Annotated in this window: 55 protein-coding genes and 2 tRNA genes (1 of these 57 running past the window's edge); 28 read left to right on the top strand and 29 right to left on the bottom strand. The window is 32.6% G+C overall.

Annotation, left to right across the window (positions count from 1 at the left end):
• From ftsA to JC605_RS00260, 6 genes are all read left to right on the top strand, one after another.
• Positions 1–162, top strand: partial view of a cell division protein FtsA gene (gene ftsA / locus JC605_RS00285; protein ID WP_198854341.1) — the 3' portion only. It extends 1245 nt beyond the left edge of the window; 162 of the gene's 1407 nt are visible here — the last part of the coding sequence; its start codon lies off the left edge, out of view; its stop codon occupies positions 160–162.
• A gap of 77 nt (positions 163–239) precedes the next feature.
• Positions 240–2246, top strand: a complete 2007-nt coding sequence (ftsZ, locus tag JC605_RS00280; protein ID WP_198854340.1) for a cell division protein FtsZ — start codon at positions 240–242, stop codon at positions 2244–2246.
• Positions 2247–2445: 199 nt separating this feature from the next.
• Positions 2446–2895: a GatB/YqeY domain-containing protein gene (locus tag JC605_RS00275; RefSeq protein ID WP_198854339.1), complete on the top strand. Its 450-nt coding sequence runs from the start codon at positions 2446–2448 to the stop codon at positions 2893–2895.
• A gap of 127 nt (positions 2896–3022) precedes the next feature.
• Positions 3023–3096 (top strand) — tRNA-Arg (locus JC605_RS00270).
• A 227-nt stretch (positions 3097–3323) separates the two neighbouring features.
• Positions 3324–3881 carry a suppressor of fused domain protein gene (locus JC605_RS00265; protein WP_198854338.1) on the top strand — a complete coding sequence of 186 codons (558 nt, stop codon included), beginning with the start codon at positions 3324–3326 and terminating at the stop codon, positions 3879–3881.
• A 33-nt stretch (positions 3882–3914) separates the two neighbouring features.
• Positions 3915–4652 carry a hypothetical protein gene (locus tag JC605_RS00260; protein ID WP_198854337.1) on the top strand — a complete coding sequence of 246 codons (738 nt, stop codon included), beginning with the start codon at positions 3915–3917 and terminating at the stop codon, positions 4650–4652.
• Positions 4653–4808: 156 nt separating this feature from the next.
• On the opposite strand, the gene JC605_RS00255 is transcribed toward JC605_RS00260, so the two are convergent.
• The 9 genes from JC605_RS00255 to JC605_RS00215 form a co-directional block, all read right to left on the bottom strand.
• Entirely contained in the window at positions 4809–5204 is a 396-nt protein-coding gene (locus JC605_RS00255) for a hypothetical protein (RefSeq protein ID WP_198854336.1), read from the bottom strand.
• 31 nt (positions 5205–5235) lie between these two features.
• Entirely contained in the window at positions 5236–5433 is a 198-nt protein-coding gene (locus JC605_RS00250) for a hypothetical protein (protein ID WP_198854335.1), read from the bottom strand.
• A gap of 32 nt (positions 5434–5465) precedes the next feature.
• Complete coding sequence (locus JC605_RS00245; protein WP_198854334.1) at positions 5466–6326, bottom strand: hypothetical protein; 861 nt, start codon at positions 6324–6326, stop codon at positions 5466–5468.
• Between the two features lie 108 nt (positions 6327–6434).
• The gene (locus JC605_RS00240; protein ID WP_198854333.1) at positions 6435–8276 is read right to left on the bottom strand and encodes a TlpA disulfide reductase family protein; all 1842 of its coding nucleotides are present in this window, start codon (positions 8274–8276) and stop codon (positions 6435–6437) included.
• A 131-nt stretch (positions 8277–8407) separates the two neighbouring features.
• Entirely contained in the window at positions 8408–9301 is an 894-nt protein-coding gene (locus tag JC605_RS00235) for a class I SAM-dependent methyltransferase (protein WP_198854332.1), read from the bottom strand.
• 7 nt (positions 9302–9308) lie between these two features.
• Positions 9309–9773 carry a DUF962 domain-containing protein gene (locus tag JC605_RS00230; protein WP_198854331.1) on the bottom strand — a complete coding sequence of 155 codons (465 nt, stop codon included), beginning with the start codon at positions 9771–9773 and terminating at the stop codon, positions 9309–9311.
• 46 nt (positions 9774–9819) lie between these two features.
• Complete coding sequence (locus JC605_RS00225) at positions 9820–10335, bottom strand: DUF2199 domain-containing protein (protein WP_198854330.1); 516 nt, start codon at positions 10333–10335, stop codon at positions 9820–9822.
• Positions 10336–10337: 2 nt separating this feature from the next.
• Positions 10338–11585 carry a TMEM143 family protein gene (locus tag JC605_RS00220; RefSeq protein ID WP_198854329.1) on the bottom strand — a complete coding sequence of 416 codons (1248 nt, stop codon included), beginning with the start codon at positions 11583–11585 and terminating at the stop codon, positions 10338–10340.
• Positions 11586–12299: 714 nt separating this feature from the next.
• Positions 12300–12764: a hypothetical protein gene (locus JC605_RS00215; protein WP_198854328.1), complete on the bottom strand. Its 465-nt coding sequence runs from the start codon at positions 12762–12764 to the stop codon at positions 12300–12302.
• Between the two features lie 329 nt (positions 12765–13093).
• Between JC605_RS00215 and JC605_RS00210 the strand changes: the two genes are divergently transcribed.
• Complete coding sequence (locus JC605_RS00210; protein ID WP_008467125.1) at positions 13094–13495, top strand: helix-turn-helix domain-containing protein; 402 nt, start codon at positions 13094–13096, stop codon at positions 13493–13495.
• Positions 13496–13583: 88 nt separating this feature from the next.
• Here the strand turns inward: JC605_RS00210 and JC605_RS00205 are convergent, their stop codons facing one another.
• From JC605_RS00205 to JC605_RS00185, 5 genes are all read right to left on the bottom strand, one after another.
• Positions 13584–14162, bottom strand: coding sequence for a toll/interleukin-1 receptor domain-containing protein (locus JC605_RS00205; protein WP_198854327.1), 579 nt, complete (start codon positions 14160–14162; stop codon positions 13584–13586).
• A 2-nt stretch (positions 14163–14164) separates the two neighbouring features.
• On the bottom strand, positions 14165–14857 hold the full coding sequence (locus tag JC605_RS00200; RefSeq protein ID WP_198854326.1) for a TIR domain-containing protein: 693 nt from the start codon (positions 14855–14857) through the stop codon (positions 14165–14167).
• Positions 14857–16296: an SIR2 family protein gene (locus JC605_RS00195; RefSeq protein WP_198854325.1), complete on the bottom strand. Its 1440-nt coding sequence runs from the start codon at positions 16294–16296 to the stop codon at positions 14857–14859. Before JC605_RS00195 ends, JC605_RS00200 begins: the two co-directional genes overlap by 1 nt.
• A 239-nt stretch (positions 16297–16535) precedes the next feature.
• Positions 16536–17249, bottom strand: coding sequence for a LytTR family DNA-binding domain-containing protein (locus tag JC605_RS00190; protein ID WP_198854324.1), 714 nt, complete (start codon positions 17247–17249; stop codon positions 16536–16538).
• A complete protein-coding gene (locus JC605_RS00185) occupies positions 17225–18343 on the bottom strand; it encodes a sensor histidine kinase (RefSeq protein ID WP_233073995.1) in 1119 nt (372 codons plus the stop codon). The genes JC605_RS00190 and JC605_RS00185 overlap by 25 nt, the downstream gene beginning before the upstream one ends.
• Positions 18344–18395: 52 nt before the next feature.
• On the opposite strand from JC605_RS00185, the gene JC605_RS00180 reads away from it, so the two are divergent.
• The 3 genes from JC605_RS00180 (at position 18396) to JC605_RS00170 (ending at position 21403) form a co-directional block, all read left to right on the top strand.
• Positions 18396–19385, top strand: coding sequence for a DUF6268 family outer membrane beta-barrel protein (locus JC605_RS00180; protein WP_198854323.1), 990 nt, complete (start codon positions 18396–18398; stop codon positions 19383–19385).
• A 1-nt stretch (position 19386) separates the two neighbouring features.
• Positions 19387–19632: a hypothetical protein gene (locus JC605_RS00175; RefSeq protein WP_233073993.1), complete on the top strand. Its 246-nt coding sequence runs from the start codon at positions 19387–19389 to the stop codon at positions 19630–19632.
• A 241-nt stretch (positions 19633–19873) separates the two neighbouring features.
• Positions 19874–21403 carry a SulP family inorganic anion transporter gene (locus JC605_RS00170; RefSeq protein WP_198854322.1) on the top strand — a complete coding sequence of 510 codons (1530 nt, stop codon included), beginning with the start codon at positions 19874–19876 and terminating at the stop codon, positions 21401–21403.
• Between the two features lie 252 nt (positions 21404–21655).
• On the opposite strand, the gene JC605_RS00165 is transcribed toward JC605_RS00170, so the two are convergent.
• From JC605_RS00165 to miaB, 9 genes are all read right to left on the bottom strand, one after another.
• Positions 21656–22855: an ectonucleotide pyrophosphatase/phosphodiesterase gene (locus tag JC605_RS00165; protein WP_198854321.1), complete on the bottom strand. Its 1200-nt coding sequence runs from the start codon at positions 22853–22855 to the stop codon at positions 21656–21658.
• Between the two features lie 381 nt (positions 22856–23236).
• A complete protein-coding gene (groL, locus tag JC605_RS00160; protein WP_095928620.1) occupies positions 23237–24868 on the bottom strand; it encodes a chaperonin GroEL in 1632 nt (543 codons plus the stop codon).
• A 76-nt stretch (positions 24869–24944) separates the two neighbouring features.
• The gene (groES, locus tag JC605_RS00155) at positions 24945–25220 is read right to left on the bottom strand and encodes a co-chaperone GroES (RefSeq protein ID WP_008467105.1); all 276 of its coding nucleotides are present in this window, start codon (positions 25218–25220) and stop codon (positions 24945–24947) included.
• A gap of 144 nt (positions 25221–25364) precedes the next feature.
• Positions 25365–25706 carry a preprotein translocase subunit SecG gene (gene secG / locus JC605_RS00150; RefSeq protein WP_198854320.1) on the bottom strand — a complete coding sequence of 114 codons (342 nt, stop codon included), beginning with the start codon at positions 25704–25706 and terminating at the stop codon, positions 25365–25367.
• A 3-nt stretch (positions 25707–25709) separates the two neighbouring features.
• Positions 25710–27449: a tetratricopeptide repeat protein gene (locus JC605_RS00145; RefSeq protein ID WP_198854319.1), complete on the bottom strand. Its 1740-nt coding sequence runs from the start codon at positions 27447–27449 to the stop codon at positions 25710–25712.
• Positions 27450–27555: 106 nt separating this feature from the next.
• Positions 27556–28059, bottom strand: a complete 504-nt coding sequence (locus JC605_RS00140) for an LptE family protein (protein WP_198854318.1) — start codon at positions 28057–28059, stop codon at positions 27556–27558.
• 81 nt (positions 28060–28140) lie between these two features.
• Complete coding sequence (locus tag JC605_RS00135) at positions 28141–29400, bottom strand: sigma-54-dependent Fis family transcriptional regulator (protein WP_198854317.1); 1260 nt, start codon at positions 29398–29400, stop codon at positions 28141–28143.
• 58 nt (positions 29401–29458) lie between these two features.
• Entirely contained in the window at positions 29459–29830 is a 372-nt protein-coding gene (locus JC605_RS00130; protein ID WP_198854316.1) for a GxxExxY protein, read from the bottom strand.
• A 76-nt stretch (positions 29831–29906) separates the two neighbouring features.
• Positions 29907–31352 carry a tRNA (N6-isopentenyl adenosine(37)-C2)-methylthiotransferase MiaB gene (gene miaB, locus JC605_RS00125; RefSeq protein WP_198854315.1) on the bottom strand — a complete coding sequence of 482 codons (1446 nt, stop codon included), beginning with the start codon at positions 31350–31352 and terminating at the stop codon, positions 29907–29909.
• A 371-nt stretch (positions 31353–31723) separates the two neighbouring features.
• On the opposite strand from miaB, the gene topA reads away from it, so the two are divergent.
• The 8 genes from topA (at position 31724) to JC605_RS00085 (ending at position 42726) form a co-directional block, all read left to right on the top strand.
• Positions 31724–34252 carry a type I DNA topoisomerase gene (gene topA / locus JC605_RS00120; RefSeq protein WP_198854314.1) on the top strand — a complete coding sequence of 843 codons (2529 nt, stop codon included), beginning with the start codon at positions 31724–31726 and terminating at the stop codon, positions 34250–34252.
• An 8-nt stretch (positions 34253–34260) separates the two neighbouring features.
• Positions 34261–35412: a formimidoylglutamase gene (locus JC605_RS00115; RefSeq protein ID WP_198854313.1), complete on the top strand. Its 1152-nt coding sequence runs from the start codon at positions 34261–34263 to the stop codon at positions 35410–35412.
• Between the two features lie 262 nt (positions 35413–35674).
• Positions 35675–37069, top strand: a complete 1395-nt coding sequence (gldK, locus tag JC605_RS00110; protein ID WP_008467094.1) for a gliding motility lipoprotein GldK — start codon at positions 35675–35677, stop codon at positions 37067–37069.
• A gap of 56 nt (positions 37070–37125) precedes the next feature.
• Complete coding sequence (gldL, locus tag JC605_RS00105; RefSeq protein ID WP_198854312.1) at positions 37126–37773, top strand: gliding motility protein GldL; 648 nt, start codon at positions 37126–37128, stop codon at positions 37771–37773.
• Between the two features lie 52 nt (positions 37774–37825).
• The gene (gldM, locus tag JC605_RS00100) at positions 37826–39370 is read left to right on the top strand and encodes a gliding motility protein GldM (protein WP_198854311.1); all 1545 of its coding nucleotides are present in this window, start codon (positions 37826–37828) and stop codon (positions 39368–39370) included.
• Between the two features lie 45 nt (positions 39371–39415).
• Positions 39416–40405 (top strand): gliding motility protein GldN, encoded by a 990-nt coding sequence (gldN, locus tag JC605_RS00095; RefSeq protein ID WP_198854310.1) that lies wholly within the window; start codon positions 39416–39418, stop codon positions 40403–40405.
• 179 nt (positions 40406–40584) lie between these two features.
• Positions 40585–41574 carry a gliding motility protein GldN gene (gldN, locus tag JC605_RS00090; RefSeq protein WP_198855505.1) on the top strand — a complete coding sequence of 330 codons (990 nt, stop codon included), beginning with the start codon at positions 40585–40587 and terminating at the stop codon, positions 41572–41574.
• Positions 41575–41652: 78 nt separating this feature from the next.
• Positions 41653–42726, top strand: coding sequence for an FAD-binding oxidoreductase (locus tag JC605_RS00085; protein ID WP_198854309.1), 1074 nt, complete (start codon positions 41653–41655; stop codon positions 42724–42726).
• On the opposite strand, the gene JC605_RS00080 is transcribed toward JC605_RS00085, so the two are convergent.
• On the bottom strand, positions 42707–43090 hold the full coding sequence (locus JC605_RS00080; RefSeq protein ID WP_198854308.1) for a DUF983 domain-containing protein: 384 nt from the start codon (positions 43088–43090) through the stop codon (positions 42707–42709). The two genes, JC605_RS00085 and JC605_RS00080, sit on opposite strands and share 20 nt — an antisense overlap.
• Positions 43091–43467: 377 nt before the next feature.
• Here JC605_RS00080 and JC605_RS00075 point away from each other — a divergent pair, with 377 nt between their 5' ends.
• A complete protein-coding gene (locus tag JC605_RS00075; RefSeq protein WP_198854307.1) occupies positions 43468–45387 on the top strand; it encodes an ABC-F family ATP-binding cassette domain-containing protein in 1920 nt (639 codons plus the stop codon).
• A gap of 261 nt (positions 45388–45648) precedes the next feature.
• On the opposite strand, the gene JC605_RS00070 is transcribed toward JC605_RS00075, so the two are convergent.
• On the bottom strand, positions 45649–46611 hold the full coding sequence (locus tag JC605_RS00070; RefSeq protein ID WP_198854306.1) for an App1 family protein: 963 nt from the start codon (positions 46609–46611) through the stop codon (positions 45649–45651).
• Between the two features lie 61 nt (positions 46612–46672).
• On the opposite strand from JC605_RS00070, the gene JC605_RS00065 reads away from it, so the two are divergent.
• Positions 46673–47542 carry a diacylglycerol kinase family protein gene (locus tag JC605_RS00065; protein WP_198854305.1) on the top strand — a complete coding sequence of 290 codons (870 nt, stop codon included), beginning with the start codon at positions 46673–46675 and terminating at the stop codon, positions 47540–47542.
• Between the two features lie 13 nt (positions 47543–47555).
• On the opposite strand, the gene JC605_RS00060 is transcribed toward JC605_RS00065, so the two are convergent.
• Positions 47556–48701 (bottom strand): GNAT family N-acetyltransferase, encoded by a 1146-nt coding sequence (locus JC605_RS00060; protein WP_198854304.1) that lies wholly within the window; start codon positions 48699–48701, stop codon positions 47556–47558.
• 119 nt (positions 48702–48820) lie between these two features.
• Positions 48821–49309 (bottom strand): DUF1761 domain-containing protein, encoded by a 489-nt coding sequence (locus JC605_RS00055; RefSeq protein ID WP_198854303.1) that lies wholly within the window; start codon positions 49307–49309, stop codon positions 48821–48823.
• 179 nt (positions 49310–49488) lie between these two features.
• On the opposite strand from JC605_RS00055, the gene JC605_RS00050 reads away from it, so the two are divergent.
• Both JC605_RS00050 and JC605_RS00045 read left to right on the top strand, forming a co-directional pair.
• A complete protein-coding gene (locus JC605_RS00050) occupies positions 49489–50331 on the top strand; it encodes a Two component regulator three Y domain protein (protein WP_198854302.1) in 843 nt (280 codons plus the stop codon).
• Positions 50332–50565: 234 nt separating this feature from the next.
• Positions 50566–50871, top strand: a complete 306-nt coding sequence (locus tag JC605_RS00045) for a hypothetical protein (protein WP_198854301.1) — start codon at positions 50566–50568, stop codon at positions 50869–50871.
• Positions 50872–50979: 108 nt separating this feature from the next.
• Here the strand turns inward: JC605_RS00045 and JC605_RS00040 are convergent, their stop codons facing one another.
• The gene (locus tag JC605_RS00040; RefSeq protein ID WP_198854300.1) at positions 50980–52179 is read right to left on the bottom strand and encodes a PQQ-binding-like beta-propeller repeat protein; all 1200 of its coding nucleotides are present in this window, start codon (positions 52177–52179) and stop codon (positions 50980–50982) included.
• Positions 52180–52408: 229 nt separating this feature from the next.
• Positions 52409–52480, bottom strand: a tRNA-Glu gene (locus JC605_RS00035).
• Between the two features lie 397 nt (positions 52481–52877).
• Here JC605_RS00035 and JC605_RS00030 point away from each other — a divergent pair.
• The 6 genes from JC605_RS00030 (at position 52878) to JC605_RS00005 (ending at position 57493) form a co-directional block, all read left to right on the top strand.
• Entirely contained in the window at positions 52878–53183 is a 306-nt protein-coding gene (locus tag JC605_RS00030; protein WP_198854299.1) for a hypothetical protein, read from the top strand.
• Between the two features lie 252 nt (positions 53184–53435).
• A complete protein-coding gene (locus tag JC605_RS00025; protein WP_198854298.1) occupies positions 53436–53933 on the top strand; it encodes a CAP domain-containing protein in 498 nt (165 codons plus the stop codon).
• Positions 53934–54100: 167 nt separating this feature from the next.
• Positions 54101–54901 carry an SDR family oxidoreductase gene (locus JC605_RS00020; RefSeq protein ID WP_198854297.1) on the top strand — a complete coding sequence of 267 codons (801 nt, stop codon included), beginning with the start codon at positions 54101–54103 and terminating at the stop codon, positions 54899–54901.
• A gap of 93 nt (positions 54902–54994) precedes the next feature.
• Entirely contained in the window at positions 54995–55375 is a 381-nt protein-coding gene (locus tag JC605_RS00015) for a DUF4440 domain-containing protein (RefSeq protein ID WP_198854296.1), read from the top strand.
• A 38-nt stretch (positions 55376–55413) separates the two neighbouring features.
• A complete protein-coding gene (locus JC605_RS00010) occupies positions 55414–55668 on the top strand; it encodes a hypothetical protein (RefSeq protein WP_198854295.1) in 255 nt (84 codons plus the stop codon).
• A 436-nt stretch (positions 55669–56104) separates the two neighbouring features.
• Positions 56105–57493: a serine hydrolase gene (locus JC605_RS00005; protein ID WP_198854294.1), complete on the top strand. Its 1389-nt coding sequence runs from the start codon at positions 56105–56107 to the stop codon at positions 57491–57493.
• The last annotated feature ends 178 nt before the right edge of the window (positions 57494–57671 follow it).

Here is a 57671-nt window from a genome sequence, read left to right as displayed (position 1 = left end):
GTTGAAGAAAACTACGTTGAAAGAGTAGAAACTATTGACGAGCCTGAAGAAGTTGTAAGACAGAAGGCTCCTAAAAATGAATCTACAGAAACAAAAATAAGAAGATCATTTTTTGATCGATATGTCGACAAAATCAAAGAATTTTTAGACAACGCAGAATAATAAAAAGAGAAGGATTATTTCTTGCCCCAAGTCAAGAAGTAAAAAATGTACTTAATAAGAATTAAAAAACCAAAAAGATGATGAGCAACTCAGAATTTGGAAGTATTTCATTTGATTTACCAAAAAATCAATCAAATGTAATAAAAGTAATAGGTGTAGGTGGAGGCGGTAGTAACGCAATTAACCACATGTTTAAACAAGGTATTAAAGGCGTAGATTTTATCGTTTGTAATACCGATTCGCAAGCGCTTCAAAATAGTTCGGTACCGAATAAGATTCAGTTAGGAGTTAATCTAACAGAAGGGCTAGGAGCAGGAGCAAATCCAGACGTTGGACAGCAGTCAGCAATCGAAAGTATTTCAGACATTGAAAAAATGTTGGACCGTGGTACTAAGATGGTATTTATTACTGCTGGTATGGGTGGAGGAACTGGAACTGGTGCAGCTCCGGTAATTGCGCAATTAGCAAAAGAAAGAGAAATATTGACAGTTGGTATCGTGACGATTCCGTTTCAATTTGAAGGGAAAGTACGTCAGGAGCAAGCTATTATTGGAATTGAGAAGTTGCGTAAGCAAGTCGATTCTTTAATTGTAATCAACAACAATAAATTAAGAGAGGTATACGGAAATCTTGGTTTTAAAGCGGGATTCTCTAAAGCGGATGAAGTTTTGGCAACTGCCTCTAGAGGTATTGCTGAAGTAATTACGCACCACTATACTCAAAATATCGATTTACGTGACGCGAAAACTGTTTTGGCTAACAGTGGGACTGCTATTATGGGGTCTTCTGTAGCTGAAGGCGAAAACAGAGCTAAAGATGCTATCGTTTCAGCTTTGGATTCTCCATTGTTGAATGATAATAAAATTACGGGTGCCAAAAACGTATTGTTGCTTATCGTTTCTGGAACTAATGAGATTACTCTAGACGAAATCGGAGAAATCAACGATCACATTCAAGACGAAGCTGGTTACAATGCAAATATTATTATGGGAGTTGGTGAAGACGAAAGTCTTGGCGAAGCCATTGCTGTAACTATTATTGCTACAGGTTTTGATGTAGAACAACAAAATGAAATTGTAAATACAGAACCAAAGAAAATCATTCATACATTAGAAGATGAGCAAAGAAGTGTTCATAATCTAACGAATAAACCGCTTGCATCTTTCGATTTAACTGTTGATACTCCAACAACAAAAGTTGAAGATAAAGTAGTTTTTGATTTAATTGATGATGACGAAACATTTGCTCCGACTCCAGTTCAGGCTGTTGCTCCAGCTATCAATCAGGAAGAGTTAGTGGTTATGTCTGAGTTTATCAAAAATCTGGATGTGACTTTCGAAATTGTTTCGCCAATTACAGATATTGATTTTACAATTTCTGCTCCTGAAATACCAGCAGCAAGAGAATTGCAACAACCAATGATGCAGCAGCCAGTGCAACAACAACCTGTGCAGCAGCAAAGAGTATTTGAAAGAGAAGAACAAACCACTTTTTCTTTTGATCTTCCTTTGTTCAAACAAGAGCCTATAAAAAGAGAGCCAGTTGTTGAAGATAATAGAGTGTTGTTTGAATTGACAAATGAAACTCGTGATATTAAAGTAAACGATCCAGTTCAATTTGTTCCTGTAACTGAAGTTTCAGATAACGGAATTATTAAATATTCTCTAGAAGAATATATGGAAGTTGAAAATGATTTATTGGCTTCTAAACCTGTTGAAAAAGTAGTTGAAGATACAATTCCAGAGGAATTGAATATCACATTAAAACCAAGACCAGATTTTACTAGTCAGCCTGATATTTCTACAACTTCTGAAGTTTCTCCTTTAGAATTGACTATTGAAGAAACATTACGTTTAAGAGCTGAAGAAAGAAGAAAGAAACTAAAAGAGTTTAACTATAAATTCCATAACAATGTTTCTAGAATTGATGAGTTGGAAAAAGAACCAGCATACAAAAGATTAGGAATAGATTTATCTAATTCTCAATCTAACAATACAAATTCTAGAATTTCTGTTGGAACAGACAGTAATAACGATTTGCAATTACGTTCAAACAATTCATTTTTGCACGATAACGTAGATTAATTTTAGAATCATAATATTTGGTAACCCGAAAATTGGATTTAATTTTCGGGTTATTTTTTTTATCTTCGCACAGAATTTCAAAATTTGACTTCCGAAATAGGTTTTTAAAGTGAATCTTATTGTCACCCTGAGCGAAGTCGAAGGGCCAAATTAATATATCAATTAATAGGCTTTGGCTTATTTTAAATAAAATATAAACATGAGTTTACAAACACAAATCATGGACGAAATCAAAACGGCCATGAAAGCAAAAGATACAGTAGCTTTAGAAGCTTTAAGAGCTGTAAAATCAGAATTATTATTGGCTTCAACAGCTTCAGGATCAAAAGAAGATTTATCTGAAGATGAAGAGATTAAATTACTTCAAAGATTGGTTAAAACTCGTAAAGAAAGCGCAAGAATCTTTACAGAACAAAACCGTCCAGATTTGGCAGAACCAGAATTGGCTCAAGTTGCTGTAATCGAGAAGTTTTTACCTGCTCAATTAAGCGAAGAAGAAGTAGAAGCTGTAATTGCAAAAATCATTGCTGAAACAGGAGCTTCTGGAATTGCTTCAATGGGTAAAGTAATGGGATTAGCATCTGCTCAATTAGGAGGAACTGCTGAAGGAAAAACCATTTCTACAATTGTGAAAAAATTACTTTCGTAATTTTTAAATTCCAATAAAGAAATTCCAAATTCCAAATTCCAAATTGGAAAACTCAATAAAAAAATTCCAAATTCCAAGTTTAATATTGGAATTTGGAATTTAAAAAAAATGAAATTTAAATATTTTTGACCTCGTAGTTCAACTGGATAGAATATCAGATTTCGGCTCTGAGGGTTGGGGGTTCGAACCCCTCCGGGGTCACTACAGAAAATAAAAGCCTGCAAAGTGTATATTTTGCAGGCTTTTTTTGGTTCGAAAATTATTTTCTAAAATTTTATTTTTTTTCAATATCAGTGTTTACGGCAAATTTTGGTTCGAACTCCGTCAAGTCTCCAAATTTCTAGAACAACATTATTATTTGCATATTGAAGATAAAGTTATTAAGTTCACTTTGTCAAAAATTGACTCTGTTTCATTATAAAAAGCTAATGCAAAAGAATTATTCTACGAAATTAACCGATCACTACAATTCCTATTTTGGAATTGTTGGAAAAAAAATGAAATGGGAAATAGGTCCTACATGGAAAACCCATCCTGAGTTCTTCGTTTTAGAATTTGCTCCAAATAATATTCACAACATGTGGACATATTGTACTGTTGGAATGTCAGCCGATTTAATGGATGATAACTTAATTGAGTTAGTTATTTATTCTCCAAGACAAGATAATTCTTTGGTTGAATTATTGACTGTCCATGCTTCTCATCACAGATTGACACCATTTAATATTCATCATACCTCAAATATTGGAAGGCCTTGGCTTGACAATTCTATTTGTGACCATGCATTTATTTCATTACCTTATCTTGACGGAGATAATCTAGAAATTTTTCAATTTGAAGAAAAGATAATTCATTGTTACTGGCTTATTCCTATTACACAAGTAGAAAGAGATTATAAAATTGAGTATGGCTGTGAGGCATTAGAAGAATTGTTTGAAGAGAAACAACTGGATTACTTAAATCCATTGAGAAACTCATTAGTTTAAGTGATTAAAATCAGAAATATTATCAAAAAGCGTATGTTATTTGGTCTATTTAAAAGTTTAGATGAAAAAGTTAAGGAAGATAAAGAAAATCTAATAGCTAGATTAAAGAACTCTGAGTTAAAGACTTTGATTATAGAAATGGAAAATAACAAACCTATTTCAAATAACATAATTAAAAGGCAGAAACGAGATCAATCTTTTGAGAGCAAAGATTTTCCTAGTTGGTATGCTTATAGGATTTCTGATGAATTAAGTGATATAAACTTAAAACCGGAACTCATAAAATTACTCAAAGACAAAGATTTTTTTCAATATAAACAATACGTTTTAAGATGTTTAAGCAGTTTATGTGTAAACTGTAAAGATTATAAACTTTTTGATTTTTTGATTTCAGAACTTAAAAAAACTGACGAAGAAAAAGTAATAACAACTGTTTTAAGCAGGCTTAAAAAGTTGAAAAAACCTGCCACTCTGAATATTGACTATCTTAAACAATTACTATTAAATGGAACATATCAGAATAGGATTGACGCACTTGACGCATTACAAAACTCAGAGCACAAAGATTTAGAAGAAATTTTAATACTAAAATTAAAGACTAGCGATCAGCACACTAAAGGTATGATTTGTGCAACCCTTAGATCTACTGGAACAATAAAGTCATTAGAAACATTGGAAGGAGAGTTTAAAAAAACAAGAAGTAATGATTTGAAATATTTTATCCAAAGTGCAATTGAAGAAATAAATGAAAGAGAAAATAGTAGAATCTAAACATTTAAATATCAACCAAAATCTTCAAATCTTCCATTAAGCGGTTCGAATTCTGTACCGTCAAGGTCACTATAAAATTTAAAAAGCCTGAGAATATACATTCTCAGGCTTTTTTTATGGTTCAAATATAAATGTTGTATAAAGCTTTGTTATTTATTAGTCGTCGCAATCATAGAAACCTTGTTTGTATTTTCGCATTGCTTTGCGTCTTATTTTTTTAACCATCCTAGCAGCTTTTTTAGTATAGTAGTACAATCCCGTGTCTCTGAATAAGTGAGCTGTGTAGCAATTTTTTTCGGTTACTGTAATTTCAATCGGTCTTTCTCCGAAAGGCGAAATAACTATAACGTCGTCTAATTTTGCCTCTATACTAAATTTGCCATCTGCATCTGTAAACGTTTTCAAATCTGTTCCTTTCACACTAACTTCAACTTGTGCAGGCAGTAAATGATCTTCAAAAACAAATCCCCAGATTATTTTATTCTTTTTATCTGTTTCCTGCGCGAAAGAAAAAGCAGTAAAAAGTAATAGTAAAAAAAGTATTTTATTCATAATATACGGCATTTCTTTTCAAGCTTACAATTTACTTTGGTTGCTTTTTAGAGTTTTTAAAAATATAGTAAACCGAAAATAAAAAGACAATACCATAAATAACTGCCATTGCCGGATTCTCAAATTTCAGATTCTTAAAATCAAATTGCTTGTATAAGGTTACACCTAAAATGATGGCTACGACCCAAAAAATAAATGTAATAGGTTGGTTCTTATTTTCTGTATTCATATTGGTTATTGCTAAATATTTGTAATTCAGATTTACAATTTATCTTGTTCAGTCCTTATCAGATCAAAGATTTTTTCATTTTTGAAGTTTTCTTTAAATAAACTTATTAAAGGTGCAGTTGGGCTTTTCGGATATTTTTTTACAAAACGGTCAAACTCTTGAATGTTTTCTGGATAAATATATTTTTCATCTGTCGCTCTTTCGGCAGTCGGTGTATTATCTTGACCAACTAAATAATCCATTTGATAATTTTTGTATTCTTCTTTTACAGATGGAATCAATTTTGAATCAGGATATTTTGTCATAAAATTTTCCCATGAAATTATTCTGTCTCCCAGCTCTTTAAAAGAAATAACAAGCCCAGCATCTGCAGAATAAAGTGTTTTGTTTTCTTCACTTTTCAGATACAAATAATCTTTGTAATCGTTTGTTACATAATCTTTGAAGATCTTATAATAAAAATCAGGAAGCGTTTCAATTTCAACATATCCTTCTCCAATTTCAAAATACTCCAACTGATGTTTTGAAAGTTCGTCGCCTAAAAGTTTCACTTCTTTTTTAGCATTTTTCTCTTCATTGTAAAATTTATCTAATACGCCTGATTCTTTTTCTTCGATCTGTCCCAGCAAAACATTATTTTCTTCACAATATTTCTCATACAATGCATTAGCGGCTTCTTTATTAGCAATCGATTTTAATTTGAGAATAACTTCATTTTTGTTTTTAGAAAATTGCTCCAATAATCCCAAATCTGATTTTACTGTTTCTGATGAGCCTTCAACTTTGGTACTGTCTTTCTTTATTTCTTGTTTGTCAGAAATGCTTTTGTTGTCTGTTTGTTTGCAAGCTGAAAGTAAAATTCCAGAAACAATCATTACGAAGATTTTTCTCATTTTATAATTGGGTTTATTCTGCTAATATAAAAATATTTAAAGTATATTTTAATCATAAAAAAAGGACAAAAGATATCTTTTGTCCTTTTTCTTATTTAAAGTTTCATTTTATTTTAACTGTTCATCAATGATTACTCCTAGATCAGTATTAGAATTATCATAAGCAAGAATATTACCCGTTTTGTCAATTACAATTCGTGTTGGAATAGCCTGTATTTTGTAATTGGTGACAACTTCTGTTTTTGAATCGAAAAGAACATTAAAATCGAATTTTTTATCTGTTATATACGAAGTAACTTTCTTTAGTACGTCTTCCTCTTTGCCATTTTCCCAAGTATTTACAAACAGGAAAGCGACATCTTTATCTTTATATTTAGTCACTAAATGCTGCATTTTTGGAAAAGAAGCCTTGCATGGTCCGCACCAAGTTGCCCAGAAATCAAGAACAACTACTTTTCCTTTATAATCTGAAAGTTTTGTTTCTTTTCCTTCTAGATTTTTCAAAGTAAAATCAATGGCGTTTTTACTTCCAAATTTTTCAAGAAGATCTTTGTTTTTGCTTTCTTTTGCTAATAATTCTGTTTTTTGCTGAATAGCATCATATTCAGCCATAGGTAATTTCTTTTCAATGTAAATTTCTTTTAGTTTAGCAAGAAATGCAGGCGATGTATTGCCTTTACCAATTTCGTCTTCAATATAAGCTTTTACTTCGTCTTTACTCTTTACTTTGTCAAGCATTGCTAGATAGCGTTCTTTACCTCCAGCGTCCAATCCGTTAAGAGCTTTAACTTCGCTTTGGTATTTAAAAGCTTCGTCATATTTACCTTGTTTGTATAGCAGAAGCGCGTAAGTATCTGCATACATGTTAAAATCATCATTGTAATTGGCATTATAACATTCTTTTCGTTTAGCTTCAAGAATGTCTAATGATCGTTTAGAAACTTTCGTGGCAAAATCAATATTTTTTACAGGCATTGTTAAATCTCCTCCAGATTTACCCCAAGCAAAATTATTGTATGTGTCTGCTGGAAGAACTAAATAAGGTTCGCAAGCTATGGCCTTTTCCCAATTTTCTTTGTCTAGATATAAAGATGCCAAAACAGAATAAAAAGAATTTAAAGATCTTTTTGAAGTATCATTAAATTTTGTTTTATATGTATTAAGGCTTTCTAAGACAGAAGCTTCAGTTTTATCAGGCTGATCATAGAAATTTTTCCTAAAATCCATAGCATCAATTCTATTTTTAGGATATCTTTCTGAAATTTCCTTTCTCAATTTTATTGCCTGATCTTGGGTTTCATTATTAGAATTATAAATATAATAAGCGGTAGTTAGATAATCTTCGGTATTTCTTTTTACACATTTATCGGCAAAGGCAATTAGGTCTTTTGTTCCTTGTTCTTTATCGATAGATTTTTTAGTATACAAATACTCCAAAGAAACTTTATCGTCTCTTAATTTCGGATATTTTGCAAATATTGCGTCATATTCGGCAATTAGTTCTTCTGGCTTTGAATTCGATTTTAGTTTAAAAAAGTAACCTCCATTACTTCTAACGAAAACTTCGTCTACTAGACTTTTTCCTAATTCAGTGTCATTTTCTGTTTTTAGTAGAACAGAATAGCCTTTTTCGTTATTGCTATCGGCAATCTTTTTTGAATCGTTTATTGTTACTAGAATCACTCTGACAGAATCAGAAACTTTTGTGGTAAACTCAAAACGTTTTCCACTTTTTTTTAACGGACTTATTTCAGAAGAAAAATCAGTAGAGGTAATAGATAAAATATTTGCTTTGGCGTTGTCTTCTATAAGAATACCTTGCGGAGGTTCGTAAATATAGGTATTGGGTTTACCTACATTAAAATTATTATCTTTTAAATAGATTTTTCCGCTTTGAGAAAAAGCAATGTTAAAGATTGTGAGAAGTAATAAAAGAATAGTTTTTTTCATTTGTTTTTGGTTTTTTGATTGATGATTTCTTAAATTTTAACGAATGCTAAATTATACAATGTTGCCTTTGTACGATTTTTATTAAGAAAATATTAGCATAAAAACGCAAATAATTTTAGACAATCAAAATTTTAGATTGCAGAAGAGTGGCCTAAATCTTTTACTCCAATTGCGGTTCTATAAAATTCATAACCTTTTTCAGAGCGATCAGGTAGAAACCTTTCGCGATATTCATCGGCACCCAAATCTTCTGAAAGTTTAATGTCAAACTGATTTAAAAAGTTCGGCACATCTTCTGGAAGCAATCCAAAAGTCCAGTGTTCTTCTATGTTTTCTAGATCTTCCAGCAATTTTTTTCCGCCTAGAAAAGAATCAGGATTTTGAAGAATATCTTTATGTACATAAGTAAAAATAATATGACTGTTGTTGGCAAATTTTGAGATAAAAGAAAAAGTGCTTTTCACGGCTTCTTCGGTCAAGTAATTCGTAACGCCTTCCCAAATTACAGCTGTAGGTTTTGAAAAATCTAGATGGTGTTTTGTAGCCAATTGATTGAGATCTTCTTTATTAAAATCAATTTGAAGAAAAGTCACGTTTTCTGGAATCTTGCCAATACGTTTTTTATAGATTTCAGCTTTAAAATTTGAAGTATTCGGATGATCAATTTCTATTACAGGAATCGATTTTAGAAAACCAAGACGAACCGCTCTGGTATCAAATCCGGCACCTAAAATTATAACTTGTTCAACTCCTTTAGAAATTGCATTTTCTAGTAAATTATCAATGTATTTTGTTCTTGCAATTCCAGATGAAAGAGCTCCAGGAATCTTTTTGTTTATAATGTCGCCAATATATTTTCTAAAAAACGGATATGGAGACAAGTTTACAGCAAGCCTCAATTTTGAATCTATAAAATGTATGGCATAAGGATCTGAAAACAATCTTTCGTTTTCATTACGTTTTGTTTCCAACGCTCTAAAGAAGGCCATGTATTGCGCCGTTCTACTTGTTTTTGATGCTTTCATTCTGTTTTTATTTTTTCGAAAACAAATTCTCTACAACCCAAGCTGGGCCAATTAATAAAAACTGAAGATCTTTTAGGAACGAAGGTTTTTTGCCTTCAATATTATGTCCGTAAAATTGTCCGACCCACGCTAAAGCAAAAACAATAAGCGAGAAAATCCACAACGGAAAAAGTTGCGAAATGTAGTAATTTACAATTAGGCAAAGAATAGAAAAAATGGCAATCTTAATAGCCATTGCAATTGATAATCTGATATAGAAAACAAGAACAAAAAGCAAAACGAGAAATGCCCAATTTTCGATAATAGGAGCATTTAATTGTAATGTATTGGAGATTATCGTACTCGGAATACTCATAAGTAAACCAACGATTGAAAAGAAAATAGCAGGTACACAAATATAATGTATTGCCTTGTTTTTTGGGTTTTGATGACTTACGGCATATTCTGCAAACCATTGATCTAATGTTCTCATTTTTTGTGGTTTTAAGGTTAGATGCGTAAATCTAATGAAATTTCTTTTAGGTTTTACCGTGCTGTATTTTCATTATTTGATCGACAATAGAAATGGCTTTTTCTAATGTAATTCCGTTTTCCTGATCTAAAGTTAAAGGATGATTTTCTTCGATCATTTTTATTTCGGGAATTAAACCTAAATCTTGTTCGATTGCAATTGTTTTAAGCGAAATAGTTTTGCCATAAGTTGGCACATCTGTCTGCATCCAGCCAAAATAAGGCTCTTGATTTACTCGGTTTGGATCTTCCCATAAATCCATTCTCAAACAAAAATTATCTTCGCTTATCGTAGTCCATACATTAAAAACCAAATCTTCATGATAATCTACAATAGGAATAGTTAACCTGCCACGATGAAAAAAATGTTCTTCGTCGATATAACACCAGCTTCCTCCGTATTCAATTCTTTGTTCTCTTTCTTCGGGCGGAATGGCAAAATAATAGGCAGGAAATTCATTTCCGAAACACAAAGGCATTTCATCAAAAACTTCTCCGCAGCAAGAACATTTGTAAGTATACATTTTTAATTTTTTAAAGAATCGACATTCTGATTGTACTGAAAAACATTGTCCCATAATTCGTCAATAGCAACAAGTGCTTCATTGAGCGGAATCACGTTCCATTTTTCATTAGTTTCTATTCCTAAACCAATGCTTTTTAATTTTAATAAAGCATCGTTTACATCAAAATCTAAGTCGGTATTTAGTTGGGTTTTAAACCAAGATTCTATTTGATTGTCTAGTTCTTCTGCTGTTAAAGATTTTTCGCTTTCGTGCAAAAAAGTATAGGCAAGAATCGTTTCTTTTAAAGCTTCTTCTTCAGAAGAATTCAGTAAAGAATAAAATGCTCCGCTGTTGTTTCCGACATTTTTAAAATACAAACTGTCTGAAAGCGTTTTAGAATAACGGATTTTTTTATTGATGAAATTGTTGTATTGACGAAAACAATATGCTCCTAAAATTCCTAGTGCAATTAAACCTTGATTTAAAGAAGTTTTACTGTTTAATAAATCTATTGTTTCGCCCGTTTGATAGGCTTCGTACATATTAATTAAAGCAGGAATCACTTTAGCACTTAATAGAGAAAGTCCACCAAAAACACCCGGAACCCAAAGCAATAATTTATCCTTTAGAGACATTTTCGGAATGGCATTTGGAAAAACCGTTTCGAGATCGTTTTTAGGAACACGCTTAAAGATTTTTAAAGCAATAGAACCTGGATCAATAGGCATTTTGCCCAATTTGACTTTCTTTTCTTTAAGATAATCTGCATCGCTATAATTCAGATAAATGAGAACACGATCATAATATTCAATCTCAACTTCTTTGGTCCAGAAAAAGTATTTTTTGATCTTTTCTTTAGCTTTATGATGTCCGCGTGCGTAAAGTTCGAAATCTTTAAAAGCATTAAAATCGATAGAAAGATTCAGCCCGATCAAATCAGATTCGTCAAAAGCTTCGTTTAATGCTTTCTGATCGATTCTATAGTAATTGCCGCGTTCTAAAACTTTGAGAAGTGTTTCTTTAAAAACAGGAAAATTGCTTTTATTGATAAACTGTTCACGTTCTTTTTCGCTTAAATCTGGATCGTAGAGCGCGTAATGCTGTTTTAGATTTCTATTTAGGTTAAAAGATTCGTAATGATAATAATGTTCGATAATTTCGAACAATTTCTTAAAATCGCTAACCTTATCTGGATTTTCAGCAAAAGCTAAAATTTGCTGTTCCAGTAAAAATTCTTTATTAAACGGAATATAATGTTCTCTAGTCATTTGGACTTTAATTTCTTGGCATTTACAGAACGCAAAAATACAGCCTGAAATTTGATTTTAGGCTTTATGTGTGATGTTTTTTTTAACGCAAAGAGCGCTAAGAATTTTTAATTAAAGACTTAATGAAACCGCAAAGTTCGCAAAGCTTTATGGCAACATAGTTTTCACGCAGATTTTGCAGATTAAGCAGATAAAACAAAATCTCTTAAATCTGCTAAATCTGCGAGAGAAAAACTTTGCGAACTTTGCGTTTTAAAAAAGATTCTAATTACTATCTAATATTCAAATATAACCCGCGGTTTCAACCGCGGGATGCTCAGAGATGAATTGAGATATGCTTTGTGTCCCCGTGGTTGAAACCACGGGCTATGTTGAAATAAAATTCGCAAAGCTTTGTGTAGATAAAGCTTTGCGTCTTCAAAAACTTCTCAAAAAAACTTAGCGAACTTTGCGTAATTCTTTGCGTTCTTTGCGGTAAAATAGGTAGTTAGAGAAACAAAAAAAAAGTGAAATTTCCAATCGGTACCAGCGATTTGAAATCCCACTTTCTGTTCCAAAAAAAAAGTGACAAAAAATTAAGAAGCTCTCTAGAAGCTTTTTTTAGAAACTAAAAATTATTCAATGCAATATTACCACTAAATAAAATTGTGGCTATAGGTGTTTTTACCTGTTTTTGTAAACAGTTTAAGATTTTGAGTAGTTGTGCCGGAAATGTTATTGTAATACCGTTTTTTTGAGTTCGATTACGCCTTGAATGTATTTTATTAATTCTTCTTTGGTTACAGCAAAAGGCGCTTTTTCTGCTTCAAATTTCAAATATAAATTGGCAATACTTTCGGCATCTAGATTTTCAGTAAGGTAGTGGTGTTCTGAATATTTTATAAGATGATCTACAAAAAGTTCGCGTCTCTTTCCTTTTTCGATTGTTTCAGGATCGCCTTCTCTAATTTTTTCGATTACAGATTCTGGCAAATCGATCGTTAGATACATACAATCTACAGAAACTTTTGAAAGCATTTCTTTGGGGACTCTTCCCGTTGCATCGCAATAAGCGCATGGTGCAGGAACCCATTTTAATTGTCGGTTTAAACGGCGGATATCATCCCAATCAACAAATCTTTTTCCAAGGCATCTTGGACATTTTATAGTAGATCTTTTAAAAAGATTAAAAATGGACATTGGTTTTTAAATAGCTTAGGGGTTGGTTTGTCGCGAATTTAAAGAATTAAGTAGGAAAAGTTACTGGAATCGCTATTTTTTTTAAGAAAAAAATTAACAAAATCGCAAACCTGAATACGTGAGCACTTGTCTAATAATTCGGAAATGTATTTTTAAGATTCAGAAACCGCTTATTATTATTGAGATTCGCGATTATGATATTGTATTAGATTTAGTACAAAGTAAATTTTTAATCTATTTTTAGATTGTACGAAAAGTTATACTTTTGTTTGCAGAGAAAGGTTTTAATGAAATAAAAAACTTTAAAGAATTTTAAATATCTTTGAATTATGAGCACAGCAACAAAACCAAAACATATAGGCAGAAACATTAGCCGAATTAGAGAGTTTCGAGGTATGAAACAAGAAGCGCTAGCTATTGCCCTTGGCATGAGCCAGCAATATGTTTCTACTCTTGAAGGAAGCGAAACCATTGACGACGAAAGACTCAATAAAATTGCCGAAGCTTTAGGCGTTTCTGTAGAAACTATTAAGAATTTTAGTGATGAAGGAGTATTCAATTACTTTAATACTTTTAACGAACCTAATTTTGCAAATAGTAATGGTGCATTTGGTCAAAATAATACTTGTTCATTTAATCCTCTAGATAAAGTTGTAGAACTTTATGAGCGTTTGGTTCAGGCGGAGAAGGAGAAAGTGGAGTATTTGGAGAAGTTGTTGAAAGAGAAATAATTTTATAGGATATTGTAAAAATAGAAAAGAGACTTTTGGAAAAGAAAGTCTCTTTTTTGTTTGTATTTATGAGCATTTGTATTGCGAATTATCTATTTCTTAACCATTCAGATATAGGAATTACCTTGTTGTTCCCATTTATTTCAGGATAAACAACGTAAGTTCCTGACGATCGATATATCCCTTTAAATGTTTGTGCATAATCTATTTGATAAATGTAAGGGTATATTTGTAAATATTCGTTGCCAGAAAAACTAATGTGATCTTTTTCAATAGGTAAAATGGCTATATGTTCAATATACTTTTCAGCATCACCTAAACCCAATTCCCAATTACACCATTTTGAATTAATTGCCTCTTCAGTTGCTAATAGTATAAATTTATGATTTTCTTTAATTTTTTGCTTTATTCTTACTGCAGTTTGTCCAGAAGTTTTTTTAGGCATTCCTTCGTCTAACCAATCTACATATACATCTACGCCGAAATTCTTTAATAAAGAAATAGCACCTTCTAATTTTTCTCCTTCGTCATGTTTGTGAGATAAAAATATTTTTGTTTTGTAAGTAGTACTTTCATTTTTGTAAGACTTTAAACTTTCACTTAAGTTTTGAAAAGTCTTTATAGATCGCCTTTGGTTTCTAAGTTGTGATTCTGAAATAAAACTCATGTCTATCTTAAATTTTTGGTTATATTATAGTTTTCTTTTTTGTCTCTAATTTCTATTGCCTTATCTAGATAGTATTTTATATTGCCAACAAAATCTTCCCATTTTATCGATTGGATATAGCTACTGTCGCCATGATAAATTGTGCTTCCATCACTACATTTGGTTGTAATTGGATTGTTTTCGTTTAAGATATTGTCACTCAATATTTTAAATAGGAAATCGCTATTTAATGAACGACAATTGCAAGTAGAATTGTTAGTAATGTAATATTCATAACTACCCCATTCATCTGGTAATACAACAGCTAACATTCCATTGCAACAACTTGTTCTGCCATTTCGTGTTATTTCTTTGAGAGAATAGGAAATTTCCCAAGGCATCCACTGATTTTTTTCTGTTTCAAAAATATTTTTCATTCCCTTAGAAACAAGGACAATAGTAACTGTACTATCATAAATTTTATCTCTAAGCTTTGAAGCAATATGTTCATCTGAAAAGTTTGCTAAGCTTTCGCCATCATCTTCTCCTTTATAAATATTATCCCCTAATTCTAATTTTAGGGATAATTTATCAACATAATGACGAGCTTTGGTCTGAACCTTCATTTTTCTGCCAAAAAAATCTTCTTCATAAATATTTAAGTCTTTTACACTGGTATCAGCATATTTATACGAAACAAAAATTTTTCTTCCCATTATTTTATTATTTTTTTGATGATTGAAACTATCTTAATTGCAGCATTTTCTAAGTTGTCTTTTTCAATTTTAATTTTTTTTATATCATTAAATATCTCTTCAGATAAATGATATTTATCAAATTGATTAGATATTTCTTCAAAAATTTCTTTAGCGATATAGCCAGTATAGTGAATGGGAATAGGTATTAAACCTTTCGACATGGCTATTTCAAATTCTTTTTTAACGCCATCTGCATTTAGAATGTCATTATCAATTTGTTTATTTCCAAAGATTATAAGTATAATACCTGCTTGGGAAATCATATTGTACCGATATTCTTCCCGAAGCTGGTCTAATGTCTTTCCACCTGATTGGAATTGCGGAAAAGGTTTTAATAACAATTGATTTTCTGTATATTTTTTTGGATTTGAATAAATAGCATCGAGTGCACCATTTATTATTGCACTGCCTACGCCAAGTCCAAAACCATTCACAACTCTTAAATTTGCTTTAATAATTTCTTTTGAAAGTAGATGTATGAAATTTTGCGCTTCAAGGGGAGTAAAATCTCCATATTCTTGAGCGCTTCCTGAAATAAAGATGGAATGTGAATTATATCTTTTTTCAATTTCTTGTAGTATTGAAGTTAATTCATTATAGTTTTCAATAAAAATTGTTTGTACTTTATAGCGAGCAAGTTCTTTGATAAACAAATCTTGTTTTATTTTTTCATATTGAAATTTAACTTCATTATTGTTCCAATCGCTCAAAGATGTTCTCTTCATTATACAATAATGATCTTTGCTTCTATCACTATATCGATGCGTTAATCTACCAAAAACGTAATTTATATTTGGATCCGTAAAGCTAAATCCTATAAATAAAAATGATTTAGTAATTAATTCAGAATTTAGAATTGATACGAATGGCTCATGAGTATAATAATATTTTTCGTAATCTTCTTTTAATAAAATTGCTTTAGAGGGTTTATCTTTATCACCATGCATTTTATATAATGTACAGGCCCTATTATCTTTATTAATAAATAAATCGTCTACTTCACTTTTTATATCAACTCTTTTTAGTATTTTATCATGAGCATCTTCAATTAAATCGTCATAATTTGTTGTCCAAATTGTATTGAAAGGCAATCTAGCAATTATACGATGGTTTTCTGTCTCAATATCAGCATCGATAAATTCATTTACGATTTTTTCATCAATTCGATTCCTGTTATTATTTTTATTTTTGTGAAACTGCGCAATAGAAATTAAATCAGGTTCTTCATCAATTTCTAGCCCTAGTTCTGTTGCTAAATCTCTTAACAGACCTTTCCAGTCAACAAAGCCTGCGGATTTAGACATACCCGCTCCAACAAATATAGTTGCTGTGCCTTGACGTAGTTTGCTAACATAATCATTTATAAACCCATTTATTTCGGGAGTGTTAAAATTCATAGTATCTTACTTTTTGGTTTTTAACTAATTATTTATGAGAAAACAAATTTTATTTTTTTTTTAGTTCTAATGTTACGGAAAACCGTAACTTAAAAATTTTATTTCCAAACAATTATACCAATAAATAAAAACTCACCACCAAGTAGTTTTACTCATTTTACAGACTATCAAAAAACAAAAAAGCCCAACCTAAAAAAGTTGAGCTTTTCAAAAATTATCTAATTATCCAAATTGACAAATTATCTAATCGGAAGATTATTTAGCAGAATCTGATATTTCCTTCCCACAGGAATAGTATCGCCATTAGACATTGTAAGATTTTTGGCAGTTACAGCAGTAATTTTAGTGGTATTTACAATATAAGATCTGTGCACTTGAAGGAAATGAGCACAATCAATTTCGGCACTTATACTTGCAAGCGAACCGTAAATGACAATTGGAGATTTTAATTTGCAATTGTACAATTTCATGTAATTGCCGAGACTTTCGATGTATAAAATATCAGAAAGAGGCGTTTCAATTATTTGCCCGTTAGAGCGGTAAGAAAGGACTTTTTCGTCGTCGCTGTTTTCTTTTTTTAGGTTATTTCCAGAATGATATGTTTTGGCTTTTTCTATTGCTTTTGAGAATTTATCAAACGAAATAGGTTTTAGTAAATAATCAATCGCATCGTTTTGGTAAGCCGAAAGGGCAAAATCTGAATAAGCCGTTGTTACAATCGTAATCGGACGATTGGGTTGCAGTTCCATTAATTCTACACCCGAAATTACAGGCATATTAATGTCTAGAAAAATAATATCGTACTGGTTTTCGTTGAGCAATTTTATGGCTTCCATACCATTAAAAGCGCTTCCAGAATGTTCCAGTTCGTCAAATTTAGAAATGTGCGAAATCAAGGCTTTGTGCGCCGGCGATTCGTCATCAATTATTAGACAGCGGTAGGTAAGTGCCATATGGTTAGTTTTACGGTAAACATATTTTTCTCTTTTTTACAGCTCAAATTGTGTTTTAGGCCGTAAACTTCCAAACGTCTTTTTAGATTCTCAATTCCGATTCCGGTGCTCGAAAGTCGCGAACCCGAATCGAGATAATTGTTTTTCAATGTAAAAATCACGCCTTGGCATCGCACTTTCAAATCCAGATTAATAAACGGTTCTGGAGTTTCGGCAGAAAACTTTACTGCGTTTTCAACCAAAGGCAGAAAGAACAAAGGCGGAATCTCGATTTGATCGTGCACACCTTCAATGTTTTGTTTTACAGCGAGCCTTTCGTTTCTAAAGGTATAATATTCGATATATTTTTTTATGAAAGCGATTTCTTCTTCCATTAAAACAAAATCTTTTTTAGAAGCTTCAATTTGATAGCGCAGCATGTCTGAAAGATTCAAGATTCGATCAGGAACTTTGTCGGGTTCTGCAAGGGCTTCTCCGTAAAGATTATTCATTGCATTCAATAAAAAATGCGGATTCAATTGCTGTTTTAAAAACGAAAGTTCAGACTTAAAATTCATGATGTCTTTATCGGCCTGACTCATTTTTTTGGTAATGACAATATGAAGAAAATAAAAGAAAGAACCGTTTATAATAAGCGATAAAATTTGGAGTGTCTTAAAATTTCCTAATCCGACAAGTGGGAAAAACCAGTTCATAAAAAAGTAAAAACCAGTCCAATAAACGGCAAGAAGCGTAAAGAAGATTTTAAACTTTTTATGAAACAGAAAAGGTTTGATAATGCAAATATTGAAAATCGTAATCCAAACAATACACGGAAAATAACCTACAGCTATTTTGCTCAGAATATACGACCAGCTGTGTCCGTCTAGTTTTATTTCGTCGTAAACGCAGGCCAGAATGACTAAGTAGACAAGTGCATTTACGAGAAGATTTCGCAGAAAAAAGTTTTGATAGATTTTTGTAATTGTCATAACGGCAAAAATACTATAATCGTATAGTTTATAATCATTTGAAAGCAATAATTTATACCAACGCCATTCGTATAAATCATACGCCACTGGTATAAAATTGCTATAAAAAGAGAGACATGTCAATTACTTTTGGATTCAAATTTTATCTATACCCCGAAATAATTTATTCTAATTTATGAAATCTAAAATCATGTCTTTTGTGTTTGTTTTTTCCACTTTACAAGTAATAGCTCAAGAAAAGGAGCCAGGCGTAAAAACCTTTGCAAAAGCCGTGGTTGATAAATTTCCAAACACACGAACTTTTGATGTTCAATATGAAGCTTTAGGACCATCAAATTACGATTCAAGATTGTTTGGAAATAAATATGAAAAAGGAAGAATTGAAGATCACAATCGTTTCAAAGCGGCTTTCAATCTTCCGTTTTACGCTTCAAAATCTAAGAAACTGGTTTTAACGACTTCGCTTCGCTATAAATATGAAAATTTTGGTTTTGGAGATATTTATAATTATCAAACCAATGAAACGTATACAAAAGAATATCAGGAATTTCATTTTTGGGCAGGAGCATTGACAGCAACTTACATGTCGACACTTTTTAAGAAACCAGTCATTTACAACGCAACAGCAACGATTGACGGAGACGAAAAAAAATTACAAAGGTTGAAAGGTTTTGCATCGGCAGTTTTAGTGCTAAAAAGAACACCTTCAACCACCATTACCGCTGGGGCTCTAGTATTGCTCGATCCATCATCGATTGTACCTGTTACGCCGCTTTTTTCTATAAACCATAAACTCAAACAATCGAAATGGGATATGGACTTTATTTTGCCTCAGCGTATATTATTTAGAAGAGAATTGTTAGAAAACGGAAGAATTTCGTTGGGAACCGAGTTAAACACAGAAAGTTTTTACTTGAATTTAGATAACCAAAATTTGAGAGGCGTTTACGAGCTGAATCAGTTAGAATTAAAATCTGGAATTACTTATGAATACAGTTTTACTCCTAAACTGATTGCATTTGTAAAAGGAGGCGTAAACAATGTTGTAAGTGCGAGACTAACAGAAAAAGGAGAGCGAACCAACCGTTATGTTTACGATCAGAAAGAAGATGCGCAAGGGTATTTTAGATTTGGAGTTTCATATAACCTTTTTAATCGAAAGTAAAATGTACAAGTTAAAAGAATTAAAAGAAGCAGAGATGATAGTAGAGATTTTTAAAACCAATGTTCAGAAAAAATCTGATGGAGATTACATAATTGCAGTGATGCAAAATCAATTTCCAAATTACAAAATCAATTTTGATTTGGAAGATTGCGATAAGATATTGAGAGTTGAAGGTTTTGATTTGCAGTGTAATAGTGTAATGAATCACGTAAGTGGTTTGGGTTATACTTGTGTGCGATTGGAATAATTTTGCATTTTAAATCAGGTGTAAATACGCTACCGTATTTGCTTTTTTTGTAAGTATTTTGCGTAATATTTTAATTCCAAAAATAATACTGAAATGATAAGTTTTATACTTTCTCTTTTTCTTTTTCTTCTCACACAGTTATTCTAATTTAGCTGTTTATTCCTTATTAGGGCTTTCTGTTGCTTTTTATTGAGTAAAAGGTTTGTTCTTTTTTTGCGTATTATTTTTTTAATTTTGCGCCATGAAAAAAACATTCCAACTCTTCGATTTTAGCCAGAAAGTCAATTACAAAAACGAAATTTTAGCTGGTTTAACTGTAGCAATGACGATGATTCCAGAATCGCTGTCGTTTGCTATTTTAGCAGGATTTCCGCCTTTAGTTGGGTTGTACGCCGCTTTTATTGCAGGTTTAGTTACGGCAATTTTTGGAGGAAGACCAGGAATGATTTCTGGCGGAGCAGGAGCTACCGTGATTGTTTTAATCGCCTTGATGAAATCGCACGGAATAGAATATGTTTTTGCGGCCGTAGCTCTCGGCGGTGTTGTCCAGATTTGTATCGGACTTTTTAAACTCGGAAAATTTATTAGATTGGTTCCGCAGCCCGTAATGTTTGGTTTTGTAAACGGTTTGGCAGTTGTGATTTTTATGTCGCAATTGGAGCAGTTTAAAACGGTCGTTAACGGTCAGGTTTCTTGGCTTCAGGGAACTCCTTTATATATTATGCTTGGTTTGGTCGCTTTAACCATTGCGATTGTTTTAATTTTTCCGAAGATTACAAAAGCGGTTCCAGCATCTTTAGTAGCTATTATGGTTGTTTTTGCAATCGTAATTATTTTTAATATTGAAACCAAAACAGTTGAAGATATCGCTTCGGTTCAAGGCGGATTTCCTCCATTTCATATTCCGAATATTCCGTTTTCTTTTGAAACTTTAAAAGTAATTTTTCCTTATTCTGTAATTGTCGCTGCTGTTGGTTTAACAGAAGGTTTATTGACGCTGAATTTAGTTGATGAAATTACTGGAACAAGAGGAAATAGCAATAGAGAATGTATTGCACAAGGAAGCTCAAACATTTTAAATGGGTTTTTCTACGGAATGGGCGGTTGCCCAATGATAGCGCAAACATTAGTAAATCTTGGAGCTGGTTCTAGAGCCAGGCTTTCTGGAATTATTGGTGCTTTGACTATTTTAATGATTATCCTTTTTGGTGCTCCCGTAATTGGAAAATTGCCAATGGCGGCTCTAGTAGGAGTGATGATGATGGTTGCTATTACCACTTTTGAATGGGCAAGTTTTAGGATTATAAATAAAATGCCAAAACATGATATTTTTGTTGGAATTCTAGTCGCTGTAATTACAATTGTATTGCATAATTTGGCGTTGGCTGTTTTAATTGGAGTGATTATTTCTGCTTTGGTTTTTGCTTGGGAAAGTGCCAAAAGAATTCGCGCTAGACATTATATCGATGAAAATGGAGTAAAACATTACGAAATTTATGGACCATTATTTTTTGGTTCAACCAGTGCTTTTTTAGAGAAGTTTGATATACAAAACGACCCTAATCATATTATAATAGATTTTAAAGAAAGTCGTGTTTCAGACATGTCGGCGATTGAAGCTTTAAACAATTTGACCAAAAAATACAATCAGTTAAATAAAACCGTAGAGTTGCAGCATTTAAGTGCCGATTGCAGACAATTACTGAAAAATGCGGATGCAGTTATAAATGTTAATGTTATTGAAGATCCGACTTATAAGGTGGTGTCTTAATAATTGTTAATTGTGAATTAATTCAAATCGATTTTCTGTAGAGACGCACTGCTTTGTGTCTACGCAAAGTATCTCAAAAAGTTAAACCCGACAGGTTTTTAAAACCTATCGGGTTTGTTATTGTTTGTCTATATTTTTTTGTCAGGCTGAGCGAAGTCGAAGCCCACGTGCCAATTGGAGTGCCCTTCGACTCCGCTCAGGGTGACAATCATCATCAAATTTTCTAATTATCAAATTGACACAATATCTAATTTAGCGCAGCGTATCCTCAACATCACTCAGCTTTCCATCAATTTCTCCAATTTGTAAACCTAAAATATGAGCAATTAAAGGATAAACCGAAACATTCTGAAATGTTTTTACTTTCTTGTTTACTTTAAAAGCAGGACCTTTTGCGTAAAAAATAGCATGCATATCTTTTTCGTTATTGTCATAACCATGCGTTCCGCCATTTATATGCGTGCTTTCTTTGCCAACAAGACTCCATCCTTTGTCGGCTTCAATAACAAAATCGTGTACACGCGGATTCGTTCCGTAATGTAATCTTTTAGGAACTTCGGTTGATTTCCAGAATTTAATGTGAGGCACTTTTTTTAAAGCATTAGCAATCGAATCTTGATAGCCCGGTTTTGCCTGTAAACTCATAATCGGATTAATAACGTCTTTATAACCTAACCATTCTGGCTTTATATAATCTAAAACGGCTACTTTTTTATCATTGCTAATATCAGCCATTCCGTGATCTGAAACGATGATTAAATTGATTTGTTTTCCAATAGGCAATTGATCTAATCTTCTAGATATTTCTCCCATAATTGAATCCATTTTAATCACTGTTTTTTCAGTTTTTGGCGAATGCGGACCAAAATTATGACCCGTATGATCTGGTTCGTCAAAATATAAAGTTACCAAATGCGGACGTTGTTTTTCTGGAAGCTGCAGCCATTTCATAACCGTATCGATTCTAGCTCCGTACGGAACTTTACCATCATAATTTTTGAAATAACTTGGGTTTCTTTTGTCAATATCAGAACCTGGCCAAAAGAAAGAAGCTGTTTTTACACCTTGCTGTTCCGCTAAATTCCAAATAGGATTTCCGCCATAAAAACGAGAATCATTTTTTGCGTTGCTTGATAAGGAAAAAGATTGGTTTAAAGAAGCATCATAAAAAACATTATTTATAATTCCGTGATGATCTGGATAAAGTCCAGTTACGATTGAATAATGGTTTGGGAAGGTTTTACTCGGATAAGAAGGTTTCATTGATTTGGCATGAACGCCTTCTTTCTCAATTTGCTTCAGATTTGGGAGATTATACATTTTGCCATAATCCCATCGAAAGCCATCCATCGAAACTAAAACTACGTAATTGTCTTTGCTATTTTGGGCTTGTAAAAAAGCAGTAAGAAGTAAAAATGTAAAAGATAAAAAGTGAGTTGTGAATTTTCTCATTGTGCAATTTTAAATAGAATTGCAAAGGTAGAGATAACAGATTTTTTAAAGAAAAAGAGAATGTTAAATAAAAAATGATTGCCACGAATTGCACTAATTTCCACGAATGATTTTTCTTTTCAGCCACAGATTACACAGATTAAAAGGATTTTTATTTTATGCAGATCATAGATTATAAAAATTAAATTAATCTGCTTGAATCTGTAGAATCTGCGTGAAAATTTTTTAGTGTATCCAATAAAGAAATCCTTTTAATCTGTGTAATCTGTAGCAACTTTTTACAAGCAAAATCATTCGTGGAAATTAGTGCAATTAGTGGCAAACAAAAAAAAAAGCGCCAGATAAAAATCCAGCGCTTTTAATTTTTAAGAAGAGAATGAATTACATCATTCCTGGCATTCCGCCTCCCATTGGCATTCCGCCTCCGGCATTTTCTTCTTTAATATCAATTAATGCACATTCTGTAGTTAAGATCATTCCAGAAACAGATGCAGCATTTTCAAGAGCTACACGAGTTACTTTTTTAGGATCGATAATTCCAGCAGTAAGCATATCTACATATTCGTCAGTTTTTGCATTGTATCCAAAATCACCTGAACCTTCAGAAACTTTAGCCACAACAACAGAACCTTCAAGACCAGCGTTTTCAACGATCGTTCTTAATGGAGCTTCAACAGCACGAGAAACAATTTGAATTCCAGTTGCTTCATCAGCGTTATCAGCTTTTAAGTCAGCTAAAGCAAGTTTAGCTCTCAATAAAGCTACACCACCTCCAGCAACGATTCCTTCTTCTACAGCTGCACGAGTTGCGTGTAAAGCATCATCAACTCTGTCTTTTTTCTCTTTCATTTCAACTTCAGAAGCAGCACCAACATAAAGAACAGCAACACCTCCAGCTAATTTAGCCAAACGCTCTTGTAATTTTTCTTTATCATAATCAGATGTAGTAGTTTCCATCTGACCTTTAATTTGGTTAACTCTGTTTTTGATGATATCAGCTTCACCAGCACCGCTTACGATAGTTGTATTGTCTTTATCGATAGAAACTCTTTTTGCGTTTCCTAACATTTCGATAGTTGTATTTTCAAGAGTATAACCTCTTTCTTCAGAAATTACAGTTCCACCAGTTAAGATTGCGATATCTTCTAACATTGCTTTTCTTCTGTCTCCAAAACCTGGAGCTTTTACAGCAGCAATTTTAAGAGCACCTCTTAATTTGTTTACTACTAATGTAGAAAGAGCCTCTCCGTCAACATCTTCAGCAATAATCAATAATGGTTTTCCTGATTGAGCAACTGGCTCTAAAACTGGAAGTAATTCTTTTAAAGAAGATACTTTTTTGTCGTATAATAAAATGTAAGGAGAATCTAATTCAACTTCCATTTTCTCTGGGTTTGTTACAAAGTAAGGAGAAAGGTATCCTCTGTCAAACTGCATTCCTTCAACAACGTCAACGAAAGTATCAGTTCCTTTAGCTTCTTCAACAGTGATAACACCTTCTTTTCCAACTTTAGCGAAAGCTGTAGCAATTAATTCACCAATAACTTCGTCATTGTTAGCAGAGATAGAAGCAATTTGTTTAATTTTATCAGAATCACTTCCAACCACTTTAGCTTGTTTTGCAAGGTCAGCAACGATAGTTTCAACCGCTTTGTCGATACCACGTTTCAAATCCATTGGATTTGCACCAGCGGCAACGTTTTTCAAGCCTTCTTTTACGATAGCTTGAGCTAAAACTGTAGCAGTTGTAGTTCCGTCACCCGCTAAATCATTAGTTTTAGAAGCTACTTCTTTTACCATTTGCGCACCCATATTTTCTAGTGCGTCTTTTAATTCGATTTCTTTTGCAACAGAAACACCATCTTTAGTAACAGTTGGTCCACCAAATGATTTTCCGATAATTACGTTACGACCTTTTGGTCCAAGAGTTACTTTTACAGCATTTGCTAATGCATCAACACCACGTTTTAATCCGTCACGTGCTTCAATATCAAATTTTATATCTTTTGCCATTTTAATTTTTGTTTAAAGTTTGATTTGTTTCAAGTTAAATGAAGTTCTTAATTCTTCGTACTTAATACAATATTTTTTAGATAATCGCTAAAATATCATCCTCGCGCATGATTAGGTAATCAGTGCCTTCTAGTTTTAACTCTGTTCCTGCATATTTACCGTAAAGAACAGTATCACCAACTTTTACAGTCATTGTGTGATCTTTAGTTCCGTTTCCTACTGCAACTACAGTTCCTTTTTGAGGTTTCTCTTTGGCAGTATCAGGAATAAAAATACCTGACGCAGTTTTAGTTTCAGCTGCAACAGGCTCAATAAGTACGCGGTCTGAAAGCGGTTTTATGTTTAAAGCCATGATTTTATATTATTATAAGTTATACGATTTTTTTCTGTTCTATAAACTTTCAGAAACTATGCCATGCTAGAAAAACTGACATTATTTCTTAAAAAAAATGCCAGCTTTGACAGGCTGGCATTAGATTTTTATATTGAGCTAAAATTATTTAGTAGCTGGTGCTGCAGGAGCAGGAGTGTTTCCTTGTGCTGGAGCTGCTGGCGTGTTTGCAGGAGCTTCAGTTTTGTCAATGATTTTAGAATCTGTATCGCTTAAAGATCCAGAGAAGCTTAAGCTTGAAAGTAAAATTAGCACAATTAAAACAGTAGCTAAAGTCCAAGTACTTTTATCTAAAAAGTCAGTTGTTTTTTGTACTCCACCTAACATCTGTGTTCCGCTGATGGTAGAAGACAATCCGCCTCCTTTAGGGTTTTGTACCATGACAACTACGATCAATAGAAAACAAACTATTGTAATTAAAACTAAAAAAATTGAAAATGTGCTCATTACTTAATTATTGTTATTGTTATTTTGTTGTAAAATCTTTATATCCGATATGCGGTCTGCAAAGAAAGTAATTTTTTCTGGATATTTCAAAATTAATATTTCATATGCTTGAATTGCTTTTGTATATTTCTTTTGTTCCAGATATACTCTGGCCAGAGTCTCGGTCATTAAATACGAATTATCCTCTATAGTGGTCTCAATTTGAACTGCTGGAGCGCTTGTTCCAGGTTTAATTGGAGATATTTTCGGATTGGTTTCGATAAATTTATCGATAATTTCAGCCTTCTTTTGTCTCTCTTCTTCTTTAGCAGCTTCAATTTTAGCTTGTTCTTCTGGAGAAATTTCGTTTGATCTGTCAATTGGTTCTGTTCGAGATAATTGAAGCCATTCTTGGAACGAATGTTTTTCACTTAAAGAAAAATCCAATGGTTTTCCTATTTCTAAATGTTCTGCAGCTGTTTTGGCAGGTTCATTCGGTTCTTCTTCTTCTTCAATTATTTCTTGAGGCTGTTCCTCATTTTCTTCACGAATCTCTTCTTCTTTATCTTCAGCTTTGACAATTTCTTGAATTATTTCTTTTGGTTCTTCAGGTGCTTTTGTTTCAGCTTCTTTAATAGAAGAAAGAATAGAACGCTCAACAGTATTCATTTTGAATTCTGGAATGATCATCTCTTCGATAACGCTGTCATCGTCTTCTTCTTCAGTCGAATTTGTAGCAGGTTCTTCTACAATGGTTTCTTCTATAATAGGATTAACCTCTGTAAGTTGTTCAGCGTTTGCAGCTTCTGCTTCTTTTATAGAACTTAAAATAGAGTTTTCAATGCGCTCATTTTTAGGTTCTTCTTTAAGTTCTTCGATTTCTATTGGTTCTGGTGCAGAAAGCGTTTCAGAAACTTTTATAGAACTTAAAATAGAGTTTTCAATACGATCAATTTTAGGTTCCTCAGTTTGAATTGGTTCAGGAAGCGAAGCTGCCTCAACTTCTTCTACATCATTTGAAGTGTTAGATTCAACAATTTCGATTTTCTGTTCTACTTCTTCTACAATTGCTGGTTTTTCATAAGTAACCGATTGCGCTTCTTTTATTGCAGCAAAAATAGAAAGATCTATTTCGGGAAGAGGTTTTGGCTCTTCTTGTTTTATTGCAGGTTTTTCAAAAGTTATAGTTTGAGCTTCTCTTATTGCAAGAAAAATAGAAGGATCTATTTCTGGTAATTTTTTAGGCTCTTCTATAATTATTGGTTCATGAGCTTTTATTTCTTCGGCTTGTATAACTTCTTCCGTTTTTGCAGCTTCTTCAACTTTTAGAGGTTGTACAACTGATGGTATTTCAATTGAAGGAGTTGGAACTTCTTTAATTGTATCCGACATAGGTTGCTCTTCAAGATCTGTTTTTACTTCAATTGCCTTTTGAATTTGCTCTGGCGAAATTATTTCACTGTCAAAAACAGTAATTTCAAGAAGATCTCTCAGTTTTTGTTCGTAAAAATCATTTTGAATCGAGGTAAAAGCCTCAGAAGTGATAAAATCAAATAGAACAGAACGATCAGACGTGTATGCAGCCGTAACTTTTAAAGCATAATTATACTTAAAACTGTTTTGATTGTAAAGTCCTTTTAATCGCAATGCACGCGCACTTTGAAAATACGGAAATTCATTCAAAACACTTCCTAATGCGTCTGCCTGCTTTTCTGTAATAGCATCGGGTTTGTTCATTAAGTAGGTATAATCGCTAACGTTCATTATTTGTTTTTTGTTTAATCGGTTAATTGTTTAATCGTTTATTTGTTTTTGGCTGTTTTATCGATTAAACGGTTTTACGATTTAACGATTAAACAAACAGGCAAGACTACCATTTTGCCAATGACTCATTAAAGATGTCTTGAGTGATTCTCTCAAAAATAACTCTGATTGCTTCATTTAAAACAGATCCTGTTGGTAAGTCTCGTCCAGGGAAGTCGTAATAGAATTCAAAAGACTTTTCAAAATCATCTGTTTCTTTTCTTTTATTCATAAATCGCACATTAACACGAATCGATAAACGGTTTTGTGCCGCTTGTTGATCTGCAGTTGCAGTCATTGGAGTTATTCGGTAATCTGTAATTTCACCTTCGTAAACCAAATCTCCACCATTACTAACTAAGTTTAGGTTGGTTTGATTCATGATCAAATCCTGCAAAGTCAAGGTAAAAGTTCTGTCGATTCCTGGTTCAATTAAATCTGCATTATTCTGAAAGAAGTTAACTTGAAAAGTTTTAGCATCGATTTTTCCAGTTCCTGTAAAATTATAAACAGAACAGCCACTCAACATAAAAAGGCTTAAAAGAGCAAAAAGAGAATATATTTTTTTCATAATGTTTATTGGGAAAATTCCAATTGAGTTCAAATATAAGTAATTGGAATTTGGAATTTGTTTTTTGAAATTTAATTATTTTTATAAATCGAATTGCTTGATTTTACGATATAAAGTTCTTTCAGAAATACCTAATTCATCAGCCGCAGCTTTACGTTTTCCTTTGTTTTTTTCTAATGATTTTTTGATCATTTCGATTTCTTTTTGTTCTAGACGTAAAATTTCTTCTTCTTCGATAGTTTCGGCAAATAAGTAATTGTCGTCTTGCATTTGATAATTATCTTCACGAACAGCAGGAGTTGTCATAACAGCAGTTCTTGGTTCTTCTTCAAAATCAATTTCGCTATCGTTTTGCTGATTTCCGTAAATCTTCTGAATCAAATTTGGATTAATATCCTGTACTTTAGAAGTTCCGTTTTTCATTAACTCCAAAGTCAGTTTTTTCAAATCGTTCAAATCGCTTCTCATATCAAAAAGCACTTTGTACAAAATGTCTCTTTCTGTGCTAAAGTCACTTTCTTTTTTACTGTCGCTAATAACAGAAGGAAGGTTGCTTCCTTCGGCTGGCAAATAAGATTGTAAAGTAGCAAGGCTGATATCGCGATTAGTTTCTAAAACAGAAATCTGTTCCGCCACATTTCGAAGCTGACGAATATTTCCGCTCCATCTAAATTTCTGTAAAAGTTGCACTGCATCATCATCCAATTTTAAAGGAGGCATTTTGTATTTATGGGCAAAATCGGCCACAAATTTTCTGAACAACAAATGAATATCGTCCTTTCTTTCTCTTAAAGGAGGTAAAGTAATTTCTACAGTACTTAAACGGTAGTACAAATCTTCACGGAATTTACCTTTTTCAATAGCATTAAATAAATTCACGTTTGTTGCAGCAACGATACGAACATTTGTTTTTTGAACCTGAGACGAACCTACTTTTATAAATTCACCATTTTCCAAAACACGAAGCAATCTTACTTGAGTTGTTAGTGGTAATTCACCAACTTCGTCTAAGAAGATTGTTCCACCATCGGCCACTTCAAAATAACCTTCACGAGTACTTGTCGCACCTGTAAACGCACCTTTTTCGTGACCAAAAAGTTCACTGTCAATTGTTCCTTCTGGAATTGCACCACAGTTTACGGCAATATATTTACCATGCTTTCTGTGTGAAAGCGAATGTATAATTCTAGGAATGTTTTCTTTACCAACACCACTTTCCCCAGTTACCATAACCGAAATATCAGTTGGAGCAACCTGAATGGCTTTTTCAATGGCACGATTTAATTTTGGATCATTACCAATAATCTCAAATCGCTGTTTTATTGCTTGAACTGTTTCCATATTAGATTTTATCTTTTGCCACGAATTTCTCGAATTTCTCGAATTTTTGAAAAAGTGGTCAATGAATAACTCTTTTGTGTTGTAATGTCTTTTTATTAAAATTAACGATAATTCCTAAATCACTATTGGCTAATTTTAAATAATTTATTGTTTGAGCGATATATTCATCAACTATTTCTTTTGATGCTTTTACTTCTAAAATGATTTCGTCATAAACTACAAAATCAGCATAAAATTTATGTGCTAAAACAATTTCTTTATATTGAATATCGTATTCTTTTTCACGTCCATAAGGAATATTATGCTTTCTAAATTCATATTCTAATGCATCTTTGTAAACAATTTCTAGAAGACCACCGCCCAATATTCTATGAACTTCCATGCAAATTCCAACAATTTTATAGTACTCTTCTTTCCTGTATAATTCCATATTTGTTTTTAAAACAAATCTATAGAAATTTTTGAAAGAAAATTCGTGTAAATTAGTGAAATTCGTGGCAAAAAAATTAATTCATGCTACTCAAACCAACAGCTTCACCTTTTAAAGTTCCGCTAGTGCAGCTTGTGATTTTTACGTTTACGAAATCTCCAATTTTGTAATTCTCTTTAGGGAAAACAACCGTTATGCTTTGAGAGTTTCTTCCTGAGAACTCGTCTTTAGATTTCTTAGAAACTTTCTCGACTAAAACTTCAACCGTTTTTCCGACAAATTCTTCGCTTCTAAACCAAGCATGTTTTTGTTGTAAATCGACAATTTCTTGTAATCTTCTAGCTTTGGTTTCTTCCTCCACATCATCTTTCATTTTTCTTCCTGCCAAAGTTCCAGGGCGTTCAGAATACGAATACATATAACCGAAATTATATTTCACATATTCCATCAAACTCATGGTATCTTGATGATCTTCTTCGGTTTCTGTTGGGAAACCAGCAATCATATCTTGCGAAATTGAAGCATCTGGAACAATAGCTCTAATTTTATCAATCAAAGCCATATATTCTTCGCGAGAGTGCAAACGATTCATTTCTTTTAAAATTCTATTACTTCCAGATTGAACTGGCAAGTGAATATGTTTACAGATATTAGGATATTTCGCAATAACATGCAAAATGCTTTCGTGCATATCCTGCGGATTTGAAGTCGAAAAACGAATACGCATTTTAGGAAAACCAACAGCAACCATTTCTAACAATTGATCAAAATCGACCGCAGTTGCTTTTTGCATTTCAGAAGCGTTTACAAAATCTTTTTTCAATCCGCCACCGTACCAAAGATAACTGTCAACGTTTTGTCCTAAAAGTGTAATTTCTTTAAAACCTTTTTCCCAAAGATCTTTAATTTCATTCATAATACTTTGAGGCTCACGACTACGCTCACGTCCGCGTGTAAAAGGCACAACACAGAATGTACACATATTATCGCATCCACGAGTGATTGAAACCAAAGCTGTGATTCCGTTGCTCATTAAACGAACAGGCGAAATATCTCCGTAAGTCTCTTCTTTTGATAAAATTACATTAATGGCGTCACGGCCTTCTTCAACTTCAGCCAATAAATTCGGAAGATCTTTATAAGCATCTGGGCCAACCACAAGATCAACTATTTTTTCTTCTTCCAAAAACTGACTTTTCAAACGCTCCGCCATACAGCCCAAAACGCCTACTTTCATTTTCGGATTCGTACGTTTTACTGCATTATATTTTTCTAAACGCTTGCGAATAGTTTGTTCTGCTTTATCGCGAATAGAACAAGTGTTTACCAAAACCAAATCGGCTTCTTCTAAAACAGAAGTGGTATTATAACCTCCGTCAGACAAAATGGAAGCTACGACTTCACTGTCCGAAAAATTCATCGCACAGCCGTAACTCTCTATAAATAGTTTTTTAGTATTCTCAGGTTTATTTTCCAAAACAAGACTTTCGCCTTGTTTGCTTTCTTCAATAATCTTTTCCATTGTAAAAATTCAAAGTGCAAAGATAGCGTAATTGAATCTAATATGACAAGATGTCAGATAAAGAATTAACAATGTTTTAGAAAATTTAGATTGCAGATTTTAGATTATAGATTATGTGTTGTTTATCAATAGATATGTACTAGTTGTAAGTTTAAATTCAACTGCAAAAAATCTAAAATCTAAAATCTGCAATCTAAAATAAAGGGATTTCTTGGTTAAAAATCACTAAAAGTTATACCTATATATATTATCGAGATTATTACAGATAAATCTGCAATTTTAAGTTTCATAATATCAAAATACCTCAAAAATGCATTCGTAAGGTTAATATTTAAAAAAAATAAATACTTTTGTTGCAGAAAAATAGAGCAATGGCAAAGAATTTAGTAATAGTGGAGTCACCTGCAAAGGCGAAAACGATCGAGAAATTTCTTGGGAGTGATTTTCAGGTGGAGTCAAGTTATGGACACATAGCAGACTTACCATCAAAGGAAATAGGAGTAGATGTAGAAAATGGTTTTAAACCTAAATATGAAGTTTCTCCGGATAAAAAAGCCTTGGTAACGAAGCTGAAGTCACTTTCTAAAAATGCCGAAACGGTTTGGTTAGCATCCGATGAGGACCGCGAGGGAGAGGCTATTTCATGGCACTTGGCGGAAGAATTAAAGCTAGATCGAAAAAAGACCAAACGTATTGTTTTTCATGAGATTACAAAATCTGCGATTCTCAAAGCAATCGATAATCCAAGAGAAATTGACTATAATTTAGTAAACGCGCAACAAGCACGTCGTGTTTTAGATCGTTTAGTAGGTTACGAATTATCTCCGGTTTTATGGAGAAAAATTAAAGGTGGACTTTCAGCGGGTCGTGTACAATCTGTTTCTGTACGTTTGATTGTTGAAAGAGAACGCGAAATACAAAGTTTCAATGCAGTTGCAACTTATTCTATTGTTGCAGAATTTGTAAACGAAGCAGGAAAAGCTTTCAAAGCAAAACTTCCAAAAAACTTCAATACTAAAAAAGAAGCCGAAGATTTCTTAAATCAAAACATCGGTTCTAAATATAAGGTAGCAGATTTAGAAACTAAACCTACCAAAAAATCTCCAACAGCACCTTTTACAACTTCTACGTTACAACAGGAAGCAGCAAGAAAATTATACTTGCCAGTTGGAATCACCATGCAATTAGCGCAGCGTTTATACGAAGCCGGACTTATTACTTATATGAGAACCGACTCGGTAAACCTTTCTAAAGAAGCAATGGATGCTGCACAAGCAGAAATCATAAAATCGTACGGGAAAGAATTCTCTAAACCGAGAACTTTTGCAAATAAAAGTAAAGGAGCTCAAGAAGCGCACGAAGCAATTCGTCCGACAGATATGTCTCGTCACACCGTAAATATCGATCGTGACCAAGCTCGTTTATACGATTTGATCTGGAAAAGAACTTTGGCTTCGCAAATGAGCGATGCACAGTTGGAAAGAACAAACGTAAAAATTGAAGCAGATAACCACAGCGAAATTTTTACAGCTTCTGGAGAAGTATTGCTTTTTGAAGGTTTCTTAAAAGTGTACTTAGAAGGTCATGATGATGATGAGGAAGAGCAAGAAGGAATGCTTCCAGCTTTAAAAGTAAATGAGAAACTAGCAAATAACTATATTACAGCTACAGAACGATATTCAAGACCGCCTGCACGTTACACTGAGGCATCTTTGGTTAAAAAATTAGAGGAACTTGGAATCGGACGTCCGTCAACTTATGCACCAACAATTTCTACTATTATTAATAGAAATTATGTTGAAAAAGGAACTCTTGAAGGTGTAGAGCGTAATTATACACAGCTTACTTTACAAAATAGTAAAGTTGGTGAAAAAGTGTTGAAAGAAAATACAGGTTCTGATAAAGGAAAATTGGTTCCTACAGATATTGGAACTATTGTTACTGATTTCTTGGTTAAGAATTTCGGAAACATTTTAGATTATAATTTTACTGCAAAAGTAGAGCAAGACTTTGACGAAATTGCCGAAGGAAATATTGACTGGGCAAAAATGATGCAGGATTTCTACAATCAATTTCACCCGAATGTTAAAGAAGTTGAGGCAAATGCTGAGCGCGAAAGTGGTGAAAGAATCTTAGGAAAAGATGCAGACGGAAGGCAAGTTTCTGTTCGTTTAGGAAAATTTGGGCCAATGGCGCAAATTGGAGAAGCAGATGATGAAGATAAAAAGTTTGCTAGTTTAATGGCGGACCAAAATATAGGAAACATTACACTTGAAGAAGCTTTGAACTTGTTCTTGCTTCCAAAAAGTTTAGGTGAATATAAAGGAGAAGAAGTTGAAGTGAATAATGGTCGTTATGGTCCTTATGTTCGTCACGGAAGCGTTTTTATTTCATTGCCAAGAGGAGAAGATCCGCTTAATGTTTCTAAAGAAAGAGCTCAAGAGCTAATTGACGAGAAAGCACTTGCAGATGCGCCGATTGCTGTTTATAAGGGCGAAGGTGTTCAAAAAGGTGTGGGACGTTTTGGACCATTCATTAAATGGAACGGACTTTTTGTAAATGTGAGCAAGAAGTATAATTTTGATAATCTTTCTCAAGCTGATGTTGAAGAATTGATCGAAGACAAACTTCAGAAAAACATTGATAAAGTTATTCATAACTGGGAAGAGGAAGGAATTGTAGTAGAGAAAGCCCGTTGGGGACGTTCTGTAATTCTGAAAGGAAAAATCAAAATTGAATTAAGTAAAGATGTTGATGCAACAAAATTAACATTGGCTCAAGTTCAAGAAATGATTGCTGCTAAAACACCAGCGAAAAAAACACCTGCAAAGAAAACTGCAGCTAAAACAACAACGGCTAAAAAAGCTCCAGCTAAAAAAACGGCTGCTAAAAAGAAATAAGTATATAAATGGAATTTGATTTTCTAGAACCAGTTAATGACGGAATTATAAAATTCGTCGGAGCGCTGTCTTCACAAGAGCTTGGAAGCAAAGTTGTCTTTCATACCCAAGATCAGTTTCCTGATATTGAACAGATTAATATTGCTATAATTGGTGTTTTAGAAGACCGTACAAATATCAATATGATTAACGAGGTTAATCTTTCGGCTGTACGTAAAAAGCTATATGGTATGTTTCCTGGTAATTGGGATGCTTCAATTGCTGATCTAGGTGATATACTTGCAGGCGATTCTGTAGAGGATACTTACTATGCATTAAAGAAGGTTACAGCTACATTAATTAAGAATAAAGTCATTCCTATAGTCCTGGGAGGTTCTCAAGATTTGACCTATGCTTTGTATCGTGCTTATGATGATTTAGAGCAAATGGTAAATTTGGTTGCTGTTGATAATAAGTTTGATTTTGGTAAGGAAAACGAGTCAGTTTCAGCCAATTCTTATTTGACAAAAATTATTATTGATGAGCCAAATAACCTTTTTAACTATTGTAATATAGGATATCAGACTTATTATAATTCACAAGAAGAAATCGATTTGATTGAGAAATTATTTTTTGATGCTTATCGATTGGGTGAAATCTCAAATAAAATCACTCTGGCTGAGCCAGTTTTCAGAGATGCAGATTTGGTTAGTATAGATTTGAATTCTGTAAAATCTTCTGCGTCAGCAAATATGGTGACTTTTGAGCCAAACGGATTTAATGGAAAAGAAATTTGCGCTCTAGCTAGATATGCTGGTATAAGTGATAAAGTTTCTTCTTTTGGAATATTTAATCATAATAGCACACTGGCCGAGTCGGTTATTATTTCTCAGATTGTATGGTATTTTATTGAAGGGTATCACTATCGCTCAAAAGAGTATCCGTTTGGAAGCCGAGCAAACTATTTAAAGTATATAGTTCCGTTAGATGATGAAGAATTGATATTCTATAAAAGTGATAAAACAGAACGTTGGTGGATAGAAATTCCATTTGAATCAAATGGGAGCAATAAATTGAAAAGAAATACGTTATTACCCTGTTCTTATGATGAATATTTGTCGGCTTGCAATCAAGAATTGCCAGAAAGATGGTGGAAAGCGCAACGAAAAAATGCTTTATAGGCCGAAAATTTAAGTGAAATCTTAAATTTTTAAAACCTCTTTAAAAAGGTTAAAATAAATTAGTAAGAAAATATTTACAATACATAAAAATTAACGTTTTACATCGATTTTTTGGTACAGTTTGTCGATAAAATATTTTTTTTTTATTTTATTTAACATTATTTTTGAACGGTAAAATAAATTCGCAAGTAGTATTGTTTTTTAGATAAATAATAAATACGTTTACGGACTTTTAATAATGAATAGATAATCCCAAATTTATATGAAGAAGTTTATTGCATTTGCAGCAATGTTAACACTAGTAATCGGCTGTGGTAAGTCAGGTGACAAAGGTGAATTAGTTGGTGTTACAGGAGGGAAATGGCATCCCGAGAAGCCTTATGGAATGACATTAGTTCCGGGTGGATCTTTTATTATGGGTAAATCAGATGCTGATTTAGCTAACGTAGAAGATGCTCCAACTAAAACAGTAACTGTTCGTTCATTTTACATGGATGAAACAGAGATTACAAATAGTGAGTACCGTCAATTTGTGGAGTGGGTAAAAGACTCAACAATGAGAGTTCGTTTGGCAATCTTAGCAGACGAAACAGGTCAGAAAGCTACTGATGGAAAAGGTAAAAAAGGCGGAAGTATTGCTGATTATGCTTTTAATGATTCTGATCCAGAAAAAATGACAGCTTATGATAAATATATGTATGACAACTATTATAGTGTTGGTACAAAAGACGATCCGTATGCTGGAAGAAAATTAAACAGAAAAGTTAAGTTAATTAAAGATACAAAAGCATATCCAGATGAATATTATGCTGAAGTAATGGACTCTATGTATTTACCAATTGAAGAATCATATAATGGTTTAAGAACAATTGACGTAAATAAATTGAAATTCCGTTATTCTTGGATGGATATTCAGGCTGCTGCAAAAGCTAAAGTTGGAAAAAGAAGCGACTTCGTAAAAACTGAACAGGTAAATGTTTATCCTGATACTGCAGTTTGGATTAAAGATTTTGCTTATTCATATAATGAGCCAATGCACAATGACTATTTCTGGCACAAGGCTTACGGAGATTATCCTGTAGTTGGTGTGACTTGGAAACAAGCTAAAGCATTTTGTGCTTGGAGAACTTTAAATAAAAATAGCTACATTAAATCTAAGAAAAAAGGACGTGACTTAGTAAATGCTTTCAGATTGCCAACTGAGGCAGAATGGGAATATGCTGCTAGAGGAGGTCTGGAGTCTGCAACTTACCCTTGGGGAGGTCCTTATACTAAGAGTGATAGAGGTTGTTTCTTAGCAAACTTTAAGCCAAGTAGAGGAGATTATGCTGCTGACGAAGCTCTTTACACTGTTGAAGCTAAATCTTACGATGTAAATGGTTATGGCTTGTACAACATGGCAGGAAACGTTTCTGAGTGGACGGATTCAGCTTACAATCCAAACGCTTACGAATATGTTTCTACAATGAATCCAAACGTAATCGATGGTAAAAACCAAAGAAAAGTTGTTCGTGGAGGATCTTGGAAAGACGTTGCTTATTTCCTACAAGTAAGTACTCGTGATCACGAATATGCAGATTCTGCTAGAAGTTATATCGGATTTAGAACTGTACAAGATTATATGGGAACGCAAGTTACCGGAAACAGAAAAAAGTAATTTTATAATTTTATCAATATCCAACAAATCTATTTTAAACCTAAAAAAAAAGTATTATGGCATTATTAAGTAAAAAAGCAATGAATTTCGCTTATGGTATGGGAGCGGCAGTGGTAATCGTTGGAGCGTTATTCAAAATTACTCACTTCGAGATTGGACCATTAACAGGTACAGTTATGCTTTCAGTAGGATTACTTACTGAGGCGTTAATTTTTGCGCTTTCTGCTTTCGAACCAGTTGAAGAAGAACTAGATTGGACTCTAGTTTACCCTGAATTAGCTAATGGACAAGCTAGAGAAAAAAAGGCTAAAGCTGAAACTCCAACTGATGCTCAAGGATTATTATCTCAAAAATTAGATTCATTATTAAAAGAGGCTAAAATTGACGGTGAATTAATGTCAAGTTTAGGAAACAGCATCAAAAACTTCGAATCTGCTGCTAAAGGAATTGCTCCAACAGTTGATTCTATCGCTTCTACTAAAAAATACGGTGAAGAGTTATCTTTAGCTGCAGCTCAAATGGAATCATTAAACAGTTTATATAAAGTACAATTAGAAAGCGCTTCTAGAAATGCTGAGGCTAACAAAGAAATCGCTGAAAACGCTTCTAAATTAAAAGAACAAATGGCTTCTATGACTGCAAACATTGCTTCTTTAAACAGTGTTTATGGTGGTATGCTTTCTGCAATGAGTAACAAAGGATAATTAGTTTTTAACTAGATATTATATTTATTAATTAAGGACTAATTAGAAAAAAATGGCAGGAGGAAAATTAACCCCTAGACAGAAGATGATCAACCTGATGTATCTGGTTTTCATCGCAATGTTAGCAATGAACGTATCAAAAGAAGTTATTTCAGGTTTTGGTTTATTTAACGAAAAATTTGAAGCTTCTAATGTTACATCAATCACAAACAATACTGCTTTATTGCAAGCTTTAGATCAAAAAGCAGCAGAAGCTAAAGGAGAATTTGCAGTAGCAGCTGCAACTGCTCATAAAGTTGAAACTATCTCAAAAGATTTTTATGCATATCTAGGAACTTTAAAAGCTCAATCTATAAAAGGATATGAAATTGATAAAGAAACTGGAAAACTACCATACGAAGCTATGGATAGAGGTGATAACATCGATGACTGGTTCACAGGAGATGGTTATACTAAAAAAGGAGATGCAATTATTGCTGCAATCCAAAAGTATAAAGCAGATTTAAAAGCTGCTTTAGGTTCAGATAAAAAATATGCTAACATTATAGCAGAAGTTGAGAAGAAATTTGATGTTTCTGATGTAAAAAATAAAGAAGGTATAAAAGAAAAATACTTAGCTTATCACTTTAAAGGATTTCCTGCAATTGCTTCAGCTGCAAAACTTTCTGCATGGCAGAATGATGTTCAAAAAGCTGAAACCGATGTTTACAACAGTGCTTTAGGAAAAGCTGCTGTTCAGGCTGCTTCTTACAGCAACTATCAAGCAATTGTGGTTTTAGATAAAAATGCTTATTTCCAAGGTGAAAAAGTTACTGGTAAAGTTGTTTTAGGTCGTTATGATGAAAATACTAAACCAGAAAGCGTTTCAGGAGCAGTATTAGATCCAGCTACTGGACAAGCAAAAATTAACTTAACAGCAGGAAGTGTTGGAGAACAAAACATTGGTGGTCAATTCAATTTTATTGAAGATGGTAAAAAAATTAATCTACCATTTAAAGGCACTTACGTTGTAGTTCCAAGACCAAACTCTGCTACAATTTCTGCAGACAAAATGAACGTAGTGTATAGAGGTGTTGTTAACCCTATCTCTGTGTCTTTTGCTGGTGTTGCTGATAATAAAGTTGTTGCTAGTGCTCCAGGTTTATCTTCTGCTGGAAAACCAGGAAAATATAACATGAGCCCAGGTCAAGGTACTGAAGCTACAATTTCTGTAACAGGTACTTTACCAAACGGTGATAAAGTAACTGATAAGAAAACATTCAGAATTAAAGGTATTCCTGGTCCAACAGGAACAATTAGAGGTGAAATGGGTGTTGTAAAAGGACCTAGATCTAACCTTGAAGTTGCTACTATTGGAGCTAAACTTCTTGATTTTGATTTTGAAGTTGAGTTAGATGTTGTTGGATTCAATATGAAAATTGCTGGACAACCTACAGTTGTTGTTACAGGAAACAAAATGAATGCACAATGTAAACAAGTACTTTCAAGAGCAGGTAAAGGAGACCAAGTTACTATTTCTGAAATTAAAACTAAACTTGTTGGAGCTGGTAGTTATTTATTGCCAAGAACTGCTCCTGTAATTTACGAAATACAATAATAAAGGTAGTGTAAACTACATTCAATATCTTATAACGATACCACGATGAAAGTAAGAAATTTTTTAATAGCTATTTTTTGTATCGCTGGAGGTTTTGCTTCTAATGCGCAATCTAATTTGCTAAACGCTAAAACTCCTGCTCAAATTGGACTTAAAACTCCTGCTCAATTAATATCTGATAATGATAAGCCTTTGGCTTATGGCTATGTAGATGATAGAGATGTTTTGATGGGAAAAACAACATGGGAAATCATTGACTTAAATGAGAAGATTAATTTTCCAATGTATTTTCCGGTAGATACAGCTAATATTGGTCCTAATAGACGTTCTCTTTATGACGTTTTAACCAAAGCTATTAAAAGTGGAAAAGTTACTGAAGTTTATACTGACAGTTATTTCAACACTAAAAAATCTATGAAAGACATCGAAGGATCATTATCTCGTATTGATACAACAGATGCAGGTAGAGAGTTAATTAACCAATACCCAGATGATTATAAATCACGAGTTGTGAAGAAAAAAGTTGTTTCTGGTAAAGGTAAAAATAAATCAGTTTCTTATGTTGAAGAGACAGTTGGACCAACAAGAACAGTTCCTGCTGAATATATCTTAAAACAAGATCTTACTGCTGCAGATGTTACTCAGTATAAAATTAAAGGATATTGGTATTTTGATAAACGTCAAAGTGAGTTAAAATATCGTTTACTAGGAATTTGCCCAGTAACTCCTGATGTTTATACAATGAATAGTGACGAAAAGGATTATATTGAATTGTTTTGGGTATTCTTCCCAAATGCAAGAGAAGCTCTGCATGAAGCAAAAGCTTTTAATGACAACAATTCAGCTCTTCCGATCTCATTTGATCAGATTTTAAATTCTAGACGTTTTAACGCTGTTATTTACAAAGAAGAAAACCTTTATGGAGATAGAGCTATTAGCGATTACATGAAGGATAACGCACAAAATCAGTTATTAGAATCTGAAAGAGTGAAAGAGAAAATTCGCAACTTCGAACAAGATATGTGGAACTACTAAGTTGATACATAGCATGATAATTAAAAAACTCTTACTACCTTTGTAGTAAGAGTTTTTTTTATGTCTATAATCAATTAATGCTCCGAAGTGATATTGGAATGCATTATTTTTTATTTATGTAGGAAAAATAACAATATTTATAATAAAATTTCGTTTAATGTCTTGTAAAAATTATCATGATGAAAGTAAGAAATTTATTAGTTGCTATTGTTGCTGTTCTTGGAAGCCTATCTTCTAACGCTCAGTCTAATTTACTTAATGCCAAAACTGCCGATCAGATAGGAATTAAGACACCAGCTCAAATGATATCTGATAACGACAAACCTCTAGCATATGGTTATGTTGACGATAGAGATGTTTTAATGGGGAAAATGGTTTGGGAAATTATTGATTTGAATGAAAAAATCAATTTTCCGTTATATTTTCCCGTGGATACGGCTAATATTGGTCCCGAACGACGTTCATTATATGATATTTTGACGAGAGGAATCAGAAGCGGAAAGATAACAGAAGTTTATGCAGACAGCTATTTTAATACAAAAAAGTCTTTAAAAGATATTCAAGGCGCACTATCACGTGTTGATACTACCGATGCTGGGCGAGAGCTTATTAATCAGTATCCTGATGACTTTAGAACGCGTGTGGTCAAGAAAAAGGTTGTTACTGGAACTGGAAAAAATAAAAAAGTCACTTATGTTGATCAAACTGTTGGACCAACAAGAACTGTTCCTGCTGAATATATTTTGAAACAAGACTTGACAGCTGCAGACGTTAGTATGTATAAGATTAAAGGATTTTGGTATTTTGATAAAAGGCAAAGTGATTTAAAATATCGTCTGCTCGGAATTTGTCCTGTAACCCCTGATGTTTACACGATGAATAGTGATGAGAAAGATTATATCGAGCTGTTTTGGGTTTTCTTCCCCAATGCGAGGGAAGTATTGCATGAAGGAAAAGCTTTTAACGATAAAAATTCGGCAATGCCAATTTCGTTTGATCAGATATTAAACTCCAGATATTTTAATTCTGTTATCTATAAAGAGGAAAATGTATATGGTGATCGTGAGATTAAAGATTACATTAAAGATAATGCACAAAGCCAATTGCTAGAATCTGAAAGAGTAAAAGAGAAGATTCGTAATTTTGAAGAAGATATGTGGAATTACTAAGGTCTTAAACTGAATAATAAGAAAAACTCTTGCTACCTTTGTAGTAAGAGTTTTTTTATTTTATCTATACACTGCACAATGCTTGATTATTTAATCGTCGGATCTGGTTTGGCTGGAATTTCTTTTGCTGAAGTTGCGCTTAAAAACAATAAATCTATTTTAGTTATTGATGACAAGTCTCAGAATTCTTCTAGGATTGCCGGAGGTTTATATAATCCAGTAATTTTAAAACGTTTCAGTGAGGTTTGGAATGCGAAGGATCATTTGGTCCTGATGAATGAGTTTTATGATGTGGTGGAAGATAAATTACATGAGAAATTTAACTTTAAGATGCCAATTCTAAGAAAGTTTTTTTCTATTGAAGAGCAAAATAATTGGTTTGCGGCTTCTGATAAAATAAACTTAGCTCCTTTTTTGTCAACCAAAATAATTACTAAGAAATATCAAGGTATTGATTCTCCTTTCGATTATGGAGAAGTTCTGCATACAGGTTATGTCAAAACAGGACAATTATTAGAAAGTTACAGAGCATATTTAAAAGAGTATAATTTACTTCTGGAAGAATCTTTTCATAGTTCTTTTTTAGAGATTCTTGATTTAGGAATTCAATATAAAAATATTAAAGCACGCAATATCATATTTGCAGAAGGTTTTGGGTTGCATAAAAACCCTTATTTTAATTATCTTCCTTTGGATGGAACAAAAGGGGAGTTGTTTTTAATAAAAGCACCTGATTTGAAATTAGATTTAATTGTTAATACCAGTGTTTTTATTTTACCAGTAGGTGGCAATTTGTTTAAAGTTGGAGCTACTTACAATTGGCACGATAAAACAGATCTTCCTACTGAAGAAGGAAAACAAGAACTTCTAGATCGTATTAAGGAAATTATAACGTGCGATTTTGAAATTGTAAAACACTTTGCAGGAGTACGCCCAACAGTTGCAGATAGGAGACCATTAGTAGGGACTCACGAAGCGTACAGTTCTATTCATCTTCTTAACGGACTAGGAACACGTGGTGTCATGCTTGGACCTGCCTTAGCAAAAATGTTATATGATAATATTGAATCGGGAACTCCAATAGATAAAGAAGCCGATATAAAACGTTTCCATAAAAGATATTTGAAATCTCTTATTCCTGACCGGCCTTAGGATCATAAGAAACAAACATATTAATGTATAAGTTTCTCGAAAGACGTAATACAAAAGGGAATAAAACCACTAATGTTAAGATAATTGCGATAAACGATTGTTCTATTGTTGCTTCAAAAAAAACAAATGAAACAATAAAAGCAGCGATTCCGACAGCAACATTTAGTGCATAGCTAACGTACATTGCACCATAAAAAAACGAAGGTTCAATTTGATATTTGAATCCACAATGGCTACAATTTTCATTCATTTTGAGAACCTTACTTAAATGAAGTGGGTTTTTGTCTTCATACATACTTTCTTTTTGGCATTTTGGACAACTTCCTGTAATGATACTATTTAGCTTGGAACCTCTTTTGAACATTTTAAGTAAATTTTATGGTCTTTAATTCATCTCAATTGTATTTGGATACAGTTTGCATGGGAGAATTTATTTAAAGCAAATATAAGGTATTTTCTGGCTTTAAGCTATTTAATTAGGATGAAAACTTATAGTCTGTCTTGGTTTGATGTTGAATTATAATATTCGCCTGCACTATTTTCTTTTTCTTAAAATATCAAATTTATACGAGGTTTTTAGTTTTTGAATTTTCCAAAAGCTATTGTTTTTCAGTATAAAAACTTCAATTAAAAGTTATACTTTTGCACTTTCAAAATTGTAGCAGGATAATTCGCTTGTTTACAGTTTATTTATTTAATGAATATAAAAGGTTTTTTAGCCTTTACTTACAGCAATACATTATGCTTAATATACACAATCTTTCTGTTTCTTTTGGAGGAACCTATTTATTTGAAGAAGTTACTTTTCGTTTAGGCGCTGGCGACCGTGTAGGTCTTGTTGGTAAAAACGGAGCAGGTAAATCTACAATGCTAAAAATGTTGGCAGGAGATTTTAAACCAGACTCAGGAGTTATTTCTCAAGAGAAAGATATTAAAATGGGATTTCTTCGTCAGGATATTGATTTTGAACAAGGAAGAACCGTTTTAGAAGAAGCATATGAAGCTTTTACAGAAATTAAAATTGTAGAGAAAAAGCTTGAAGAAATCAATCATCAATTGGTTACAAGAACCGATTATGAAAGTGAAGAATATGGGCAGATTATAGAAGATTTGTCTGATTACACACATCGTTTCGATCTTCTTGGAGGGTACAATTATGTTGGTGATACAGAGAAAATCCTTTTAGGTCTTGGTTTTAAAAGGGAGGTTTTTAATAACCAAACTGAAACATTTTCTGGAGGATGGAGAATGCGTATAGAATTAGCTAAATTATTGTTACAGTCGAACGATGTATTGCTTCTGGATGAGCCAACCAATCACTTGGATATCGAAAGTATCATCTGGTTAGAGAATTTCCTTCGCAATTATCCTGGAGTTGTGGTAATCGTATCGCACGATAAAATGTTCTTGGATAATGTTACCAATAGAACAATCGAAATCTCTTTAGGAAAAGCATACGATTTTAATAAGCCATATTCTCAATATTTAGAGTTACGTCACGAAATTCGCGAAAAGCAATTAGCAACTCAAAAGAATCAGCAGAAAAAAATTGAAGAGACCGAAAAATTAATCGAGAAATTCCGTGCAAAAGCTTCAAAAGCTTCTATGGCGCAATCGCTGATTAAAAAGTTAGATAAAGTAGAAAGAATCGAAGTTGACGAAGATGACAATTCAGTTATGAATATTTCTTTTCCTGTTTCTAAAGAACCTGGAAAAGTAGTTATTGAAGCTGAACATGTGACAAAAGCATACGGAGACAAAACGATTTTAAAAGATATAAGTTTATTAGTTGAGAGAGGAAGTAAAATCGCTTTTGTTGGACAAAACGGACAAGGAAAATCGACTTTCATCAAAGCGCTTGTAAACGAGTTTGAGTACCAAGGAAACATTAAATTAGGACATAATGTACAATTAGGATATTTTGCTCAAAATCAAGCTGAATATTTAGATGGAGAAATTACTTTGCTTCAAACAATGGAAGATGCGGCAACAGATACAAACCGTATGAAAGTGCGTGATATGTTAGGTTCTTTCCTTTTCCGTGGAGATGATGTTGAGAAAAAAGTAAAAGTGCTTTCTGGAGGAGAACGTAACCGTTTGGCACTTTGCAAGTTGTTGTTGCAGCCAATCAATGTGTTGCTAATGGATGAGCCTACAAACCACTTGGATATTAAGTCTAAAAACGTTTTGAAAGCGGCGCTTCAAAAATTCGGTGGGACTTTATTGTTGGTTTCTCACGATAGGGATTTTCTTCAAGGAATGTCTAACATCGTTTACGAATTTAAAGATCAAAAAATTAAAGAATATCTTGGTGACATCAATTTCTTTTTAGAGCAGCGCAATCTTGAAAATATGCGTGAGGTGGAGAAAAAAGATGTTATAAAAAAAGAAGCTCCAAAAGAAAAAGAAGTTGCAAAAGTATCTTATGAAGATCAGAAAAAAGGGAAAGCACTTCAGAACAGGTTAAGTAAAATTGAAAGCCAGATTCAGCAATTAGAAAAACAAATTCAGCATGACGATAAAATGCTAGAAACTAATTATGATAAACACATCGAAGATGCTTCATTTTTTACAGCTTACAATAAAAAGAAACAAGATTTAGAACAATTGTTAATTGACTGGGAAGTTGTTTCGGAAGAGATTGATAGTTTTAATGCATAGTTTTAATGCATAGTTTTTTTGTTTTAAATTGCAGGCTTCAAGTTTTGTCTTGACGAGTAATTCTTAACACAAAGCACGCTAAGTTTTTATAGTTTGCATTTACAATGTACAAAGTTCGCAAAGCTTTATCGATAGACAGCTTTGCGAACTTTGCGTTTTTATAAAAGCTTAGAGATCAAAAAAACTTGGCGTTAAAACATTCATTCAGTTTAAAACTTGAAACTTGAAACTTGAAACTTGAAACTTGAAACTTGAAACAAACTACTTAATAATTCCAATAGATCGAGAGTGTTCAATTGCTTTGCTGCTTTCTTTAAAATAACAAACAGAAACATTCAGGCTCTCTAGATTTTTCAGGATTTTTTTTACTTCATTTTTCTGAGCTTTGCCAGTTTGTCTAATATAAACGGCAACAACTGTAACGGGAAATATTTTACAGATTCTTTCATAAAGCATTGGGTCGTGCTGAGAATCATCTCCCATTAAAACGTATTTTAGAGTAGGATAGAATTCTACTACATGTTTGATTTTTTCGAATTTATGATCATGATTTCCTCTTCCGCTCATAAAGAAATCGGTGATTCCTCTTTTAATATCTTTTAAAAGAAAAACTGCTTTTGGCAAATGATTTATTTTAGTGAATTTAGCAATAAATCGATATAAATTCCATTCGCTGCTAGAGATGAAGAAAAAGGCATTTACTTCTTCTAGATTGTCTCTTCCAGCAGAACTTAAAGCTTGATAATGAGCTACGACATCTTTAAAAACTTTGCGGTCATTTACATTTCTAAATAATAAAATATAAAGTTTTCGAAAAAAGTTATTTGTGTGTGAAATCAGAAAAGTATCATCAATGTCAGATATAATTCCTAGTTTTCCTTTGTGAGGTCTTATGAAAGTGCCTTTGCATACAACGGTCTCGTCTTTGTATTTCAAGCTTACCTCATAAGGCATCCATCCAAAATGAGTTTCTTTTTCTAGCGGAATGCAAAAATTAAAAAAACCATCATCTAATGTTTTGGTATGAATTATTTCATTATTATAATGAAGATAAACATCAAAATTCTTAATGGTTTTTATTCTGAATAATTTAAGGACAGAGGTAGCATTTTTTAATTTTCTTTTTTCAAAATTGTATTTATGCTCTCTCTTTAAAACGTGTCCCATTACAATTAACTCTTGTTCATTTGCATAACCACGATATAATTGTAGAATTGGTTTCATTAATTACGTATATTTATGTAACTGTAAATTACTCAATTTAATTGGTTTTAAAAATAAAATTTTGAAAAAGAATATACTGTTTGTTGTAAATCCTATTTCTGGAGACTTGGATAAATCGGATTTGATTGATGCTGTAGAAACCTTTGCCGTAATACATCATTTTGATCTGAAAGTGTATGAAACAACTGGAAATAACGATTTAAAAACAATACAATCTTTATACGATGAATCTCGGCCAGAGCGAATTATTGTTGCGGGAGGCGATGGAACTATAAAAATGGTTGCCGAAGCAATGGAAGAGCAAGATGTTATAATCGGGATTTTGCCTGCAGGTTCGGCAAATGGACTTTCTGTTGACTTAAATCTTCCTAATGGAATAGAGGAGAACCTTAAAATAGCGTTTTTGCATCATTATATCGAAATGGATATGATTTGCATCAACGGTAAAAAAAGTATCCATTTGAGCGATCTTGGGTTAAATGCAAATCTGGTTAAAAATTATGAACAGAGTGATGTTCGAGGATTTTGGGGTTATGCATTGCAAGCTTTTACAACGCTGAAAGAATCAGAAGAACCATTTGTCGCAACAATTTCAGCAAACAATAAAACAGTTCAGCATGTTGCAAGAATGATTGTAATTGCTAATTCGCAGAAATATGGAACTGGAGTCATTATTAATCCAAATGGAGCTATGAATGATGGAAAGTTTGAATTGGTGATTTTGAAAAGTCTTGATTTGCTTTTAATTGGAAAAATTATAACTGGAAATATGCCAATTGATTCTGATGATATTGTGATTATTTCGACCGATAAAGCAGAAATAAAAACAGATTATCCTGTTAATTTTCAAATCGATGGAGAATATTGCGGAGCGCAGACTTCTTTAAAAATTGATATTCTGCACAAGCAAATGAAAATTGCAGTTCCTTAATTTTGTTCGAATTTTATTTAAAAGGATTACGTTCCTGCCATTCTGTTTTAGGTTCTAGATAATTAAAAAATCTAGAAATGTTATGATTAATCAAAGCATTGCTATGTGTAATTAAACCATACATCTTTACAGGTTTGGCACCAACAGAGCTTTTGATTTCTAGTGCGGTTCTAGCAAAAACAATTTCTTTGAATCCTTTCTTGATAGAATAAGCAATCATGTCATAAAGCATGTTTAAGTACAGCATTTTTTCACGCTGAACACTTTCATCATAACCTAAAAAATACGTATCCATTACATCGCCGTTTTTGATTAAAGTGTTGAAACCGATTAGCTTTTTGTCTATGAAATAACCATAAAGAAGAAAGTTTTCTCCCATAATTTCTTTAAAAAAACTAAAATGATTTCGAGCCAGAAAAAAAGTATTGAAAGGAGCATTTTTTGCAACATGAAAATACAAATCGTAAATTACATCTTCGTATTGTTTAATGTCAGAAAGAGACATTTGCTGTTTTACAATTCCTTCCGATTTTTTTCGAGCGCGTTTGTACTGATCACGATATTTTTTAGATAAAGCATCAATATAATCTTGTTCTGTTTTCCAACTTTTGTTGATTTCGAAAATCATATTCGGCTGTGTAGAAAACGTATAATTGTTTTTGAATTCAGCTTGAAGCGGTTCGATTTCTTTTGCTGTAAAATCTTTTATGCTTGTAATATGAACTTTTTTTCCGCTTTCTTTTAACTCCTTTTTAAGCTGATTAATCGCTTTATGAAGTGTTTTAATTGCTTTTGATTCTTTGATTGTTTTATCAAAAATAAAAGCATTCTGGCCAGTAAGCATGTTGTTTCCGACAAATAAAACGTGCGAAGCAAAATTCTTTAAAGCAAAATTACGAACAGAGGTTTTTAAGCATTTGTCGCGTTCGCCAAAAGACTCGAGTTTTTCTGCAAATAAAAACTGCGTTAAAACAATTCCGATTAATTTTTCTTCTTCAAAAAGTCCAATAAAATGACAAGTCATATTTACCGGAGAAGAATTTTCCAGTACTTCGAGATATTCTCGTGTCAAAAAAATGTTGTTTGCTGCTAGCGAGTTCCATTCTAAAGGCAATAACGATGCGCTTTTATAAATCTGGAAAGAATATGTTGTATTCAAAAGAGTGAGCTAATTTCTTCAAAATTAGATAATATTTGCAATAACTAACGGAGTTTGAGCTATTATTTGAGAAAAACCCGTTTGAGTTATCTTTTCAAACGGGTTTGAGTATTTTTTATTTAAGCAAATCCGCAGATAATTCCTCCCATAAGAGTTAGGGTAAGCATCCAGTATCCAGCGTGAATGAAAATATATTTCCAAGATTTTCTTTCGAATAAACCATTAATTCCAATTAGCGGAAACGCAAAAAACAATCCAGACATAAAACCATGAAGAGCGCCATGTTTAAAAGTTCTGTAAGCCATTCCGTAATCTGCCATAAAAGCTGCAAATGAAGGTTTTGCACTATCCATTAATGGTGGTCCGCCAACCATTCCGATTGCCCCAGATTGATGGATGGTTAGCGACATTAAAGTCATTGTAATCATTAAAGAAAAGAGGTAAGTCAATCCGAAGATTTTAAGCATATTTCCTTTTCTTAATTCCTCTTGGGTAAGATTGTTTTCCTTCATCCAGATAGTTCCGAATACTTTTGGGCTGTACCAGATAAAACCAGTTACTAGTGTTACAATTGCTGCAATAAATAAGGCAACGAAGTTAATTTGCATAATATGAGGTTTTTAGAATTAGTTAGTCAAATGTAGTTAAAATAAACGCAGATTTTATGAAATATTATAAAGTAGTTTAAATCTTACTAATTATTTTTTTATTAACAGTTTGTCGATATTTAGCGTATTATAGCTATGAATTATATAATTTTACGATTGTAACAAATCCCAAATCTGTTATGAAAATTTTAATTACATTTTCTTTAGTGTTTGCTTTTTCGCTAAGTGTTTTGGCAGATACCATTTCGGATAAAGAAAAAGAAGCGCTTATAAAATTATATCACGCAACAAATGGTTTGCAGTGGAAAACAAAGTGGGATTTAAATCTGCCGGTTTCTACTTGGTATGGAGTTAAAACTCAAAATGGAAAAGTAGTGGCGCTTAATTTAGCAGATAATAATCTGCAAGGCGAATTGCCCGAAGCTTTTTACGATCTTGTAAATTTAGAATCGCTAAATCTGGAAAAGAATAAAATTGAAGGAAGTTTGTCTCCTTCGGTTTTCAATTTGAAAGAATTAGAATTGCTCAATATTGCTAATAATAAATTGTCTGGCGTAATTCCGGCTTCAATTTGTCAATTAGCCAAATTGAAAGACTTGGAGCTTTTTATGAATGCTATTTCAGGAGAGCTTCCGTCAGAAATTGGAAAGTTGAATAAGCTCGAAATTTTAGCCGTTTTTAATAACGAAATTAACGGAAAACTGCCTGTTTCGATTTATAAAATTTCTGGATTAAAAGTGTTGCTTTTGAATAATAATAAGCTTTCGGGAAGTTTGACCAATGAAATCATGAATTTGAATGCGCTGCAGAATTTCAGTTTGTTTGATAATGATTTTACAGGAGCGATTCCGATAGAAATTGAAAAGCTTGCCAATCTGAAAGAATTGAATCTTTCGTACAATAAGTTTACAGGCGAAGTTTCAAAAAAAATAGCACTATTAGATGTGTTGAATATGACAATGATGGATGAGAACGGAAATCCATTTTTATTAGAAATAAACCAAGAAAATAAATTACAATAGTTTACCAAAACCAATCGATGCTTATGAATGAATTTTACATTTAGTTAATTATTAAAACCGTAATTCCTTACGGTTTTCGTTTTTTTAGACCTTAAGGTTTCTTGAAAAAATAACATATAATTTAGAAAGGATTTTTTATGTTTGTCTTAAATTTTTATAACTTTAATAAAAGTATCTAGAGAACCAAAAGCCAAGTAATTGGCGGTAGTACTAATCATTTAATAAAAAGAAATCATGACGCTACAATATCAGGGAGAACAATACGGAAAACCAACAACTTTTACAATTAGAATTATTGGTAACAACTTGTCAAAAAGTAGTTCAAACTACCAGATTGATCTTTTGGTAGGAGATAAAAAATTGCCAACATTTACAAGCGAAATCCACCAAAGCCTTTCTAATTGTTTGAAAGAGATTTATTTGTTTAGAAAACACAACGGAATCCAATTTGACAAGTCAACAGAGAAGATAGTTTCGCTTTATGTTCCTTATGATAAAGTTTTGTATAGCTACAATAAATATGCTTTGTTTAGAGCATAATTTTTCTCAAAAATAAGATAGTAAAAAGACCATTTATAATGGTCTTTTTTATTTGTTGCAATCAAATAAAAAAAGAAGCTTTTTCAAATGAAAAAGCTTCTTTTTTTATTATCGAATTATCTTTAAATAAGCGCTATAAGGATTGTCTGTAATTGAGGTGCGCATATAATATACATTTTCGTCTTTTTCTTTTAAATCGAACTGAATTAATCCTGCGTCGCAATAGTAATAAAGCAAGTTGTCATCATTTGGAAATTCAATATTTGAAATAGGCAGTGTAGTTAGCTTTTCTTCAAAAGCCATTTCGCCGTTTGATAAGTCTAATTCAAAAAGTTTCTTTTTTTGCGTGTATCCCCAAAGATTATCAACTTCTTTAACTATATATTCAACATTGTCGCCCTTAAAATTTGTTTTCCAAAGCTGAGTTCCTGTTTTAGAATCAACAGCATAAATAGAGGAAACTTCTGAGCCTTGCGCTGCAAAATATAGCTTTTTGTCGTGGCAAACTATGCGTTCTTTAACGTTGTTTTGGTTTTCGTCTATTTTAAATTGCCATAAAACATCCAAGCTGTTTGGTTTTAATGCGTATAGCCAATTTTTGTCGCCAGCTATAAAAACACTTTCTCCATCAGTAACGGGTTTTCCAGTCATAGTTTCGTCAAAACTTTTTTGGTTTAGCAATTTGCCTGTATTGGCTTCAAAACAATACACATTGTTTCCGCTTTGGGTAAAAATCTTATTATCGAAAAATAATGGCTCTATGTCGTTGTTTGGCGTGTCCAATTTGTAGTTCCAAGCCAAGCTTCCATCTTTTAAGTCTAAGGCGTATAAATTACTGCTCTGATTTTGATTTTGAGCCGTTATAAATAATTTTCCGTTAGCAATAATTGGAGTTTGATCTTTTAGAACAATCTGATCTTTGATGTTGCCTAATCTTGATTTCCAAAAAATAGCGCCCGTTCCGTTATCTACAGCATAAATTTCGCCATTAACAAACGGAATATATACAACTCCGTCTTGTATCGTTATTTTATTGGCACACATTTCAGAATTAGCATCCGAAGCTTTTACGGTCCAAACAATACTTTCAACTTCCAGATCCCATGAAAAAAGAGAACCGTCGTAGTCGTAAATTAAAATAGAAGTATCGTCTAAAGAGATTTTTTTTAGCGGTTTTAGAGACTTGTTAGTAACAGCTTCTTCTGCAGGTAATTTGCTGTTGGTGTAATTGGTTTTACTGGCGGGTGCTTGTGCAGATATATTTGCAAAGGCGAATACAAATAAAAGGGCTACTAGTTTGTGTTTCATTTTAAGATTTGGGTTGATTTTTTTTTTGATTGTTTCTTATAATCTGAAATTACTTCATTCATAACTTCTTGTTTGCTTTGTTATTGTGTTTGCTGTTTTTGCATTTCTATTTATGGCTAATTTGTAGGTTTTGTGCGCCTCAATAGTTTTTTTAAAAACTCAAACATTTAACGGAGTAAATATAAACAAAAAAAGCTCCAGATTTCTCTGAAGCTTTTGACTTAGTAAGTAGTCCGTGGGGGAATCGAACCCCCCTTACCAGGATGAAAACCTGGCGTCCTAACCGATAGACGAACGGACCTGCTTTGTTATTGCGGGTGCAAAAGTGCAACTATTTTTGAGATGTACAAAGGATTTTGAGAAAAATTTTTATTTTTTTTTTGATGAAAAAGCATTTTAGGCAATCAATATTGGTGTGTTAGTCGAGTTAGTGTATTTGTATTTGTTTGATTAATAAAAAGTTGTTGTGAGATTATGTGGGTAAAATGTTTAACTCTTTAAGGAAAAATATTTTTTCTAAATATTGAATGATTTTGTTTTTGAAAGAATAATCTCTCTATAATTCTGTCAAAATTTAGAGTTCAAATAGGGGAATAATTGTCTTCCTAATTTTTAACAGACGTATTTGACTGGATAAATACGTCCCTTATTTTTTATTTGCACACTTATAAATTTGTCTAATAGAAAAAAGTATGATTATGAAATTACAACAAAAAGAAATAATAGAAGATTTTGTAGTATTAATGAATAAAATTAATTATTTCAAAAAGCTAGAATCAGATCCCAAAAGTGACAATCAGTTTAATTTGTCGTTGAAAATTGCTTCGTATAGCGAATTGAATCTTATAATTGCCTCTTTATTAAAAACAAGTATTTGTGCATTAAAAGATGATCCATCTTCAACAGGAATGGATGTATTGCTTTTGCTTGAAATTGCTTTGCAAATGCTTACAAGTGATGAAATGGAATTGTTAGATGAATTGTATAGGTTAGTTCTGAGATGAGAAAAGTTTCTATAAAGGATTAAAACTTGCATTTTCGAGAGCTAAACTGAGAAGTTGCGCAAATGTCTCCGACTTTGCGCTTTTTAGTTTCTAAGTGCTTCATTTATAGTTGATTTGTTGTGTTTTTTAAGTCTTATTGTGTTGTTTTTTAAGCTTTTACAGGGTTTTTGTTGCTTTTTATAATCTGAAATTTGCACCATAAAATTTAAAAACGAGGCTTCTGTTTTACAACATAAGCAATATGAGGCAAAAATGAAAAAAACATTGCAAAAAGGATTATTGATAGCATTTGTCTTGATTATAAATGCTTGTTCTGCTGATTCCTCTGAAGGGATGCAAACGAATTATAAAGATGAAATTATGGCGAACTATACTTATAGTGCTGTAGAATTGGAAACGATGAAATTAATAAATGATTATAGGATGTCAAGAGGATTGGATTCTATACAAGTAAAAGATTATCTTTCTTTCAAGGCTGAAGAACATGATAATAATATGATCGAAAGCAATTTGGTAAGCCATAATGATTTTGTAAGTCGATCTGAAAATATAAGAAAAGTATTGGGAGCAAAAAATGTAGGCGAAAATGTTGGATACAATTATCAGTCTCCAGAAGGTGTTTTAAATGGATGGTTAAATAGTCCAGAACATAAAAAAATTATTGAGGGAGATTTTAATTATTTTGGTATTTCGATGAGGATAAGTCCTGATGGTAAAAAATATTACACTAGTATTTTTGCAAAAATTTAGAAGCTTATGCTTTCTAATGCATCCAACTGAAAAGCTGCGTAAGCGTCTCCAGACTGTCCCAAAAAAGTTAGACACTATTCGTGAACGTAAGAATAAGAAATTCTTGTTTTTTTGTTATTATGTGGTTTATAATGAATAAGTTATATCTTTAGGGTAAACATTGTAAAATGACAAAAGCGAAAGAAGAAGTAATATGGATAACAGGCGCTTCATCTGGCATTGGAAAATCAATGGCTTTTGAATGGAGCAGATTAGGATATAAAGTTGTTCTTTCGTCAAGACGTAAAGAATTATTGGATAAAGTTGCCGTCACAATTAGAGATTCTGGCGGACAAGCATTAGTAATTCCGTGTGACATAATGGAAGAAACCTCTATTGAAAATGCAGTCCAACAAATTATTAAAGAATTGGGGCGTTTGGATATAGTGGTCGCTAATGCTGGTTTTGGCGTTTTTGGAAGCATTGAAAACTTAACGGCTAAAGATTGGAATAGACAATTACAAGGCAATGTTGCAGGATTAGCCTTAACGGTAAAATATGCACTGCCACATTTAAAGAAAAGCAAAGGACGAATTGGTTTAGTTGGAAGTGTAAGTGCTTATCTTCCTAATCCTAATGTTGGTGCATACGGAGCTTCGAAAGCTGCTGTAAACTCTATTGGACAGACTTTGCAGGTTGAATTAATGGGAACAGGCGTTACTTGTACCACAGTGCATCCCGGATTTGTAGTTTCGGAAATTGCACGAATTGACAATGACGGAGTCTGGCATCCTGAGCAGCAAGATTTACGGCCGTCAAGTTTAATGTGGCCTAGCGATAAAGCTGCCAAAGTAATGGTGCAAGCTATTTTAAAACGAAAGAGAAATTACATTTTCACAGGTCATGGCAAACTTGCTGTTTGGCTGCAAAGATGGTTTCCTGGAGTGATGAGATCTATAATTTCAAAAGGTCCAAAGCCTGATTTATGATTAAAAAGCTTAAATTAAATCTATGTTAAAAGAGCGACTTTATTTCAATATTAATGTGAAATTTGTGAAATGTCTAATTAATAACAAGATGATATGGAAGGTCAAATTATAGAATTGGAAAAAAAATACTGGAACGGAGTTGAAAATAATGATTATGAAACAGTAAGAAATTTGACATTTTTTCCTTGCATAGTTGCCGGAAAAAATGGTATTCAGAGCATCAGTGAGACTGAGTTCAAAAATATGTTCGACTCTGGGCAGACCAATAAAATAAAAGTGCTGAACATCTATGATGTAAAAGAAAAACTAATTGCCGAAAATACTGCTGTAATAGGATATCGTCTTGATTTTGAGATAGTAGATCAAAGTCAAAAAGCGCCTATAAAGTGTGTCTGCACTTCTACTTGGGTTAAAGAAAACAACAAATGGGCATGTGTGATGCATACCGAAACAGAACTGGAAATAAAATCGTAATTTGGTATTGCTTTAATAATAAAATTAACCGCAATTTTATGAGTACTACATTCAATTATGAAATTTATTTTGACAAAAAAATGACAGATGAAGAATCAACGGTATTTTGTAAATTAATGGAAGAAGCAACTACTAATCCGAAATTGATAATTTCGCAAGCTATAGGCGAAGATTTTGTGAAAGGATTTGTAGAATACTGCTTTAGTGGAATGGATAAAGAAAATTCGATAAAATATTTTATTCAACAAATCAATACATTGGATTATAAACTTGAAATAAAAAATTGTAATTGAGGCATCCTTCTTCTGTTCCTCAATAACGCAAGCGTCCCGCCCGTGAACAAAACAATATAAAGCTTCAGAAAAAGTTTCAAAAAATAAAAAAGCTTCAGAGAAATCTGAAGCTTTTTTATTTAGTACAGGGAAGCATTCAAATAGGTGATCATCTTGGATTATTACAATATTTTAGCATGTGCTTCTTAATTTTTTCTATTCTTTTTGCTTGTATAACCACTCATATTAAGTGCTAAAAAGCCTCAATCAAATTTAGTGTCCTTTTAACAGTTTGTAGTGAAAAAAATATATATTTGAGAGATAAATAATGTATGAAATTTATCACACATAGCTATCCAAATTTGGATGGCTATGTGTGGTTTTGTCACACATGTAAATAAGTGGGTGGCTATTTTGCGAGACATCTCACCTACATTAATTAACAAAAAAATAAAAAATGAAATTAACAATTACAATTGGACTTCTTTTAATTGCACATCTTACATTTGGACAAGACAGAATTCAAAAAATTGACAGTTTGCTCAATTCACTTTATTCAAAAGAGAAAATCAATGGAAATTTTCTAATTGCAGAAAAAGGGAAAGTTATTTATAAACATAGTTTTGGACTTGCAAACGAAACAACAAAAGAAAAATTGAACGAAAATTCGATTTTTGAATTGGCATCTTGTTCAAAGCAGTTCACAGCTATGGGGATAATGATACTTAAAGAAAAAGGGAAGTTGAATTTGGACGATGACATCAAAAAATACTTACCCGAACTTTCTTTTTATAAAGGTGTAACTGTAAGAAACTTATTGAACCATACTGGAGGTCTGCCAGACTATATGCAGCTTATGGATAGTCTATTTGATAAATCTAAAATTGCCACGAACAAAGACATAATTGATATATTTAGTAAACATCAGCCAAAAATATTATTTGAGGCAAATACTAAATGGGAATATAGCAATACGGGCTATGCACTATTGGCATCAATAATTGAGAAAGCATCAGGTATGACATACGCTGACTATCTAAAAACAGCTATTTTCCAACCGTTGAAAATGAAAAATACCTTTGTTTACAATCGTAGATTATCGCCAAAGAAAATTGACAATTATGCTTTTGGTTATGTTTACTCAGATAGTTTGAAAAAATATGTTTTACCAGACGAATTGAAAGAGACTAAAATGGTTATTTGGCTTGATGGTATTGTTGGAGACGGAACAGTCAATTCAACTGTAAACGATTTACTGATTTGGGATCGAGCATTATATATCAATAAATTACTCACAAAAGAGGGAATGAAAGCAGTTTTTGAATTAACAACTTTGAAAGACGGAGCTAAAAGGAATTATGGTTTTGGTTGGGGAATTGAAGAAAATGCTGATTTTGGAAAAATTGCAAACCATGATGGAGGTTGGCCAGGTTATGTAACTTTTATCGATAGGCATATTACAAATCATAAAACAATAATAATACTTCAAAATCACAGCAACGTTTCAATTCCTTCTAAAGCAATTAGAAATATTTTATATAATAAACCATTGCCTGCGCAAAAAATCAGAAAAGAAATTAGTATTACAACTGAAGAACTTCAAAAGTTTGTTGGGACTTATGAAGTTGAAAAAGATTTTGAAATCAAAATTTCATTAGATAAAGACCAACTATTTTCACAATTGACAGGACAAGATGCGTACCGAATATTTGTAGAAAGTGAAATGTTATTTTTCTACAAAGTAGTAGATGCGCAAATTCAGTTTGAAAAGAACGAAAAAGGAGAAATTTCAAATTTGTTTTTATTACAGAATGGAAAAAAGATAGAAGCAAAACGGACGAAATAAAAATTCCGATCACTTCGATATATAGACAGCGATAGCGCAGATTTGCAATTTGTGGCCTACAAAGAGAATCAAAAAATGGGTAAAAATAAAAAAAGCTTCAGAGAAATCTGAAGCTTTTGTCTTAGTAGCCCCGCCCGAACTAATGTCGAACTTTTTTCAGGAGGATTTGGAACGTTTA

It is taken from the genome of Flavobacterium sp. IB48, assembly GCF_016405855.1.
GTDB lineage: Bacteria > Bacteroidota > Bacteroidia > Flavobacteriales > Flavobacteriaceae > Flavobacterium > Flavobacterium ginsengisoli.
The sequence above is the reverse complement of the archived record's forward strand: the minus strand, read 5'-3'. Positions and strand labels throughout refer to the sequence as shown.

Excerpts from the sequence above, each read along its gene's own strand:
- gldM (WP_198854311.1), top strand. The coding sequence starts at position 37,826 with ATGGCAGGAGGAAAATTAACCCCTAGACAGAAGATGATCAACCTGATG.
- groES (WP_008467105.1), bottom strand. The coding sequence starts at position 25,220 with ATGGCTTTAAACATAAAACCGCTTTCAGACCGCGTACTTATTGAGCCT.
- JC605_RS00075 (WP_198854307.1), top strand. The coding sequence starts at position 43,468 with ATGCTTAATATACACAATCTTTCTGTTTCTTTTGGAGGAACCTATTTA.
- JC605_RS00170 (WP_198854322.1), top strand. The coding sequence starts at position 19,874 with ATGAAAAAAACATTCCAACTCTTCGATTTTAGCCAGAAAGTCAATTAC.
- JC605_RS00040 (WP_198854300.1), bottom strand. The coding sequence starts at position 52,179 with ATGAAACACAAACTAGTAGCCCTTTTATTTGTATTCGCCTTTGCAAAT.
- JC605_RS00030 (WP_198854299.1), top strand. The coding sequence starts at position 52,878 with ATGAAATTACAACAAAAAGAAATAATAGAAGATTTTGTAGTATTAATG.
- JC605_RS00260 (WP_198854337.1), top strand. The coding sequence starts at position 3,915 with ATGTTATTTGGTCTATTTAAAAGTTTAGATGAAAAAGTTAAGGAAGAT.
- JC605_RS00265 (WP_198854338.1), top strand. The coding sequence starts at position 3,324 with ATGCAAAAGAATTATTCTACGAAATTAACCGATCACTACAATTCCTAT.
- JC605_RS00070 (WP_198854306.1), bottom strand. The coding sequence starts at position 46,611 with ATGAAACCAATTCTACAATTATATCGTGGTTATGCAAATGAACAAGAG.
- JC605_RS00235 (WP_198854332.1), bottom strand. The coding sequence starts at position 9,301 with ATGAAAGCATCAAAAACAAGTAGAACGGCGCAATACATGGCCTTCTTT.
- gldK (WP_008467094.1), top strand. The coding sequence starts at position 35,675 with ATGAAGAAGTTTATTGCATTTGCAGCAATGTTAACACTAGTAATCGGC.
- JC605_RS00255 (WP_198854336.1), bottom strand. The coding sequence starts at position 5,204 with ATGAATAAAATACTTTTTTTACTATTACTTTTTACTGCTTTTTCTTTC.
- JC605_RS00135 (WP_198854317.1), bottom strand. The coding sequence starts at position 29,400 with ATGGAAACAGTTCAAGCAATAAAACAGCGATTTGAGATTATTGGTAAT.
- JC605_RS00140 (WP_198854318.1), bottom strand. The coding sequence starts at position 28,059 with ATGAAAAAAATATATTCTCTTTTTGCTCTTTTAAGCCTTTTTATGTTG.
- JC605_RS00165 (WP_198854321.1), bottom strand. The coding sequence starts at position 22,855 with ATGAGAAAATTCACAACTCACTTTTTATCTTTTACATTTTTACTTCTT.
- JC605_RS00210 (WP_008467125.1), top strand. The coding sequence starts at position 13,094 with ATGAGCACAGCAACAAAACCAAAACATATAGGCAGAAACATTAGCCGA.
- JC605_RS00080 (WP_198854308.1), bottom strand. The coding sequence starts at position 43,090 with ATGTTCAAAAGAGGTTCCAAGCTAAATAGTATCATTACAGGAAGTTGT.
- JC605_RS00025 (WP_198854298.1), top strand. The coding sequence starts at position 53,436 with ATGAAAAAAACATTGCAAAAAGGATTATTGATAGCATTTGTCTTGATT.
- JC605_RS00130 (WP_198854316.1), bottom strand. The coding sequence starts at position 29,830 with ATGGAATTATACAGGAAAGAAGAGTACTATAAAATTGTTGGAATTTGC.
- JC605_RS00245 (WP_198854334.1), bottom strand. The coding sequence starts at position 6,326 with ATGAGAAAAATCTTCGTAATGATTGTTTCTGGAATTTTACTTTCAGCT.
- secG (WP_198854320.1), bottom strand. The coding sequence starts at position 25,706 with ATGAGCACATTTTCAATTTTTTTAGTTTTAATTACAATAGTTTGTTTT.
- JC605_RS00250 (WP_198854335.1), bottom strand. The coding sequence starts at position 5,433 with ATGAATACAGAAAATAAGAACCAACCTATTACATTTATTTTTTGGGTC.
- gldN (WP_198855505.1), top strand. The coding sequence starts at position 40,585 with ATGAAAGTAAGAAATTTATTAGTTGCTATTGTTGCTGTTCTTGGAAGC.
- JC605_RS00010 (WP_198854295.1), top strand. The coding sequence starts at position 55,414 with ATGAGTACTACATTCAATTATGAAATTTATTTTGACAAAAAAATGACA.
- JC605_RS00015 (WP_198854296.1), top strand. The coding sequence starts at position 54,995 with ATGGAAGGTCAAATTATAGAATTGGAAAAAAAATACTGGAACGGAGTT.
- JC605_RS00220 (WP_198854329.1), bottom strand. The coding sequence starts at position 11,585 with ATGACTAGAGAACATTATATTCCGTTTAATAAAGAATTTTTACTGGAA.
- JC605_RS00205 (WP_198854327.1), bottom strand. The coding sequence starts at position 14,162 with ATGAGTTTTATTTCAGAATCACAACTTAGAAACCAAAGGCGATCTATA.
- JC605_RS00020 (WP_198854297.1), top strand. The coding sequence starts at position 54,101 with ATGACAAAAGCGAAAGAAGAAGTAATATGGATAACAGGCGCTTCATCT.
- JC605_RS00240 (WP_198854333.1), bottom strand. The coding sequence starts at position 8,276 with ATGAAAAAAACTATTCTTTTATTACTTCTCACAATCTTTAACATTGCT.
- miaB (WP_198854315.1), bottom strand. The coding sequence starts at position 31,352 with ATGGAAAAGATTATTGAAGAAAGCAAACAAGGCGAAAGTCTTGTTTTG.
- JC605_RS00145 (WP_198854319.1), bottom strand. The coding sequence starts at position 27,449 with ATGAACGTTAGCGATTATACCTACTTAATGAACAAACCCGATGCTATT.
- JC605_RS00055 (WP_198854303.1), bottom strand. The coding sequence starts at position 49,309 with ATGCAAATTAACTTCGTTGCCTTATTTATTGCAGCAATTGTAACACTA.
- groL (WP_095928620.1), bottom strand. The coding sequence starts at position 24,868 with ATGGCAAAAGATATAAAATTTGATATTGAAGCACGTGACGGATTAAAA.
- JC605_RS00175 (WP_233073993.1), top strand. The coding sequence starts at position 19,387 with ATGTACAAGTTAAAAGAATTAAAAGAAGCAGAGATGATAGTAGAGATT.
- JC605_RS00195 (WP_198854325.1), bottom strand. The coding sequence starts at position 16,296 with ATGAATTTTAACACTCCCGAAATAAATGGGTTTATAAATGATTATGTT.
- JC605_RS00190 (WP_198854324.1), bottom strand. The coding sequence starts at position 17,249 with ATGGCACTTACCTACCGCTGTCTAATAATTGATGACGAATCGCCGGCG.
- JC605_RS00225 (WP_198854330.1), bottom strand. The coding sequence starts at position 10,335 with ATGTATACTTACAAATGTTCTTGCTGCGGAGAAGTTTTTGATGAAATG.
- topA (WP_198854314.1), top strand. The coding sequence starts at position 31,724 with ATGGCAAAGAATTTAGTAATAGTGGAGTCACCTGCAAAGGCGAAAACG.
- JC605_RS00005 (WP_198854294.1), top strand. The coding sequence starts at position 56,105 with ATGAAATTAACAATTACAATTGGACTTCTTTTAATTGCACATCTTACA.
- JC605_RS00115 (WP_198854313.1), top strand. The coding sequence starts at position 34,261 with ATGGAATTTGATTTTCTAGAACCAGTTAATGACGGAATTATAAAATTC.
- JC605_RS00045 (WP_198854301.1), top strand. The coding sequence starts at position 50,566 with ATGACGCTACAATATCAGGGAGAACAATACGGAAAACCAACAACTTTT.
- JC605_RS00085 (WP_198854309.1), top strand. The coding sequence starts at position 41,653 with ATGCTTGATTATTTAATCGTCGGATCTGGTTTGGCTGGAATTTCTTTT.
- JC605_RS00275 (WP_198854339.1), top strand. The coding sequence starts at position 2,446 with ATGAGTTTACAAACACAAATCATGGACGAAATCAAAACGGCCATGAAA.
- JC605_RS00200 (WP_198854326.1), bottom strand. The coding sequence starts at position 14,857 with ATGGGAAGAAAAATTTTTGTTTCGTATAAATATGCTGATACCAGTGTA.
- JC605_RS00050 (WP_198854302.1), top strand. The coding sequence starts at position 49,489 with ATGAAAATTTTAATTACATTTTCTTTAGTGTTTGCTTTTTCGCTAAGT.
- gldN (WP_198854310.1), top strand. The coding sequence starts at position 39,416 with ATGAAAGTAAGAAATTTTTTAATAGCTATTTTTTGTATCGCTGGAGGT.
- gldL (WP_198854312.1), top strand. The coding sequence starts at position 37,126 with ATGGCATTATTAAGTAAAAAAGCAATGAATTTCGCTTATGGTATGGGA.
- JC605_RS00230 (WP_198854331.1), bottom strand. The coding sequence starts at position 9,773 with ATGAGAACATTAGATCAATGGTTTGCAGAATATGCCGTAAGTCATCAA.
- ftsZ (WP_198854340.1), top strand. The coding sequence starts at position 240 with ATGATGAGCAACTCAGAATTTGGAAGTATTTCATTTGATTTACCAAAA.
- JC605_RS00215 (WP_198854328.1), bottom strand. The coding sequence starts at position 12,764 with ATGTCCATTTTTAATCTTTTTAAAAGATCTACTATAAAATGTCCAAGA.
- JC605_RS00180 (WP_198854323.1), top strand. The coding sequence starts at position 18,396 with ATGAAATCTAAAATCATGTCTTTTGTGTTTGTTTTTTCCACTTTACAA.